The 57,671-nt window shown below is 42.0% G+C and carries 58 protein-coding genes and 1 other annotated feature (2 of these 59 cut by a window edge); of the genes, 17 read left to right on the top strand and 41 right to left on the bottom strand.

The window, feature by feature from the left end; translation table 11 throughout:
• Both NSS92_RS00685 and NSS92_RS00680 read left to right on the top strand, forming a co-directional pair.
• Positions 1-383 carry the 3' portion of a CBS and ACT domain-containing protein gene (locus NSS92_RS00685; protein WP_095409302.1) on the top strand. It extends 259 nt beyond the left edge of the window, so 383 of the gene's 642 nt are visible here — the last part of the coding sequence; its start codon lies off the left edge, out of view; it ends in the stop codon at positions 381-383.
• Positions 380-1,540: an acetoin utilization protein AcuC gene (locus NSS92_RS00680; protein ID WP_251216359.1), complete on the top strand. Its 1,161-nt coding sequence runs from the start codon at positions 380-382 to the stop codon at positions 1,538-1,540. Before NSS92_RS00685 ends, NSS92_RS00680 begins: the two co-directional genes overlap by 4 nt.
• Before the next feature lie 43 nt (positions 1,541-1,583).
• Here the strand turns inward: NSS92_RS00680 and ccpA are convergent, their stop codons facing one another.
• The 11 genes from ccpA to NSS92_RS00625 all read right to left on the bottom strand — a co-directional run bounded on the left by ccpA (position 1,584) and on the right by NSS92_RS00625 (position 13,152).
• Complete coding sequence (gene ccpA, locus NSS92_RS00675) at positions 1,584-2,585, bottom strand: catabolite control protein A (RefSeq protein WP_034279529.1); 1,002 nt, start codon at positions 2,583-2,585, stop codon at positions 1,584-1,586.
• Between the two features lie 452 nt (positions 2,586-3,037).
• Complete coding sequence (locus NSS92_RS00670) at positions 3,038-4,114, bottom strand: bifunctional 3-deoxy-7-phosphoheptulonate synthase/chorismate mutase (protein WP_034279528.1); 1,077 nt, start codon at positions 4,112-4,114, stop codon at positions 3,038-3,040.
• Between the two features lie 218 nt (positions 4,115-4,332).
• Positions 4,333-4,656 carry a bacillithiol system redox-active protein YtxJ gene (ytxJ, locus tag NSS92_RS00665; protein ID WP_163114909.1) on the bottom strand — a complete coding sequence of 108 codons (324 nt, stop codon included), beginning with the start codon at positions 4,654-4,656 and terminating at the stop codon, positions 4,333-4,335.
• 33 nt (positions 4,657-4,689) lie between these two features.
• Positions 4,690-5,160 carry a YtxH domain-containing protein gene (locus tag NSS92_RS00660; RefSeq protein WP_034279523.1) on the bottom strand — a complete coding sequence of 157 codons (471 nt, stop codon included), beginning with the start codon at positions 5,158-5,160 and terminating at the stop codon, positions 4,690-4,692.
• A 26-nt stretch (positions 5,161-5,186) separates the two neighbouring features.
• Positions 5,187-5,606 carry a DUF948 domain-containing protein gene (locus tag NSS92_RS00655; RefSeq protein WP_012010919.1) on the bottom strand — a complete coding sequence of 140 codons (420 nt, stop codon included), beginning with the start codon at positions 5,604-5,606 and terminating at the stop codon, positions 5,187-5,189.
• Between the two features lie 225 nt (positions 5,607-5,831).
• Entirely contained in the window at positions 5,832-7,130 is a 1,299-nt protein-coding gene (gene murC / locus NSS92_RS00650) for a UDP-N-acetylmuramate--L-alanine ligase (protein ID WP_095409305.1), read from the bottom strand.
• Positions 7,131-7,433: 303 nt separating this feature from the next.
• Entirely contained in the window at positions 7,434-10,166 is a 2,733-nt protein-coding gene (locus NSS92_RS00645; RefSeq protein ID WP_340866735.1) for a DNA translocase FtsK, read from the bottom strand.
• 195 nt (positions 10,167-10,361) lie between these two features.
• On the bottom strand, positions 10,362-10,967 hold the full coding sequence (gene ytpR / locus NSS92_RS00640; RefSeq protein ID WP_267588106.1) for a YtpR family tRNA-binding protein: 606 nt from the start codon (positions 10,965-10,967) through the stop codon (positions 10,362-10,364).
• 16 nt (positions 10,968-10,983) lie between these two features.
• Positions 10,984-11,796, bottom strand: coding sequence for a DUF1444 domain-containing protein (locus NSS92_RS00635; RefSeq protein ID WP_340866734.1), 813 nt, complete (start codon positions 11,794-11,796; stop codon positions 10,984-10,986).
• A 20-nt stretch (positions 11,797-11,816) separates the two neighbouring features.
• The gene (locus tag NSS92_RS00630; protein ID WP_024424860.1) at positions 11,817-12,137 is read right to left on the bottom strand and encodes a thioredoxin family protein; all 321 of its coding nucleotides are present in this window, start codon (positions 12,135-12,137) and stop codon (positions 11,817-11,819) included.
• Positions 12,124-13,152: a PTS transporter subunit IIC gene (locus NSS92_RS00625; protein WP_267588104.1), complete on the bottom strand. Its 1,029-nt coding sequence runs from the start codon at positions 13,150-13,152 to the stop codon at positions 12,124-12,126. The genes NSS92_RS00630 and NSS92_RS00625 overlap by 14 nt, the downstream gene beginning before the upstream one ends.
• 200 nt (positions 13,153-13,352) lie before the next feature.
• On the opposite strand from NSS92_RS00625, the gene NSS92_RS00620 reads away from it, so the two are divergent.
• On the top strand, positions 13,353-13,799 hold the full coding sequence (locus NSS92_RS00620) for a YtoQ family protein (protein ID WP_065214510.1): 447 nt from the start codon (positions 13,353-13,355) through the stop codon (positions 13,797-13,799).
• Positions 13,800-13,845: 46 nt separating this feature from the next.
• Here NSS92_RS00620 and NSS92_RS00615 read toward each other — a convergent pair whose 3' ends face one another.
• Positions 13,846-14,919, bottom strand: a complete 1,074-nt coding sequence (locus NSS92_RS00615; protein WP_267588103.1) for a M42 family metallopeptidase — start codon at positions 14,917-14,919, stop codon at positions 13,846-13,848.
• Positions 14,920-15,118: 199 nt separating this feature from the next.
• Here NSS92_RS00615 and NSS92_RS00610 point away from each other — a divergent pair, with 199 nt between their 5' ends.
• Entirely contained in the window at positions 15,119-15,433 is a 315-nt protein-coding gene (locus NSS92_RS00610) for a PepSY domain-containing protein (protein WP_003217759.1), read from the top strand.
• A 41-nt stretch (positions 15,434-15,474) separates the two neighbouring features.
• Here the strand turns inward: NSS92_RS00610 and NSS92_RS00605 are convergent, their stop codons facing one another.
• The 3 genes from NSS92_RS00605 to trmB all read right to left on the bottom strand — a co-directional run bounded on the left by NSS92_RS00605 (position 15,475) and on the right by trmB (position 18,852).
• Positions 15,475-17,172 carry an NAD-dependent malic enzyme gene (locus NSS92_RS00605; protein ID WP_267588102.1) on the bottom strand — a complete coding sequence of 566 codons (1,698 nt, stop codon included), beginning with the start codon at positions 17,170-17,172 and terminating at the stop codon, positions 15,475-15,477.
• A 74-nt stretch (positions 17,173-17,246) separates the two neighbouring features.
• A complete protein-coding gene (locus NSS92_RS00600; RefSeq protein ID WP_340866733.1) occupies positions 17,247-18,095 on the bottom strand; it encodes a YtnP family quorum-quenching lactonase in 849 nt (282 codons plus the stop codon).
• 115 nt (positions 18,096-18,210) lie between these two features.
• Positions 18,211-18,852 (bottom strand): tRNA (guanosine(46)-N7)-methyltransferase TrmB, encoded by a 642-nt coding sequence (gene trmB, locus NSS92_RS00595; protein ID WP_024424866.1) that lies wholly within the window; start codon positions 18,850-18,852, stop codon positions 18,211-18,213.
• Between the two features lie 188 nt (positions 18,853-19,040).
• Between trmB and NSS92_RS00590 the strand changes: the two genes are divergently transcribed.
• Positions 19,041-19,316, top strand: coding sequence for a YtzH-like family protein (locus NSS92_RS00590; protein WP_024424867.1), 276 nt, complete (start codon positions 19,041-19,043; stop codon positions 19,314-19,316).
• Here NSS92_RS00590 and NSS92_RS00585 read toward each other — a convergent pair.
• From NSS92_RS00585 to thpR, 4 genes are all read right to left on the bottom strand, one after another.
• Positions 19,313-20,113: a phosphotransferase family protein gene (locus NSS92_RS00585; RefSeq protein ID WP_076840453.1), complete on the bottom strand. Its 801-nt coding sequence runs from the start codon at positions 20,111-20,113 to the stop codon at positions 19,313-19,315. The two genes, NSS92_RS00590 and NSS92_RS00585, sit on opposite strands and share 4 nt — an antisense overlap.
• Positions 20,114-20,397: 284 nt before the next feature.
• On the bottom strand, positions 20,398-21,327 hold the full coding sequence (locus NSS92_RS00580) for a YegS/Rv2252/BmrU family lipid kinase (protein WP_267588100.1): 930 nt from the start codon (positions 21,325-21,327) through the stop codon (positions 20,398-20,400).
• 48 nt (positions 21,328-21,375) lie between these two features.
• Positions 21,376-22,311 carry a hypothetical protein gene (locus NSS92_RS00575; protein ID WP_267588099.1) on the bottom strand — a complete coding sequence of 312 codons (936 nt, stop codon included), beginning with the start codon at positions 22,309-22,311 and terminating at the stop codon, positions 21,376-21,378.
• A 25-nt stretch (positions 22,312-22,336) separates the two neighbouring features.
• The gene (thpR, locus tag NSS92_RS00570) at positions 22,337-22,888 is read right to left on the bottom strand and encodes an RNA 2',3'-cyclic phosphodiesterase (RefSeq protein WP_340866732.1); all 552 of its coding nucleotides are present in this window, start codon (positions 22,886-22,888) and stop codon (positions 22,337-22,339) included.
• 94 nt (positions 22,889-22,982) lie between these two features.
• Here thpR and cysK point away from each other — a divergent pair, with 94 nt between their 5' ends.
• Positions 22,983-23,912 (top strand): cysteine synthase A, encoded by a 930-nt coding sequence (gene cysK, locus NSS92_RS00565; RefSeq protein WP_024424872.1) that lies wholly within the window; start codon positions 22,983-22,985, stop codon positions 23,910-23,912.
• A gap of 48 nt (positions 23,913-23,960) precedes the next feature.
• Here the strand turns inward: cysK and NSS92_RS00560 are convergent, their stop codons facing one another.
• Complete coding sequence (locus NSS92_RS00560) at positions 23,961-24,587, bottom strand: Type 1 glutamine amidotransferase-like domain-containing protein (protein ID WP_340866731.1); 627 nt, start codon at positions 24,585-24,587, stop codon at positions 23,961-23,963.
• 23 nt (positions 24,588-24,610) lie between these two features.
• Complete coding sequence (gene pepV, locus NSS92_RS00555) at positions 24,611-26,011, bottom strand: dipeptidase PepV (protein ID WP_267588096.1); 1,401 nt, start codon at positions 26,009-26,011, stop codon at positions 24,611-24,613.
• Positions 26,012-26,106: 95 nt separating this feature from the next.
• On the opposite strand from pepV, the gene NSS92_RS00550 reads away from it, so the two are divergent.
• Entirely contained in the window at positions 26,107-27,405 is a 1,299-nt protein-coding gene (locus NSS92_RS00550) for an NCS2 family permease (protein ID WP_142945665.1), read from the top strand.
• Positions 27,406-27,775: 370 nt separating this feature from the next.
• The gene (locus NSS92_RS00545; protein WP_192999080.1) at positions 27,776-27,997 is read left to right on the top strand and encodes a DeoR family transcriptional regulator; all 222 of its coding nucleotides are present in this window, start codon (positions 27,776-27,778) and stop codon (positions 27,995-27,997) included.
• Between the two features lie 69 nt (positions 27,998-28,066).
• Here NSS92_RS00545 and NSS92_RS00540 read toward each other — a convergent pair whose 3' ends face one another.
• Both NSS92_RS00540 and NSS92_RS00535 read right to left on the bottom strand, forming a co-directional pair.
• Complete coding sequence (locus NSS92_RS00540; protein ID WP_340866730.1) at positions 28,067-28,783, bottom strand: pseudouridine synthase; 717 nt, start codon at positions 28,781-28,783, stop codon at positions 28,067-28,069.
• A 16-nt stretch (positions 28,784-28,799) separates the two neighbouring features.
• On the bottom strand, positions 28,800-30,422 hold the full coding sequence (locus NSS92_RS00535) for a putative polysaccharide biosynthesis protein (protein ID WP_267588093.1): 1,623 nt from the start codon (positions 30,420-30,422) through the stop codon (positions 28,800-28,802).
• Positions 30,423-30,597: 175 nt separating this feature from the next.
• Here NSS92_RS00535 and NSS92_RS00530 point away from each other — a divergent pair, with 175 nt between their 5' ends.
• The 4 genes from NSS92_RS00530 to NSS92_RS00515 all read left to right on the top strand — a co-directional run bounded on the left by NSS92_RS00530 (position 30,598) and on the right by NSS92_RS00515 (position 34,391).
• Positions 30,598-31,869: a BaiN/RdsA family NAD(P)/FAD-dependent oxidoreductase gene (locus NSS92_RS00530; RefSeq protein ID WP_267588092.1), complete on the top strand. Its 1,272-nt coding sequence runs from the start codon at positions 30,598-30,600 to the stop codon at positions 31,867-31,869.
• A complete protein-coding gene (locus tag NSS92_RS00525) occupies positions 31,866-32,063 on the top strand; it encodes a hypothetical protein (RefSeq protein ID WP_024424878.1) in 198 nt (65 codons plus the stop codon). The genes NSS92_RS00530 and NSS92_RS00525 overlap by 4 nt, the downstream gene beginning before the upstream one ends.
• A 140-nt stretch (positions 32,064-32,203) precedes the next feature.
• Entirely contained in the window at positions 32,204-33,736 is a 1,533-nt protein-coding gene (gene opuD / locus NSS92_RS00520) for a glycine betaine transporter OpuD (RefSeq protein WP_267588091.1), read from the top strand.
• A 130-nt stretch (positions 33,737-33,866) separates the two neighbouring features.
• On the top strand, positions 33,867-34,391 hold the full coding sequence (locus NSS92_RS00515; protein WP_267588090.1) for a CbrC family protein: 525 nt from the start codon (positions 33,867-33,869) through the stop codon (positions 34,389-34,391).
• Positions 34,392-34,437: 46 nt separating this feature from the next.
• Here the strand turns inward: NSS92_RS00515 and NSS92_RS00510 are convergent, their stop codons facing one another.
• The 7 genes from NSS92_RS00510 to NSS92_RS00480 form a co-directional block, all read right to left on the bottom strand.
• Positions 34,438-34,620 (bottom strand): sporulation protein Cse60, encoded by a 183-nt coding sequence (locus tag NSS92_RS00510; protein ID WP_024424881.1) that lies wholly within the window; start codon positions 34,618-34,620, stop codon positions 34,438-34,440.
• 99 nt (positions 34,621-34,719) lie between these two features.
• Positions 34,720-35,031: a rhodanese-like domain-containing protein gene (locus NSS92_RS00505; protein WP_024424882.1), complete on the bottom strand. Its 312-nt coding sequence runs from the start codon at positions 35,029-35,031 to the stop codon at positions 34,720-34,722.
• Positions 35,032-35,085: 54 nt separating this feature from the next.
• The gene (locus tag NSS92_RS00500; protein ID WP_202738717.1) at positions 35,086-35,769 is read right to left on the bottom strand and encodes a YesL family protein; all 684 of its coding nucleotides are present in this window, start codon (positions 35,767-35,769) and stop codon (positions 35,086-35,088) included.
• Between the two features lie 24 nt (positions 35,770-35,793).
• Positions 35,794-37,083, bottom strand: a complete 1,290-nt coding sequence (locus tag NSS92_RS00495) for a Gfo/Idh/MocA family protein (RefSeq protein WP_267588089.1) — start codon at positions 37,081-37,083, stop codon at positions 35,794-35,796.
• 17 nt (positions 37,084-37,100) lie between these two features.
• On the bottom strand, positions 37,101-37,625 hold the full coding sequence (locus tag NSS92_RS00490; protein ID WP_340866729.1) for a lipoprotein YteS: 525 nt from the start codon (positions 37,623-37,625) through the stop codon (positions 37,101-37,103).
• On the bottom strand, positions 37,622-38,734 hold the full coding sequence (locus NSS92_RS00485) for a glycoside hydrolase family 88/105 protein (protein WP_340866728.1): 1,113 nt from the start codon (positions 38,732-38,734) through the stop codon (positions 37,622-37,624). Before NSS92_RS00485 ends, NSS92_RS00490 begins: the two co-directional genes overlap by 4 nt.
• Before the next feature lie 18 nt (positions 38,735-38,752).
• Positions 38,753-39,718, bottom strand: a complete 966-nt coding sequence (locus tag NSS92_RS00480; RefSeq protein ID WP_041107330.1) for an ABC transporter permease — start codon at positions 39,716-39,718, stop codon at positions 38,753-38,755.
• A gap of 231 nt (positions 39,719-39,949) precedes the next feature.
• On the opposite strand from NSS92_RS00480, the gene NSS92_RS00475 reads away from it, so the two are divergent.
• On the top strand, positions 39,950-42,250 hold the full coding sequence (locus tag NSS92_RS00475; RefSeq protein ID WP_267588085.1) for a helix-turn-helix domain-containing protein: 2,301 nt from the start codon (positions 39,950-39,952) through the stop codon (positions 42,248-42,250).
• Between the two features lie 38 nt (positions 42,251-42,288).
• Here NSS92_RS00475 and NSS92_RS00470 read toward each other — a convergent pair whose 3' ends face one another.
• On the bottom strand, positions 42,289-42,660 hold the full coding sequence (locus NSS92_RS00470; RefSeq protein ID WP_003217763.1) for a winged helix-turn-helix transcriptional regulator: 372 nt from the start codon (positions 42,658-42,660) through the stop codon (positions 42,289-42,291).
• Between the two features lie 155 nt (positions 42,661-42,815).
• Here NSS92_RS00470 and NSS92_RS00465 point away from each other — a divergent pair, with 155 nt between their 5' ends.
• A complete protein-coding gene (locus NSS92_RS00465; RefSeq protein WP_024426203.1) occupies positions 42,816-44,003 on the top strand; it encodes an MFS transporter in 1,188 nt (395 codons plus the stop codon).
• A 10-nt stretch (positions 44,004-44,013) separates the two neighbouring features.
• Positions 44,014-44,856, top strand: coding sequence for an aldo/keto reductase (locus NSS92_RS00460; RefSeq protein ID WP_340866726.1), 843 nt, complete (start codon positions 44,014-44,016; stop codon positions 44,854-44,856).
• Between the two features lie 45 nt (positions 44,857-44,901).
• Here NSS92_RS00460 and NSS92_RS00455 read toward each other — a convergent pair whose 3' ends face one another.
• From NSS92_RS00455 to NSS92_RS00430, 6 genes are all read right to left on the bottom strand, one after another.
• Positions 44,902-46,401 carry an extracellular solute-binding protein gene (locus NSS92_RS00455; protein ID WP_267588082.1) on the bottom strand — a complete coding sequence of 500 codons (1,500 nt, stop codon included), beginning with the start codon at positions 46,399-46,401 and terminating at the stop codon, positions 44,902-44,904.
• A gap of 25 nt (positions 46,402-46,426) precedes the next feature.
• Positions 46,427-47,287 (bottom strand): carbohydrate ABC transporter permease, encoded by an 861-nt coding sequence (locus tag NSS92_RS00450; protein WP_087976618.1) that lies wholly within the window; start codon positions 47,285-47,287, stop codon positions 46,427-46,429.
• A 219-nt stretch (positions 47,288-47,506) separates the two neighbouring features.
• On the bottom strand, positions 47,507-48,259 hold the full coding sequence (locus NSS92_RS00445) for an NAD-dependent epimerase/dehydratase family protein (RefSeq protein ID WP_340866725.1): 753 nt from the start codon (positions 48,257-48,259) through the stop codon (positions 47,507-47,509).
• A 46-nt stretch (positions 48,260-48,305) separates the two neighbouring features.
• Positions 48,306-49,208 carry a dienelactone hydrolase family protein gene (locus tag NSS92_RS00440; RefSeq protein ID WP_340866724.1) on the bottom strand — a complete coding sequence of 301 codons (903 nt, stop codon included), beginning with the start codon at positions 49,206-49,208 and terminating at the stop codon, positions 48,306-48,308.
• A 130-nt stretch (positions 49,209-49,338) separates the two neighbouring features.
• Positions 49,339-51,753 carry a leucine--tRNA ligase gene (gene leuS / locus NSS92_RS00435; RefSeq protein ID WP_340866723.1) on the bottom strand — a complete coding sequence of 805 codons (2,415 nt, stop codon included), beginning with the start codon at positions 51,751-51,753 and terminating at the stop codon, positions 49,339-49,341.
• 97 nt (positions 51,754-51,850) lie between these two features.
• Positions 51,851-52,072, bottom strand: a binding site (T-box leader).
• Between the two features lie 102 nt (positions 52,073-52,174).
• Complete coding sequence (locus tag NSS92_RS00430) at positions 52,175-52,504, bottom strand: DUF4257 domain-containing protein (RefSeq protein WP_008343006.1); 330 nt, start codon at positions 52,502-52,504, stop codon at positions 52,175-52,177.
• Between the two features lie 424 nt (positions 52,505-52,928).
• Here NSS92_RS00430 and NSS92_RS00425 point away from each other — a divergent pair, with 424 nt between their 5' ends.
• The gene (locus NSS92_RS00425; RefSeq protein ID WP_267588113.1) at positions 52,929-53,732 is read left to right on the top strand and encodes a PAS domain-containing protein; all 804 of its coding nucleotides are present in this window, start codon (positions 52,929-52,931) and stop codon (positions 53,730-53,732) included.
• Positions 53,733-53,818: 86 nt separating this feature from the next.
• Positions 53,819-54,517 (top strand): sunset domain-containing protein, encoded by a 699-nt coding sequence (locus tag NSS92_RS00420; protein WP_267588079.1) that lies wholly within the window; start codon positions 53,819-53,821, stop codon positions 54,515-54,517.
• Positions 54,518-54,582: 65 nt separating this feature from the next.
• Here NSS92_RS00420 and NSS92_RS00415 read toward each other — a convergent pair whose 3' ends face one another.
• The 4 genes in view from NSS92_RS00415 to NSS92_RS00400 are tightly spaced (at most 21 nt apart) and all read right to left on the bottom strand, a layout consistent with a single transcriptional unit that may run on beyond the window.
• Positions 54,583-55,893, bottom strand: coding sequence for an ABC transporter permease (locus NSS92_RS00415; RefSeq protein WP_340866722.1), 1,311 nt, complete (start codon positions 55,891-55,893; stop codon positions 54,583-54,585).
• Entirely contained in the window at positions 55,883-56,581 is a 699-nt protein-coding gene (locus tag NSS92_RS00410; RefSeq protein ID WP_095409340.1) for an ABC transporter ATP-binding protein, read from the bottom strand. Before NSS92_RS00410 ends, NSS92_RS00415 begins: the two co-directional genes overlap by 11 nt.
• Before the next feature lie 21 nt (positions 56,582-56,602).
• Entirely contained in the window at positions 56,603-57,589 is a 987-nt protein-coding gene (locus tag NSS92_RS00405; RefSeq protein WP_267588077.1) for an ABC transporter permease subunit, read from the bottom strand.
• Positions 57,583-57,671: the end of an ATP-binding cassette domain-containing protein gene (locus tag NSS92_RS00400; protein WP_267588076.1), read on the bottom strand. Its footprint extends 790 nt past the window's final position; 89 of the gene's 879 nt are visible here — the last part of the coding sequence; the start codon falls outside the window, past its right edge; the stop codon is at positions 57,583-57,585. The genes NSS92_RS00405 and NSS92_RS00400 overlap by 7 nt, the downstream gene beginning before the upstream one ends.

Here is a 57,671-nt window from a genome sequence, read left to right as displayed (position 1 = left end):
CGCTTGATTTCGTTGAGGAGATATCAAGTGTCTTTTTTGAGCACGGAATTGGCTGTCTTCCAGTGGTGAGACGCGGAAAACTTGTAGGCATTATCACAAAGACAGATCTGCTTCGTACTTTTGTAAGACTGACAGGTGCAGATCAGCCTGGATCGCACTTAGAGGTTGAAGTGGAGCAGATGACAGAAGGCCTCGCAGATATTACGGCCATTTTAAAGGAGCAGCATATTCAAATGCTGAGTGTGCTTGTGTACCCGCATGCCAATGAGGCTTCTAAAGTGCTCGTATTCCGCCTTCAAACCATTCATGCAGATCATGTGACGAAGCTGATTCGCGCAAAAGGCTATAAGGTGCTCTGGCCTATGGAGCAGACGATCAAATGAAGGAAGCGACCTTTGTTTTTTCACCATCTTTTCAAACGTACCAATTTAACCAAGATCATCCCTTCAATCAGCTTCGTGTCTACTTAACTTATGATCTTCTTCAAAAAATGAAGGCGTTAACAGAGGATGAGATCGTCGCACCGCGTATGGCTACTCTGGAGGAATTAAAGCTCGTCCATACAGCAGATTATATCCAGGCTGTGCAGCGGGCAAGTGAAGGAAAGCTGTCTACAGCAGAGGGTGAACGATACGGTCTTGGCACTGAAGATACACCGATGTTCGCAGGCATGCATGAGGCGGCATCTCTCCTTGTTGGCGGAACATTAACTGCGGTTGATCAAGTGATGCTCGGTCATTCGCAGCATGCACTCAATCTTGGCGGCGGGCTTCACCATGGATTCAAAGGGCGTGCATCTGGCTTTTGTATTTATAATGACAGCTCTGTGGCGATTCAATATATTCAAAAGACATATGGCGCTAGAATTTTATATATTGATACGGATGCTCATCACGGCGATGGTGTCCAGTTCAGCTTCTATGACGACCCAGAAGTATGTACGGTGTCCATTCACGAAACGGGACGCTACTTGTTCCCTGGAACCGGACAAGTACAGGAAAGAGGTCACGATAAAGGCTATGGATACGCTTATAATATTCCGCTAGATGCATTTACGGAAGATGAGTCGTTCCTCGAAGCATATCGAACAGCAGTGACTGAGATTGCTGCTTTTTTTAAACCAGATGTGATTTTGACGCAAAACGGGGCAGATGCACACTACTATGATCCGTTAACTCATTTATCTGCCACCATGAAAATATATGAGGAAATTCCTAGACTTGCCCATGAGCTTGCGCATCAATATTGTGACGGCAAATGGATCGCTGTTGGCGGAGGGGGATATGATATTTGGCGCGTCGTTCCAAGAGCGTGGAGCCGCATTTGGCTTGAAATGAAAGGCATTACACCGCCAGTTGAGCTGCCTCAGGACTGGATTCAGGCATGGAATAAACAATCGCCTGTTACCCTTCCATCCACGTGGAGAGACCCTGACGATTTATATCCACCGATCCCAAGAAAAGCAGAAATCACAGAAAAAAATGCACAAACAGTAGAAAAAGCACTTATGCCTGTTAGAAGAGAAAAGAAAAAGGCATAAGAAAAGCAGGCTATCCCTCATAAGGTAGCCTGCTTTTTTTGCTTTATTTCGTTGATTGTCTTTCTTCAATTCTGTGCGGAAGCTCAACAATTTGATCGTCCACTTGTTCTTTGTTCATCAGCTTTGTGAGCAATCTCATCGCAACAGCACCAATATCATATGTCGGCTGTACCACTGTTGTCAGCTGAGGACGCACCATGAGAGAAAGTCTTGTGTTATCAAAGCCAATCACTTCTAAGTCTTCAGGAATGGATACCCCTCTGTCTTGTGCTCCATGAATGACACCTAGAGCCATTTCATCTGTAGCTGCGATAACAGCTGTCGGCTTGTCAGACTGCTCAAGCAGATGAGCAAGTGCTTCAATTCCAGAATCATAAGAGTAATCGCCTTCAGCGACGAGCGTATCATCAAACGCTATGCCCGCTTCTTCAAGCGCACGCTTATAACCTGCAAGCTTTCTCACGGAATTAATTGGTTCTGACATTGGACCAGAAACAAACGCAATTCGTTTATGTCCTTTTTCAACTAGCAGCTGAACTGAATCATAAATGGCCTGCTCATAGTTGATGTTGACAGATGGTGTTTGAGCTTGCTCTTCAACAGATGCTGCAAGAACAATCGGCACAGGAGAGCGCTTAAATTCTTCCACATGCACATCTGTGATATTTCCGCCCATAAAGACAATTCCGTCTACTTGTTTGCCAAGCATCGTATTTAACAAATGAAGCTCTTTATCAGTATTTTGATCTGAGTTGCTCAAAATGATGTTGTATTTATACATCGTAGCGATGTCTTCAATACCGCGTGCTAATTCCGAATAGAAGATACTAGAAATATCAGGGATGATGACCCCGACTGTCGTTGTTTTTTTACTTGCTAGGCCTCGAGCCACTGCATTCGGACGATAGCCAAGGCGATCAATCGCTTCAAGCACCTTTTTTCTTGTTGTTGGTTTTACGTTTGGATTACCATTTACTACGCGTGATACCGTTGCCATACTTACATTTGCTTCTCTTGCTACATCATATATTGTAACATTATTCACATAAATCACTCCTTCAAATACACTTCATATCTATAGCATTCACCAATTGGATAGAGACATGTCAGATACGAGGAAAATAATATCCTATTTGTCATTAAAACGATGAAAAGAGACACATAATTTTTCAATCTACATCAAAATGACATTCTTTTATGAAATTATACACGTTTTTTTGTCATATGAAAACGTTCCCTTTCTTTTTATAACTAAATTAAACAAACTTTAATCAGCTTGTTACCTGTAATTTGAATCATATTTCACAAAAAAACATCGAGAACGCCAGCTATGACAATGATCTTAGCAGATTCTATCGAATTTTAAAAATGAAAACATTGTGAACAAGCACTTTTTGGGCTTGCAATGTGCTTTCTTCCTTTCATTCCCAAACTTCATGGTATTTTCTCCATAAAAAAACCGCCGGGCAGTCATCCGGCGGCTATTTCTATCTATGATTACGCGTGAATGTTGACAAGTGGTCTTAACGCATCTAACCATTTTTCGAATTGTGGAATGTCCATTTGCTGCGCTGAGTCAGACAGTGCAACAGATGGATCTGGATGTACTTCTGCCATGACACCGTCTGCTCCAATCGCAAGAGCTGCTTTCGCTGTTGGAAGGAGAAGATCTCTACGTCCAGTTGAGTGCGTCACATCAACGAAGACTGGTAAATGTGTCTCTTGTTTCAAGATTGGCACTGCCGAGATATCTAGTGTATTTCTTGTCGCTGTTTCGTATGTGCGGATACCGCGCTCGCAAAGGATGATTTGATCATTTCCTTGGGCGATGATGTATTCAGCTGCATTGATGAATTCTGAAATGGTCGCTGCAAGACCGCGTTTTAAAAGAACTGGTTTCTTCACGGAACCGGCTTCTTTTAATAGCTCGAAGTTTTGCATGTTACGTGCCCCAATTTGGATGACATCGATATGCTCAATCGCTTCTTCAATATGAGCAGGATTGACAATTTCACTAATGACAGCAAGACCGTATTCATCCGCTACACGCTTTAGAATCTTTAGACCGTCTACACCAAGTCCTTGGAAGTCGTATGGACTTGTGCGAGGCTTAAATGCGCCTCCGCGAAGTAGTTTTAATCCCTGCTGTTTCGCTGCTGCCGCTACTTCTGCGACTTGCTCGTAGCTTTCAACGGCACATGGTCCAACGATGAAACGCTGCTTTCCATCACCGATCGCTTCCCCATTGATGTTCACGATTGTGTTTTCTGGTTTTTTCTTACGAGAAACAAGAAGTGCTTTGCTGTGGTCATCTTCTTGAAGCTCTAGACCTGCTTTGAAAATCTCTTTGAAAATATGCTGAATCGTTGAGTTTTCAAATGGTCCATCATTTTCTTCAAGAATTTGGTTCAGCATTGTGCGCTCTCTGACAGGATCATAACGGTTGACACCTTGCGCTTCTTTCGCTTTTCCAATTTCTTTTACAATGTTTCCTCTTTCATTGATCAGTTTTAAGATTTGAAGATTTAGTTCATCTGCCTGCTGCCTCAATTTTTCTAGTTCATTGTTGCTCATTTTTGTCATCCTTTCCTCTGCCTGCTCTCGCTTTTTATTTTTTCATTCTTTCATGATAGGGTTTATTATAAACAAAGATTTCGGAATTGTCACGAAAATTTTCTTTATTACCCAAACGCTTTTAAGCGGTAAAGTATTGTATGTAAGATTATAGCATACTTTTCGTTCAAGTAAACCTTTTTTTATAAAAAAAACGTCAGCCGCTGCTGACGTTTCTTTTACAGATTATGTTCAAGCGCTTCTTTTGTAATGCTTGAGTGGGATGCATGCCACTTCACTTTTCCACCACTAAAGACGAGTGCTTGAGGACTTTCGTGCTTTACACCCGATTTTTCAGCCACATAGGATGAAAGCTCTCTCGTGTTTTGAATTTGCAAGAAATACGTTGGCACCTCTTCATGTGCTGACGCAAATGCTTCAAACTCTTGAAAAGCCGCTTGGCTGATCGGACATGTCAAACTGTGCTTAAAAAAGACAAAGGTCCCATCTTGATTCGTTAGTTGATCAAACTGTTCTTCTGTTTCAATGAGTTGTTTTGACATGATGTTCTCCTTCTTCACTTTGAGCAGTGAGAGTTAGCCTTTAGTAGATTGCTCTACTTTTTCTTTGACATCTTTAATGCCGTCTTCAATTTCTGATTTTGCTTCTTGTGCTCTTACTTTTGCTTCATCTGCTACATCAGATGCTTCGCTTGCCAAATCCGCTGCCGCATCTTCTGCTTCATTTTTCACGTGATTAGCTTTTCCAGCCGCACGCTCTTTTATGTCTTTCACTTTGTCTAAAATCTGGTTTGACTGCTCTGCTACAAGCTGAGACAATTCAGATGTTTTATCTTTCGCAATCGTCACATATTCAGTGCCTTTTTCTTTTGCATCTGTTGTGAGCCGGTCTGTTTTTTCTTTTAACGCATTCGCTTGGGTGTTCAAATCATCGCGAAGCTCTTTCCCTGACTTCGGTGCTAAAAATAATGCTGTTGTTGCACCAACAATTCCACCAATAAGTGTTCCGATCAAAAAGTCTTTGCTATTGATTCCGTCTTTGCTCATGATTATTCCTCCTATGCGAATATGGTTTATTTTTGGTGTTTACGCTGTTTCCATTTTTTATAAATTTCAAGTGCTGCGTTACTCCAGCTTACCACATCCGTCACTTTTTCTTGATTTCTTTCAACGGATGAAGAAACCGCACCAGCTGCCTGCTTTATGCTTGTATTAAATTGGTTGATCGAGCCGCCAATTCCCTGCACCGCATCCACAACTGTGCCTAGTTTTGCTGATTTGTCTTGAATATCTTCAGCAAGCTGATTCGTCTTATGTAGCAACTGTGCTGTCTCTGTGGTGATGCCTTGCATCTGACCTTCAAGACCCTCTAAAGTTGATGCAACATTCTTTAATGTCAGCTGTAAGGATTTTAATGTTTTGGACAAATAGATGACAAGAATGAGGAAAGCAATTGCGATCAGTGCAACGCTTAGATATAGAATAATAATCATCTGATACCTCCTTTGCTGCGGGCATATTCAATTCATTACCCTCTCGTTGTATCATTCAAACATCTTCTAGAATGACCGATTGAATAATAATTCTACACTTATTCGCTAATTCCTGTCCACAGCGAACGAAAAAAAGCGGCAGATGTTGACACATTTAGCCCATTTGTCACATTTTATTCAAAATAAAAAAAGTGCCGTTCAACACGGCACTTTTCGTTTAAGCATTTATACAGCGACTTTTTCATAAGCACGCAAATATTTTTGAATGTCTCCTGCTCCCATAAAGATCAGAATCGCATCTTCGTGCGCTTTCAGCACAGATGTGTCTTCTTCCTCAATCAATTGGGCCTGCGGGATTTTTTCTCGTAAATCTTCAATGCTCAGCTTCCCAATGTTTTCACGGGCTGAACCGAAAATATCACAAAGGTAGACATAGTCGGCTTTCTTTAGACTGTCAGCAAATTCACTTAAGAATTGCTGTGTACGAGTGAACGTATGAGGCTGGAAGACAGCCACAATATCACGGTCCGGATATTTTTGGCGAGCTGCTTCAATCGTGACCTCAATTTCAGTTGGGTGATGTGCATAATCGTCAATTAAGACCTGCTCACCGACCACTTTTTCATTAAAGCGTCGTTTCACACCGCCAAATGTCGTTAATGCGCCTTTGATAAGCTCTACATCAATGGACTCATAGTGACATAATGCAATGACAGCTAACGAGTTGAGGACATTATGATTTCCGTAGGCAGGAATGTAGAAGGTATCATAAAACGTATTGCGTACAAATACATCAAATGTGGTGCCTTCCGTATTTTTCACAACATTGCGTGCCTGGAAATCATTTTCTTCGTTGAAACCGTAGTACACAACAGGTACCTTCGCTTGAATCTTTGGCAGATGCTCATCATCACCGCAGGCAATAATAGCTTTTTTCACTTGAAGCGCCATGTTTTGAAACGCATCAAACACGTCATTAATATCTGAGAAATAATCAGGGTGATCAAAATCAATATTGGTCATGATCGCATAGTCTGGATGATAGCTGAGGAAATGCCTGCGGTATTCGCATGCTTCAAAGACAAAATACTCACTGTTTTCTTTCCCCATTCCAGATCCATCACCGATTAAGTATGAAGTTGGTTTCGCTGCCTGCATGACGTGAGCAAGCAGTCCTGTTGTCGATGTTTTGCCATGAGCACCAGTAATCGCAACGTTTGTGAATGAATCCATGTATTCTCCAAGGAATTTATGGTAACGAATGACAGGAATCCCTTCAGAAAGGGCACGTTCAATCTCAGGGTGTGTATCAGGGAATGCATTTCCTGCGATGACCGTCATCCCTGGCTGAATATTATCTGGGTCAAATGGTAGAATTTTAATATTTCGTTCTTCTAATGCTTTTTGTGTAAAGATATGTTTTTCGATATCCGATCCTTGGACAGTATACCCAGTATCATGAAGAATTTGGGCCAGTGGACTCATACCTGTCCCTTTTATTCCAACAAAATGATAAACAGTCATAATTGTACCTCCAACAAACGTCTATCTGACTTACAGTATATGACGCTCATTTCAATTTGCAACTTGTGATTTTTGCCTCTAGCTGATCACAGATCGCAGCTCCAAATAAAGATTTTTTTCCGATCTTCCTATTCTAATCAATATTAACTATGATTAGTATCCGACAACTTTCCCATTTCTAACACCTGCTTCCGCTTATTTTACATAAAAAAGCGTTCTGGCAGACATGCGAAAAGCGTCCAATTACAAAATTGCACCTATGTGCTATCATACCATGTTTATAAAAAAAATGAAGTGGTTTGTTTAGATCAACTGTTCTAAGTCACTCAGCGTCATGAGCACTTCTCTTGGCTTACTGCCTTTCGCACCAGAGATCATCCCCTCACGCTCCATCATGTCAATCAGTCTGGCTGCACGATTGTAGCCAATTCTAAATCTTCGCTGCAAACTTGATGTGCTGGCGCTATTCTGCTCGATGGCAAAACGGCAGGCATCCATAAACAATTCATCTTCGTCTGTAATCGCAGAGCCTTGGAGCATTAGTTCCTCCTGTTCAAAAAGGAACACTGGCTTACGCTGCTTTCTCACATGTGCTACCACTTGATCAATCTCACGGTCTGATACAAAGTTCCCTTGCAGCCTTGTCGGCTTGCCGGAGCCATTTTCTAAGAAGAGCATGTCTCCTTTTCCGAGAAGCTTTTCTGCACCTGCCATGTCAATAATGGTTCTTGAATCAACCTGACTTGAAACAGAAAACGCAATTCTTGTTGGGATATTGGCTTTAATGAGACCTGTAATGACATCCACAGACGGTCTTTGTGTCGCAATCAATAAGTGAATGCCGCATGCTCTTGCTTTTTGTGCAATTCGGCAGATGCTTTCTTCGACTTCATTTGGGGCGACCATCATTAAATCAGCCAGCTCATCGATCACCACGACGAGATAAGGCAGTTTTTCACCCATTTGTTTTTCTTTCACAAGCTCATTGAATCGTTTAATTTCTCTCACGCCAGAGTGTGCAAACAGTTCATAGCGTCTTTCCATTTCATCCACTACCCATTTCAGAGCAGCAGTTGCTGTCTTGGCATCCGTAATGACAGGACTCACAAGATGCGGAATGTGATTATACGGCGCTAATTCAACCATTTTAGGGTCAATTAAGAGCATTTTTACTTCATCTGGTGATGCTTTAAACATTAGGCTCACTAAAATCGTATTAATGCAGACGCTTTTTCCTGAACCAGTTGCTCCGGCAATTAAGCCATGCGGCATTTTTTGCAAATCAACCACGACGGGCTGGCCTGAGATATCTAATCCGAGTGCCGCTGTTAAAGGAGATGGATTGTCTCTAAACACACTGCTTCTGATCATTTCTCTTAAGAACACCATTTTACTGTGCAGGTTTGGCACTTCGATCCCGATCGTGTTCTTTCCTGGAATCGGTGCTTCAATTCGAATATCCTTTGCGGACAAACTAAGTTTAATATCATCTGACAGGTTCGTGATTTTGTTCACTTTGACACCTGGTTCTGGATGTACTTCAAACCTTGTCACAGAAGGTCCCTGTGTGACATGAACCACACTTGCTCTTACGTTGAAATTTTTAAGCGTCGCATTGAGCAGCTCAGCCCGCTCTTTCACCCATGTGCCGTCCTCTTCTTTTTGAGCTGGCGGTACGTCTAAAAGGGCGAGACTTGGAAAAACATACCCTTGTGTATCGGCTGCTTTCTTTTGCCCTTGCACGCGCTGATCGCTTTTTAACATCATGACATTAAACGGAACCGTAGAGGTTTGACCGCTTGCGCGTTGTGGCTGCGGAGATGTCTGTTTTGGTTCTTCTTTCTTGACTTCGTGCGTTTGTTCTTGCTGCTCTGTCTGCTCTATGAGCGTTTCTGCCGGTTCAGATGCAGTTTGTTCCTCTGTTACTTGTTCTACTGGCATCACTTGATCTTCTTCAATTTCAGCTTCTTGAACCAGCTGATCTTCCTGCAGGTCATGTTTGACTGGCCCAGCTTCTTCAAATGCTGCCGCTGGCGCTTCTTCTTGTATGTCGTCTAGTGGATCAGCTTCTAGTTCTTCCACCGGTTCTGCTGAAATGTTTTCTGTTAACACCGCTTCTTCTGATGGAATGTCTACTTCCATTTCAATTGCAGGCTGTGAAGGTTCCGGTGTTTCGAAGGTCAACATCTCTATTTCCTCAGTATGATCTTCAAACTGATTGACAGGCTCGCCTTTTATTTCTTCGTCATTGCTTGAGGCAGCCTGTTCCGGCTCAGACTCAACCTGCTGCTTCTGATAGACTTCTGCTTGCTGCTTATGTAAATCAGCTTCATGATGATCTTCTGGCTCATTTTCTTCTGGCTGGATGAACGGCTCGTCAGTTAAACGTTCCATCGTCGATTGAACATGATCTTGATAAGCGAGTTCCTCTTGCAATATATGCGGGGTTACTGCTGGCTCTTTGTCCGTTCTCTCTTCTGCTGACGCTGAAACCATTTCCTTGATACGTTTTTCTTTCTGTATAGACGGGATGTTCATTTGCTGCCTGACATTCCGTTCACGCTCTGCCTCTTCTGATAACAGTGTGACACGCTGCGCCGTTTCTTCTGCTGCTTTCCTTTGAACTGAAGCTGCTTCTTCTTTTGCATCTGCCCTTTTTGGACGCATATCCTGATGATAGCCATAGATCGGTGATGGAATTTGCTCTGGTTTGAAAGGCTTTTTATTCATATCAGGCTGAAGCGTTTGTTTAGGCTGATAGGTTGTCTGCTTTGCCTTTGGCTGGCTTGGTTTCACGCGTCTTCTCTCCTGCTTCACTCCATCACGCTGAGGTTCATCTGGAACGAGAGGAAAGCGAAAGTTGCCTTTTGGATATTCATAATACACTTTCGTATCTTCGATTTTTTTATATTCTTTATGCTGTTCAAAAGCTGGCTGCTTTGGTGCAGCTAGATCTTCTTCAGGTCTTGTAGCTTTTTCTTCTTTCTTTTCTTCTCCTAAAAATACACTAAAAAATTTATCTAACCAACTCATCATTTATCACTCACTTTAACTCCCCTTACGTTTTCTTGGGCGATTTTTAGTATACCATTGCTTTTTCATGCAGAAAAGCGAGAAAAGTGCCGCTTTATGCTGTTCATGCTGTTGTAGATGAAAAAAAGTCACTAAGTACGTACTTAGTGACTTTTGGTATAACACATTCTTCGCTCCTATGTGCCCGTTTATGGGAGGTTAAGCTTTAAAGGGTTCGCCAGCTTGGCGGCTTCCATCTAAAACAAGAATCCCTTTTTCAGCAGGTGCGTCTGGAAGATCTAACTCTTTCGCTGAACAGATCATGCCGCTTGATGGAACGCCTCTTAGCTCAGCATCTTTGATGACCATACCGCTTGGCATCACTGCACCGACCTTCGCAACCACGACATATTGGCCTTGGTCAACGTTTGGTGCACCGCACACGATTTGTAAGGTTTCATCGCCCACATCGACTTGGCAAATGTTTAATTTATCTGCATTCGGATGCTTTTCTTTTTCCTTCACATAGCCGACAACAAATTTTGGTGATAGATCCACAGTCAACGTTTCACTGACACCGTTGCGGTTTAAAATTTCATTGATATCTTGAACAAGGGTTTCAGAAAGCGGGACAGATCCGTTTTCTTCAATTTTCATGTAAGTGGATGCATTGAAGATATTAAAGCCTGTTGTTTCTTTTGTTTCTTGATTGAAGATTCGTACAACATCTCCAAACGTCTCATGACCTACTTCTTCTCTCGTTACATCTTTCAATGAGATAAGGAGTGTGTCGCCTACACCTTCTGCATTATAAAAAACGTTCATTCTTCAAAATTCCCTTCTACTGCTGTTTTGGTCTGCTTTTTGCAAGTATAAAGATCGGTTCGAGCTTACCCTCATCATATAAAAATGACAATGCGGTAATCGGAACCGTGCCGCTGGCGAAGAAGCTCATCGACATCTGTCCTAAAATATCATAGCCTGAATCATTGCGAACATCTGCAATGATGAATACATCTTGATGGGGAACAGAAATCGCCATCTGCCCTTCTATTTTTTGCGCGTATTCTTGTAATAACGATTCATTTAAAAGTCTGCTGGCGTCATACCCGTCATTTGCACGGAAGAAATAAAACCGGTTGCCTGCCACTTCATCCATTTTCACTACAGTTTCAAGCGAACGGACGTTGAAGCTTGCGGTTTCTCTGATTCGCTCTTTTGTCCAGTTTTCCTTTTGAAGCATCTTTTCATCAATTAATCGGTAGGTGCTTCCAAGATCAAGTGCATAGTAGATTCTCGTTTCTGCTGTATGCTCATCAAACACGAGCGGAATCCCATCACTTGATGCCTCAGGAAAGGAAGTAGAACGAATCACCGGATAGATCTGCTTTTCTTTTCCTGAGATGTGCTGCGCTTCGCCTTTCATGGCACTAAGCGCTTCTTTCACATAATAAACAATCTCATCGATTGTTTCATCAGGCTTTACTTCCCACTTTGCAATAATTGGCGGGAGCTCTAGTGTGATGCCTTTGCCTGTTTGTTTATCTTCAATACGAAGCGTATCTTTTTCCCGGTCAAACTCGTGTGACCAGCTGTTGTTCGTCAGACGGCTTTTGAGTTCATTCGCAAGCTGTCTTGATGTCATTTTTGCCATCGTTTTAGACTCTCCTTTCGTTATTTAGAAAGAGAATCTGTTAAAAATGCTTCAATCTCTTCCTTTGTCTTACGATCTTTGCTGACAAAGCGGTTAATCTCTTGTCCGTTTTTAAAGACTAAAAAGCTTGGAATACCATAAATTTCCCACTCTGCACAAGTGTCAATGAACTTGTCTCTATCGACATAGAAGTACTCAAATTCTGGGTAGTTTGCTTCAAGCTCTGGCAAGAATGGCTCAATAAATGTGCAGTCCGGGCACCAGTCAGCCGAAAATAGCAATACGGTTAAGTCTTCTTGAATCACTTTTTGTAATTCTTCGTTTGATTCAATTTTTTTCATGTTTCATTCCTCCAGTTTGTATGGTTAAATCTCCGAATTGTATATAGCCTTTCTTTCTCATCCATTCTGATACTACCAAACTAATCACTGCCGGGCCAACGATATGCAAGAGAGCGATCGCCAGAAATACAGATGGATGAAACCCCATGACTGTCAGCGTCATGAGCTGTCCAACAAGGCCGCTCGTTCCCATTCCCGCTCCTGCCGCATTATTGACCATCCCAAAGCCAATAATACCAATTGGCGCGAGAATCAGACCAGCAATCGTCGGCGGAATCAGGATGAGGGGGTTTTTCACAATATTCGAAAGCTGCAATTTTGACGTTCCAATGCCGACAGCCGCAAGACCGCCAAAGCGATTTTCTCTAAAGCCTGCAGCGGCAAAGCCGACCATTTGAGCACAGCAGCCAATCGTTGCAGCACCAGCAGCTGTTCCGCTTAAGTCAAGCATGAGCGCAAGTGCAGCACTTGAGATCGGAGAACTGAGAGCAAGTCCAACAATGGTCGCTACCAGCATGCCCATGATCAGCGGGCTTTGGTCTGTCCCCCACATGATGAGCCTGCCAAGCCCTGTCATCATGGCTTCAATCCCAGGTCCGATCAAAGCAGCGGTGAAAAAGCCAGTGATAATGGTGACAAGCGGCGTTAAAATAATATCAATTCTTGTCTCTCCACTGACCAGTTTGCCGAGTTCCACACCAATTAATGCTGAGGCAAAGCTTCCCGCAGGTCCCCCAAGCTCTGCTCCTGCAGCGCCTGAGACAACACTTGCAAAAATGATCAAAGGAGATGCATGTAAACGGTACGCAACCGCTACGCCGATCGCCGGTCCCATGAGCCCCATGGCGAGGGTTCCCATTTTAATGATGAGTGGAAGTGATAACAGACCGCCTGCTGTTTTTAAAATCAGACCTACCACTAATGTAGCAAATAGACCTAAAGCCATATAAGAAAGTGCATCAATGAAATACACCTTTGGCGAAAGGGAGATCCCCTTTCTTTTTAAATAAGTCATCAACGTCGTCTTCCTGCTTTCTCATAGGAAAGACGAAGAGGCCTGTCCTTCCCATTATATGTAGTATTCTTACGATGAAAAATAGTCTCTACCATGAATATCATAATCATATTTTTTTTGCTTTATCAAGCACTTCTTGTGTAACATGAAAAGAAACAGGACAAACCTTTACTAAGTTTGTACAAAAGGAGGAGATCGTTATGCAATTAACTGTCTATTTAGCTGGAGAAATTCATAGCCAGTGGCGTGATGAAATCAAGGAGAAAAGCCAATCTTTGAAGCTGCCAGTGACATTTGTCGGTCCAATGGAAAATCATGACCGCTCAGATAACATCGGTGAGGATATTTTAGGTGAGCAGCCGGATGCCATTTTCAAAGATGATGCTGCTTCTGATTTGAACAATTTTCGTACTGAAATTTTATTAAACAAAGCTGATGTCGTCATTGCGCGCTTTGGTGAGAAATATAAACAGTGGAACACAGCCATGGATGCATCTGCTGCGATTGCAAAAGGTAAACCTCTTATTTTAATCCGTCCAAAAGAGCTGCACCATCCGTTAAAGGAACTATCAAACAAAGCGAATATCACTGTGGAAACCGTGAACCAAGCGATCAAGGCGTTATCTTATGTGTTTGAACAGCAATAATGAAGAAGGCTGCTCTCATTGAAGAGGCAGCCTTTTTCTATCACATTTATACCTGTTGATAAATAGAGTCCACTGTGCTTTGATCACAATTTTTGACAAGGCGGACAATTAACTCTTTTGCCGCTGCGTAATCATCCACATGCAAAACAGAATGACTTGTATGAATGTAGCGTGCGCAAACTCCGATCACAGCAGAAGGTACACCTTGGTTTGAAATATGAACACGTCCAGCGTCCGTACCACCCGGTGATACGAAATATTGATATGGAATGTTGTTTGTCTCAGCAGTATCAAGCACAAAGTCTCGCATTCCGCGGTGCATGATCATTGTCCGATCAAAAATACGCAGAAGTGCACCTTTTCCAAGCTGGCCGAACTGTGTTTTGTCACCTGTCACATCGTTTGCAGGACTCGCATCTAAAGCGAAGAAAAGATCTGGCTGAATCATATTCGCAGCTGCCTCAGCTCCTCTAAGTCCTACTTCCTCTTGAACAGTTGCTCCTGAATACAGCTGACATGAAAGTGATTCGTCTTTTAATTCTTTTAATAATTCAATCGCAAGGCCGCAGCCATACCGGTTATCCCATGCCTTCGCTAAAATCTTTTTTGGATTCGCCATTGGGGTAAAAACCGTTGCAGGAACGATTTGCTGTCCTGGGCGAACGCCAAGCTCTTTTGCCTCTTCTTCACTGTCTGCACCAATATCGATGAGCATATCTGACGGCTTCACAGGTTTGCTTTTTTGTTCTGGTGTGAGAAGGTGAGGAGGTGTACTAGAGACGACACCAGGAATTGGCCCGTGATCGGTATGGACGTCCACACGCTGCGCCAGCATGACTTGACTCCACCAGCCGCCAAGTGTTTGAAAACGAATCATACCGTTTTTCGTAATCGATGAGACCATGAATCCGACTTCATCCATATGACCCGCTACCATAATTTTCGGTGCGTTTTCCGGCCCCTTGCGTACGCCAAACACTCCGCCAAGACGGTCTTGAATGAGTTCATCAGAATATTTCTCAAGTTCCTTTTTCATAAAAGCACGCACATGGTGCTCATTTCCTGGAGTTCCCTGTAATTCTGTTAAATTTCGGAAAAGTGACAATGTTTCTTCGTTCATTCTACAGTTTACCTCGTTTCTATGTAATGACCATATATATTCCTATAAAAATGACACTCACTTTATACTATAAGAATTCTTTCGGTTTTCCAAGTATCTCTCCAGAAATTTTGAATATGCTTTCAAGTATTCGGATTCCTTAACATCAATGGACAAGTTTTGTATAATGGAAAAAACAGCAATACGGAGGTGCAGCACGTTGAAGTTAAAACATGTTCTGATTGGGGCGAGTATTGGCGTAGCCGCTGCAATTGTTGCAAAGAAAGTATTTTTCCCTACGTATATCTCGTCTGAAAAAGCATTAAAAATTGTGAAATCTGCTTTTAAACAGCGCGGCCCGATTGATGGCTCTTGGATTTATACTGTACCAGAACCGTATACCGTAAATGGCGAAACGATTGATGTATACAAATCTGGCATTACCCGCTCTGCCTTTGGCGAGCTTGAACAGTATGAAGTGATGATTGATGCCAAAACAGGCATGATCGTTGATGTGATTGATTCTGTTGCTTGATCAAGAAAGCTTCGCAAAGACGTGTCCTTGCGAAGCTTTTTTTATATGGCTTTGATTTTTTTGTACACAGGATGCCACATAGCGTCCTGCACAGCCTGAATGAGATCATCAGGCGTTTCTTCTGCTATTCCTTCATCAATTGCCGCCTGTGCCACACGGACGGCAACTGTCGCTGAAACGGTTCGAAGCTGATCAACACTTGGCAGCATCGCTGCACCCGGCTTCCCAACATTGACCATGCTTGCAATGGCTTCAGCACTCGCAACAAACATACTGTCTGTCATCAGCCTTGCTTTTGACACAATTGTGCCTAGACCAAGACCTGGGAAGACAAGGGCATTATTCGCTTGTCCAATTTCATATGTGACGCCGTCATATTCGACAGGATCAAATGGGCTTCCCGTTGTCACAAGAGCGCGCCCTTCAGTCCACTTAATCAGATCTTCCGGCTTTGCTTCTGAAAGAGGTGTCGGATTCGACATCGGTAAAATTGCAGGGCGCTCCACGTGTGACGCCATTTCTTTCACAATTTCTTCTGTAAATGCTCCTCCGACAGTCGAGGTGCCAATTAAAATCGTTGGTTTCGCCTGTTTGACGACCTCTAATAGATCAATCGAATGCTTTGGACCATTACGCGCATAATCTTTTACTTCGTCAGAACGCCTTGCATACGGTTTTTGAAATGGCTGAATGTCGGGTGAATCATCTGTGAGCAGCCCCGTTTTATCAATACACCAGAAATGATCGTAGGACTCCTCTTCTTTGACTCCATCTCTGACAATGGCATCACGGATTTGCTCAGCTATGCCAATACCTGCCGTACCCGCTCCAAAAATGACGATCCGGTGATCTTTCAGCGGAACCTTCGAAGCTTTTGCACATGCCAGAACTGCAGCAAGTGAAACGGCACCAGTCCCTTGAATGTCATCGTTAAATGTACAAATACGGTCTTTATATTTTTCCAATATTGCACGGGCATTCTTTGTACCAAAGTCTTCCCAGTGAAGGAGTGCATTTGGGAAAGTAGCACGGGCAAGCTCGACATATTGATCAATGAACTGATCATAGCGCTCTCCTCGAACGCGGGAATGCTGATTTCCAACATAAAGCGGATCATTCAAGAGACTTTCCTGGTTCGTTCCGGCATCAAGCACTACTGCCAGCACGCGGCTGGGATCAATGCCTGCTGCAGCTGTATAAACAGCAAGTTTCCCAACTGAAATGGCAATTCCGCCAACGCCCCAGTCTCCAATGCCTAAAATGCCTTCTGCATCAGTTGCAACGATCAAGTCAATTGATTCATCGACACCATAAGAAGCAAAAATCTCTTCCATGCCTTCCAGATCATCAATCGATAAATAAAGCCCTCTCGGCTTTCGATACTCATGGCTATAACGCTGAATAGCCGTTCCTACAGTCGGCGTGTAGACAATCGGAAGCATTTCCGCCAAGTGCTCATTAAGTAATTTGTAAAAAAGCACTTCGTTTCTATCATGGAGTGATGTTAAATACACATTTTTCCCTAGCTCATCCGGCTGTGCCTTAAACTGCTCATATGCACGCTTTGCTTGATCCTCTAAGGTTAAGACCTTAGGCGGAAGAAATCCCTTTAAACCGAGCTCCTCCCGCTCTTCCTTTGTAAATGCAACCCCTTTGTTTAAATAAGGGACTGACATGACTTCCATCCCTCTTAATGGTGTTTCGATCACATCACCTTGTACACGATAAAATTGGTTCACCTGCACTCTTCCTTTCACAAGTTCATTTTGTCGTTATTTTGTGTGAAAGGCGAAAAAAACATACAGATGATCTTTTATCTTCCTGTTTCTCTTTTGATTTCGTGTGTAATCTGCCCATCTACGTCCCATTTTACAGCACGATAAATGGCATCATGATAAAACAAGTACCATGCATTTTTTTCTTCAGCATACGCCTGCCACTTTTGCTTGGCTGGAATCGAAGTCATTGGGTAATCATCATATGCCAGAACCCAGAGTGGATTTTTATGAGCGTGTGTTGGCATGATATCAGCTAAATGAATCGCTGTTTCGCCCTCACTTGTGAGCGTTAAAATACTATGACCATTGCTGTGGCCGCCTGTATGATGCAGCTCGATTCCTTCTGTCACTTCGATGCTTTCTTCAAATGTGACGACTTGATCTGCCACAGGCTCCCAGTTTTCTTTCCAATATGTATTTCTTGAGCGAATGTTTGGTGCTCTCATTTCATCCCATTCGATTTTCGATGTGATGATTTTTGCCTGCTGAAAAACAGAAATGAGCTTATCGCCTTCACGTTTTGTTAATCCGCTGGCATGATCGAAGTGCAGATGTGTCATTAAAACGTAATCAATATCTGATGGGCGCAGGCCAAGGGCTGCTAGAGATTCTTCCAATTTGGTTTCCTCTGTCACGCCGTAATTGCGTTTTTGTTTATCCGTCAGCTTCCCTGATCCGATGCCGGAATCCACTAACAGATGAAGACCGTTCCACCGAATGAGAATTGGATCACAACGTAATTCAATTTGATTGCGGTCATTTACCGGGTATTTTTTCGACCATAATGGCTTTGGCACGACACCGAACATCGCACCGCCGTCCATGTGCGTATCTCCCCCGTTTAACCAAAACAGTTCCATTTCACCTATTTTCATTGTCTCCATTGCTGTCATCCCTCCTTTTTCTATCGTAGCAAATACAGCCAAAAATCGCATGCACCAATTTTTCATAAAAAAAGCTGACTGCAATTTTTCTTTGCAGCCAGCTTGATGTCACTTGTTATTCTGGGAATTTGACTTCTGATCGATAGATGGGTTGTCCCATAGACGAGAATTTCTCTTCATATTCAGTCATCACGTTTCCTTCTAAGCCGTCCTCATGTAAATCTAGGCTGACATACGTTAAAAGAAGGCCATAGGCAGAAAAACTTTTTAAGGAATATTCAAATAACCCGCGGTTATCTGTTTTGAAATGTAATTCACCGCCTGGACGAAGAATATGTTCATATCGCTCTAAAAAGGTTTTAAACGTCAATCTGCGCTTTTCGTGTCTTGCTTTTGGCCACGGATCAGAGAAATTCAAATACACCCGGTCAATCTCATTTTCCGCAAACACATCTGTCAGCGTCTCAGCATTGATATTCAAAAGCTTTACATTTTCAACATCTGTCTCTTTGATTTTATCTACTGCCGTCACAATGACACTTTTAAATAATTCAATGCCAATATAGTTGATATCAGGATGAAGCTTGCCCATTCCAGCAATAAAGCTCCCTTTCCCTGTCCCAACTTCGATATGGATTGGATGATCATTTCCAAACAGCTCATGCCATTTCCCTTTATATTGCTCGGGACTTGCTAAAGCAATATGAGCATTCTCAGCTAAGTAATCATCAGCCCATGGTTTATGTCGCATTCTCAATTTGATACACCTCTATTTTCTTTACATTTTATCAAGATACCATGAAACATAAAGACCCGCAAGACAGCATCTTCTATGTCCATATAAAAAGACCAGCCCTTCACTTGAGCTGGTCTGCCGCATGTATAAATTGGGCGCTGAATGCACAGTTTAACCTCATAAATGACACGCAGGAAAGGAGCATTCATATGGGTTTAAACCGTCAACATCAGCTTCAATTAATCAAAGATATTTTAACCGATCACCAGCTGGATTGCTGCGGGACTGTTGCAGAATATGAACAGGTGGGACGCGTGATTCAATTAATGCTGGCAAAAGAAGATCTGGATGCTGACATTCGTCAGCTGTTAACAGATATTTATGATTACAGCCAAAAGGGCACGTCTGTCAGTTCAATTGATGCACATATCGAGGAGCATCAATCACATCTGTCCGAGTGGGTCGAAAACATTCCACTGTCTTAATGGATGTTTAACCGTTTTAAAAGTGCATTTAGCTCCGCTTGCACTTCTTTTTGCGCCTTTTCATTTCCTTTTCTTTTATGCCAAACGACAAACGATACGGTTTCAGCGAGCACGTACCACGCCATGCGCTTTCGCAAATTGTCCGTCAGCGGGGCGCCGTACATAGAGAGCCAGCTTTCCCAGTTCTCTTCCTCAACATAATGGTATAAAAGCGGCCCAAGATCAATCGCTGGGTCTGCAATCATCGCCCCATCCCAATCGATCAAATAGAGCTGGTTTTCATCTGTCAGTAGCCAATTATTATGATTGAGATCACAATGACAGACGACCTTGTCCTCAAAATGGACAGCCTCCACATGCTTCTCTAAGTACTGGATGGCACGCGTGATGTCTTGTGAATCAATTTGCTCGTTTAATATGGACTGTTTCAGATGCATCAGAATGGATTCTGGGTCTAGAGAGTGCTTCTCTAATCGTTTCAGCATATCGAGCAATTCTTTTGATGTATGAATTTTTCTTAGCTGCTCTGCTACAGGACGATCATTCATGTCCTTTGGCTTCAGCTCTCTGCCGCTCAGCCAATGCTGTGCAGTAATCACATCTCCATTTTCCATACGTTTTGTCCAGACAAGCTTCGGCACAATGCCTTCAGCTGACAAAACCGCAAGAAACGGTGACGTATTGCGTTTTAAAAATAGCTTTTGGTCATTGTGTGTTGCGAAGTACGCATCTCCCGTAGCGCCTCCAGCAGGAGAGATGTGCCATTCGCTACCTAATATTTGTCCCAACCAGTTCATATCAATTTTCAACCCATCATTTCTTAAAATATTTTAAATCTTGCTTTTTTAGTCGACAAAATTCAGCCGATTGAGGATCAATTGGCTGTTTCTTTTTTTATTTATATGATCATAAAAACAAAAAGGACAGCTATTGAGAATGAGATGCTAAACAATAGCCGTCCTATAGATTTTATCGTTACCTTCTTATACTCGTCAAGCAAAACTAAAAAATCAGGACAAGAACCTTACGAAATGAGAGGCTTTTTTCATGGTTCTTTGACTGCGGATATACCGCAAGTTATTTAAGCACGTAATTTTAAGGATCGTTCACTTGCCTTCACAAAGACAGGCGTTGCGCCGATCACTTCTCCATCTGCGTGAAATAAGATTTTTTCATCTGCTTCTAAGTACGCTTCCACATGCTGAAACAGGGTAACCCCCTTCATCCCAAGGTGCTTTCGAAACACCATTGCACTTAGAAACAAAAGGACTTTGAATGGATTCAAATCTGTGACAACCATCGTTTGAAAACCTGGCTGCCTCGCACTTACTTCCGGCGCTGCTTCCAGCCCTCCCCCGTAATACGGGTGATTGCATACGATCACAAACCACACTTGGCGAAAGACTTTCTTCTCATTTTCAATAAATAGCGCAAGATCAAACGGCTTAAATGACCATAAAGAATGGAGAAATGACAGAGGGTAGATGATAAAGCCAAGCCCCAGCCGTTTCAGCCACTTTTTCCCTCTAAAATGCACCGTTTTCCTCAGCACATGTGCGTCAAACCCCACACCGATATGATTGAGAAAGAGAACTGATTGCGGACTTTCAGCATGATCTTGAAAGGAGCCGAGAGAAAATGTTTTGGTGAGCATTCTCTTTTGCTTTTTCACTTCTTTTAAGACATCGTGACGATGGATACCTAGACCCTTCGCAGCATCATTCCAATGACCAGCAGGGACAAAACTAAGCTGTACATGATCGATTTCCTTTAAGCCATTCAGTACTTCATGAATAGTGCCGTCACCGCCAATGACAATTAAGCGCTTCAGCCTGTCATCCTGCATGGCGCTGATTTGTCTTGCCAAAACTTCTGCATGGCCTTCATGCTGGGTGAGAAACGATCGATAAGAAACCTCCACCTTTTGTAATTCTTTCTCTATGCTCCTCCATGTGCGGAGTCCTTTTCCATGTCCTGCTTCTGGATTAACGATAAAGTACCATTCATTCATATATTAGCTCCACTCAGGTGTCATTTTTCGTGACCTTCCGTCATTTCTTTAATCGAGCCATTCCTGCCTTCTTTTGCTGTCTGATTCACCATAAGCAAGCAATGCCTTTGTCGCCTTAAATTGCTGATGCTTTGTCGGCGCCGTATTTTTCCGCTGCTTTTCAAACCACTCTTCTGCCTTCTTCTTATCGACAACCTCCATCCCGTATGGAACTTCAGGTAAATCAATATAAGAGGTTCGGCTGATGAGGATTTTTTTCACAGGAAGGTCTACACCACTTTGCTGTAAGATCTTTGATACGACGGTGCCAGAGCGCAGAAGGCTTGCGCAAGGATTCAAGACGGACTGTACAGCTTTCCCAGTCGCCCGTTTTTCCCAAAAACGTTCCTTCGTTCCGATATAGACGCTGTCTGGCTCGGCCTCTAAGAAGGATAAACAGATCACTTCGAGCGGCGTTATGAGTACCGGACATAATTCCATCTCAGCTTTTTGAATAAGCAGCACCGGTTTGTACATCACAAAATAAGAATCCGGAAGCTGTCTTGCAAGCATCCGCAGCTTTTCATCATATCGAATATGATGGGAAACGGTTGAAATATGTGAAATCGTCGAACTCGCCCATTTTAATTGCACTTCAAAGAGATGATCCTTAAAAAAGTGAATCAGCTTCGTTTCATCGGTAGGGACGTTTCTGAAAACCCCTTGCTCTATATCTGTCGGCTCGTTAAAAAGACGCAGGTCCCGTTCCTTTTTCATATCGGCTTCTTTTTGCTTTCTCTTTAAGGAGAATTTCTTTCTCTTTTCTTCCTCTTGTTCAGGCGCTTGTTGAGGAATTTGGTCAGCCGGTTGCTGCGCCTCCTCTTTTGAAGCCTTCTTTAATTCGTCCCATCTTTGTTTTTTCAACCGATTGAATTGATTGATGTAGTGATACGGGTCCTGTTCATATCGTGATATATAATCTTGGATTTTGATAATTTGCGCCATCTGCTGTTCACTCCAACTTCTAGAATCATTTATGTAGTGTAAATTGTTTGATTGCGTGATAACGAGGGGTTTCTTTCGGACGTATTTCAAATAAAGTGATACGAGAAACCTCCATCACATATGGCTCTTTGCGTAAAGGCGCTTGTTCTTCATAAAAGTCCTCTGCGTTCCATTTGCGCGCGATCGTCATATGCGGATGAAACGGTCTCTTTTCAACAGGGTGTCCTGCTGACAAGACGGCTTCTTTCACCTTTTCTCTTAAGTGCATGAGCGGCTCACTTTCATGAGGCTTTGCAAAAAAGACTCTCGGGCGCTCCTTCGCACCAAACTGCCCTACCTCATTCAGCTCTAGTAGAAACGCAGACGCTTCATTTGAAAGGATGTCAAGCAGCTGGATGATCTTTTTTAAACGCTCTTCTGGAATGGCGCCTAAAAAGACAAGGGTCACATGATAATCATGTGGTGCTGTCCATTTTTGAAAGAACAGTCCGCTCCTTTGATCAATGTCTTGTTTGATTTGATGCGCAAGTTGTTCAGGGATGTGAATTCCTATAAAATAATGACGGCTTTCTGACACATTATCACCTGTCCTTTTTTAACAAACTTTACGAATCCCCATTGATGATAGTATAACTAAAGAAATGCGTAATGAGAAGAAAGGGTGTCATCTGATGAAAGTTGCACAAAATATAGCTGAGCTGATTGGCGATACACCGCTTGTCAAATTACAGCGGCTTCAGCCAGAAAATGCGGCGGCTGTTTACTTAAAGCTGGAATCATTTAATCCCAGCGGAAGTGTAAAAGACCGCGCGGCTTACAATATGATCATCGAAGCAGAAAAACAAGGGAAGCTCACAAAAGGAGCAACCATTATTGAGCCTACGAGCGGGAATACAGGGATTGGTTTAGCCATGAATGCTGCCGCAAGAGGCTACAAAGCCATCCTTGTCATGCCTGATACGATGACAAAGGAAAGAATCAATATTTTGAAGGCATACGGGGCGCAGGTCGTCTTAACCCCAGGAGAAGAAAAAATGCCAGGCTGCATCCGCAAGGCTGAGGAACTGGCTGCTCAAATTCCTCACAGCTTTATTCCCATGCAATTTGACAACAGGGCGAACCCAGATGCACATAGAGGAACAACAGCGGTCGAAATTATGGAAGCTGTGAAACAACTTGGACAGCCTCTTGGAGCCTTTGTCGCAACAGCTGGAACTGGCGGTACTATTACAGGAACTGGAGAGGAATTAAAGAAGGCCTTCCCTCATTTGACCATCCGTGTGGCAGAGCCGAAGGGATCTCCTGTCTTATCTGGCGGGAAACCTGGGAAACATAAGCTCGTTGGCACAAGCCCAGGATTTATCCCCCATATTTTAAACGAGCACGTCTATGATGACATCGTGCAAGTAAGTGACGAAGATGCTTATCACATCACACGGCAGCTCGCTAAGCTTGAAGGAATTTTAGTAGGCCCATCCTCTGGGGCGGCTTGCTATGCAGCCATTGAAACAGCCAAGCAATTGCCGGCAGATCAAATCGTCATCTGTATGACAGCAGATACGGGCGAACGATATTTATCAAGTGATGTTTTTCAAGATTAAAAAAGGAACAGGGCGATGAATCCCTGTTCCTTTTTCTTCATTTCACGGTTAAGACGCTTTGACAAATTTCACCTCAGCCTGCTCCCCTGTGACGAGTAAAGCCTGTTCATCAGTAAGCGGGCATAAATTAAGCGTCTGCTGATGCTTCTCCATAATTAGCTGCGCAGCCTCGCCTAAATAGGCATTGTGCATATGCGGTACTGGATAGCGGCTTATTTCATTGAAGCCTTGAAATGATGAAAGCTCCGGTGCCTTCTTTTGATCATCCATCAGAGAGATATATTCAATGCTTGGCGCCATGATGATACTCCCCGCAGATTCTCCGATATACAGCTTGCCGTTGTTGATTTCTTCTTTCAACACGTTATCGAGACGATGCTTTCTTAATTCCTGCAATAAATAAAAAGTGTTGCCTCCTGAAACGTAGATCACATCATTTTGTTTGATCATCTGTGTGATCTCTTCAGCGGACTGTTCATCTATCTGCACAGTCTCAAGATGCATCCCTAATTGCTGAAAAGCTTCCTTCGCTGCCTCCACATAGTGTGTGACTTCTTCTATAGCACTTGCCGTTGGAAAGAAAGTCACGCGCTTTCCTTTTAATGATTCACCCGCAAAGTCAGACAAGAGAGAATAGCTGTCTTTGAATGAAGAGCATAGGAACATTTTTTTCACTGTGAATCCCCTCTTCTCTTTTACTATTTTGCTAATTCATACATGGCTTGTGCATATAGAGCGGTTGCTCTTAGTAAGTCATCAATTTCAATATATTCATCCTTTTGATGGGCGCAGTCAGGTCTTCCAGGAAATAGTGGTCCAAAGGCAACGCCAGCTTCTAAAGATCTCGCATACGTTCCTCCCCCAATGGCAATCAGATTAGCAGGGTCTCCCGTTTGTTCCTCATATACCCGCTGCAAGGTTTTCACAAGCGGATGATCTTTTGAGACGTGATGCGGAGGGCTGTCTTCGAATTTTAGAAGGGACGCCCCTTTTATGCTTTCAATTCCTTTTTTGACGTCCTTGCCGTCTGCTGTTACTGGATAGCGGACATTTAACCCTAGCTTTGCTTCCTCATTCTGTTTATAGCGGATTGTCCCAACATTCAACGTCAAATCTCCACTAATATCATCTTTGCAAGCAATTCCCAGCTTTTGTCCTCTTGTATCTTGATCAAATAAAGCGTTGATTTGGGAAGTAAAGGCAAGTCCCTGCTCATCTAATTCGTGTCCGCATAAGAAATTCGCCATATGAATGCCCGCATTTGTCCCATGCGCCGGCTCCATGGCATGAACGGATACCCCTTTTAATGTAAAATGCAGTCCATCTTCTGTGTTCTTTACCTTGCCAGATAATTGATGATCAGCAAGATAGGCTTCGAAGGCTGTTTTTAATGATTCAGCATCGTGTTCCTGTGCAGCAGTCACAGTAGCAGCTGCCTCATCTGGCACCATATTGAGCCTCATACCCGATGTAAATTGCTTCAGCGTATAGCGCTGATGATTCGCTGTTTGTTGATATGTAAATGACACAACCGCATCAATGATCCCTTTTTCCGCATGAATAATCGGAAAATCGGCATCTGGTGCAAATCCGATTTGCGGCATCGCTTCATGCTTGAAATAATGATCCACACAGCGCCAATCGCTTTCTTCATCTGTTCCAATGATCATTCGGATTTTTTTCGACAGCTGCAGACCAGAATCTTTTAAGATCTTCAGCGCATAGAATGCCGCCATGGTTGGGCCTTTATCATCAATAGCCCCGCGTGCAAAGATTTTATTTTCTCTAATGTCAGCTGAAAATGGCGGGGTTGTCCAGCCATCACCAGCAGGCACCACGTCCACATGGCAAAGCACACCTACAATATCTTCGCCTTCCCCATATTCAATATGACCTGCATAGCCATCGACATTCTTGACTGTGAAGCCTTCGTCTTCCCCTTTTTTCAGCATATACTGAAGGGCATCATCGACTTTTTCACCAAATGGCTTTCCTTCTTTGCCGCCTTCTTCATCAAGGACACTTTCAATTTGTAAAAAAGATTGTGTGTCCTTGATCAAGTCGTCTTTTTTTCGTATCACTTCAGCTTCCCAATTCATTTTTTCCATTCCTCCTTGAAAAAAGGTTGCAATCCACCCTTAAAACGAATATTATATTAATTGTTTTGTAATAATGTTCGTAAATGGAGGATTTTATGTTTCAGTTAAAAGAAAATCAAACCAACATAAAGAAAGAAATCATCGCTGGTATGACGACATTCTTTACCATGGTCTATATTGTTGCCGTCAACCCGGGAATTCTTTCAAAAGCAGGCATTCCTTTTGACCAAGTCTTTACTGCAACAATCATCGCTGCTGTCGTCGGTACGCTCTGGATGGCACTATTTGCAAACTATCCGATTGCCATTGCACCAGGCATGGGGCTGAATGTCTATTTCACCTTTACCGTTGTCGGAGGTGGCGGCATCAGCTATCAAACAGCGTTTAGTGCGGTATTTGTTGCTGGTATACTCTTTATTATTTTATCGTTAACATCCCTTAGAAAACAACTAATTCAAGCCATTCCAGATAATTTAAAGTACGGCATTACAGCAGGCATCGGGCTTTTCATTGCGTTCATCGGCCTCCGTCAGTCTGGAATCATCGCTGCTGATCCAGAAAACCTTGTCAAGCTTGGCAATTTAAGCTCGCCTGTTGTCATTTTAACGCTTGTCGGCTTAATGATTTCGGTTATTTTAATGGTTCTTCAAATAAATGGTGCACTGTTTATCGGCATGTTAGCAACCACATTGATTGCGCTCGCAACAGGCCAGCTTCATTTCCCTAAAATGCTGATGGACATTCCTGCACTGCCTGAAGGCATGCTGATTACAAATCCAATCGCTGCCTTTGGTGACGTGTTCTCTCATCATTTGTATGCTGTCGTCTTCTCCTTCTTACTGGTGACGATTTTTGATACAACAGGCACTATGATCGGCGTTGCCGAACAAGCCGGATTAATGAAAAATGGCCAGCTGCCAAAAGTGCGCAGAGCCCTGCTCGCTGACTCTGCTGCAACAACGGTTGGTTCTATGTTTGGTACAAGCCCAACCACTGCTTATATTGAATCATCATCAGGAGTTGCTGCTGGCGGAAGAACTGGGCTGACTTCTTTAACGGTCGCTGCACTGTTTATTGTGGCATTATTTTTTGGCCCGCTCGTTCAAGCTATTTCTTCTTTACCATCCATCACATCACCTGTTTTAATCATTGTTGGCTGCTTGATGATGAACTCAGTGTCACGCATTCGCTGGAACGAACTAGACGAAGCATTCCCTGCTTTTCTTGTCATTCTTTCGATGCCGCTGACTTCTAGTATCTCTACAGGGATTTCACTTGGATTTATTTCATATCCGCTTGTGAAATTGGCGAAAGGGAAATGGAGAGAAGTACATGTGCTTGTTCTCATCTTTGCGGTCTTATTTTTCATTCAGCTCTTTTTCTTAGAAGGATAAAAGAAACAAAAAAGGCACATCCTAACATAGAATGTGTCTTTTTGCCTTCACTGAATTTTTTATTTTGTAAATTTTCTGTGTTTATTTTTGGACGTTTGGAAGTGTTAGCTTCTTTCATATCCCCTATGATAATTGGGTTGTAACCGGATTCAAATCATGATATATACCATATTTTATTTCATGAAGACAAGTTTAAAAACACGTAAAGTTGACTTTTTGGTGGAACTAGATGCATAATAACGTGTATAATAGAATAAAACATTAACAAACACGAACATTTACCATTGTTGCATGTCCTTATTTCGCAGTTTTAGTGTAGTAAGTTGTGGTTAGTCAAGTCCATCCGATCTTATTGATAGGGAGTGGTTTTTTGAAACCTTCAACAAACCGTATGATGACTCGAATCAAATCAGTCTATATGTTCATTCAAGAGAAAGGCCTTGTGACGACACAAGAGCTGGTTGATGAATTCGGGATCACACCTAGAACCATTCAAAGAGACTTAAACGTGCTTGCCTATAACGATCTTGTTCATAGTCCAAGCAGAGGCAAATGGGAAACAACGAGAAAAAAAGTAAAAATAACATCTTAAGCGTATAATGAATTGTCCATATAACAAAAAGAGCCGGCGATATGCCGGTTCTTTTCTTTTGTTCTTATGTTATTCACGATTCATTAAGCTGTCTAATTCTTCATCCGTCAATTCACGGTACTCTCCAGGTGCTAGATCTTCATCTAAAGAGACTGCCCCCATCGAGAGCCTTTTTAAAAAGATCACTTCATTTCCCACCGCTTGCGCCATCAGCTTCACTTGATGGTACTTCCCTTCAGTAATCGTCAAACGGATGCGTGTATCTTCGTCTTCATTCGCATCTACTTCAACCTTCGCCGGCTTCGTGTGATAATCATCTAAGATGACAACGCCCGCTTCAAGACGCTTAATGTCTTGATCTCCTAAAGGATATTTCAAATGAACCTCGTACGTTTTTGGCACATGCTTTTTTGGAGAAAGTAATTGATGAGCAAGCTGTCCATCATTTGTGAGGAGAAGGAGACCGACCGTATCCTTATCCAGTCTCCCCACAGGGAATGGCTCCCTTGCAATATCCTCCGGCTCAAGTAAATCGACAACCGTTTCATCCCGCAGATCTTCAGTTGCTGAGATCACCCCGTCAGGCTTATTCATCATTAAGTAAATGAATTCTTTATACTCTACACGCTCTCCATGTACGAGCACTTCATCATTTGATGGATCAACATGATCTTTCACCTGCTTCGCCACTTCTCCATTCACTGTGACAGCGCGGGCCTTGACAAGCTTTTTTACATCTTTTCTTGAACCAAAGCCGCTGTTAGCAAGCAATTTATCAAGCCTCATGAATATCTACCTCTTTTTAACTCTTTTTTCTTAAAAATTTCGGCATACGGCTACCAAGTACACGCTCTAGTAATCCCACCTTATAAGACAAGAACATATACACCCCGCCGCCAGTGATCGTGGAAATCAAAATGACGATACCCGCTTGTACAATTCCGCCTTCATAAGAAATTACTTGGTTCACAAGCTGACTTGTCATATATGTCACGACAGCCATAATCGCCGTTAAAATACCAATGAGAATAAAACGTTTGAAAATTCTGCGGAACGAATAGCCGGCATGGCGTTTAATCATGATAAACATATACAAGATGGACGCACTATAGCCTAATGCCGTTGCCAATACAGAACCATTTCCTTGCAGCCAGCTGATCAGCGGGATGTTCAGAACCGTTTTAATAATGATCCCTAACAAAAGACTGACGATGGCAAATTTTTGTTTGTTGATCCCTTGCAGAATCGCTGCATTAATGGTGAATAAAGAAAACAATAATGCAACAGGTGCATACCAGAACAAAATGGAGATCCCAATCTCAGGATGAACAGACGGATAGAAAAACCAATAAGCCGGTCCAGCCAATGCCGAGATACCAAATGAAGCAGGCAGCACGAAAAATAAAATGACTTGCATCGTCTGATCAATTTGTCTATTGAGCAGCTTGTAATTACGTGCTGTAAATAATTCCGTAATCGTCGGAATCAATGTTAAGCCAAACGCTGTTGCAAGTGACACAGGAATCATCACGACCTTCGGTAAATATAACGTCACAATGGACAATACCGCTGTACTAATATCCTGATGTCCTGATGCAATCATGGCTCTATTAATTGTGTTTGTATCAATATAAGAATAAATTGGAATCGCAAGTCCAACAAATACATACGGCGCCGCATAGCTAAACAGCTCTGTAAACATTTGCTTATAAGATAATTCAGAGTGAGCGCCTGTATTCGGCTGCATGGATAAGAGCCGGTCCTTCCGCTTCAGCCAATATAAATAAAGCGTGAATAAACCGCCAAATGCACCGATCAGTGCGGCAAATGTTGCATATCCGACAGCAATGACAAGCCCGCCGTCAATCACCTTTAAAATAATAAACGTCGCCGTTAATAGGAAGATGATTCTGACAAGCTGTTCAATCACTTGGGAAACAGCTGTCGGTCCCATCATGGAGTGTCCTTGGAAGAACCCGCGTACAAGACTCATGATCGGTACAACCAAAAGACCTAAGCTGACCATTCGAATCACATATACCACTTGATCGACAGTCAAACCGCCTGTTTCATTTGATCCGCCAAGCTGAATCTTGGCAAAAATCGGTGCGGACAAATATAAAATAGAAAAGGCGATAATCCCGGTGACAAGCATGACCGACATACCCGCCCTGAACATTTTTCTTGTTGTCTCATAATCGCCGATCGCATTATATTTGGAAACAAATTTTGATACCGCTGTTGGAAAACCAAGCGTAGCAATACTTAAAAAGATCGTATACTGATTGTATCCATATTGGAATAGCGCACCACCAGTTGCTCCAACCATTGCGCTAAATGGAATTAAATAAATCATACCAAGAATACGAGAGAGATACGTCCCTATCGTTAAAACCAACGTACCACGAAGCAGTTTATTAGACATGCGCTTAACCACCATTTTTCTAATGAATATTCAACTTAATTATTTTACCACATCATTTCAACACACAGGTAACAAATCCAATACTGAAGTCACAAAACCAATCAATTCATATTTCAGCCTTCCCTAATCTTCGTTATAATAGAAAAATGACTGAAAGTAGAAAGAGGAATGTAACATGAAACATTATGATGTCATTGTCATTGGCGGCGGACCTTCTGGACTGATGGCCGCGATTGCATCAGCAGAGCACGGCGCTACTGTTCTGTTAATTGACAAAGGAAACAAACTTGGCAGAAAGCTGGCCATTTCTGGCGGCGGACGCTGTAACGTCACCAATCGCCTTCCAGTAGAAGAAATCATCAAGCATATTCCCGGAAACGGCCGTTTTCTATATAGTGCATTTTCTGAGTTCAACAACGAGGATATTATTTCGTTTTTTGAAAACCTTGGCATTGAACTAAAAGAAGAAGACCATGGACGTATGTTCCCTGTCTCAAACAAAGCACAATCTGTTGTGGATGCCCTTCTAGACAGGCTCCGCGTCCTCAATGTCACCATTCGAACGAACGAAAAAATCAAAACGGTTCTGTATCAAGACGGACAAGTAGCTGGAATTGTTACAAATAATGATGAAAAAATTTCAAGTAAGTCTGTCGTCATTGCTGTCGGCGGAAAAAGTGTGCCGCATACCGGCTCTACTGGTGACGGATATGCATGGGCAGAAGCAGCCGGTCATACCATTACAGAGCTCTTCCCAACAGAAGTACCGGTCACATCAGATGAACGATTTATTAAAGAAAAAGTGCTTCAAGGTCTTTCTTTAAGAAGTGTGGCTGTCAGTGTTTTAAATAAAAAAGGGAAACCCGTCGTCACACATGTCATGGATATGATCTTTACTCACTTTGGTTTATCAGGTCCAGCTGTTCTTAGATGCAGCGGATTTGTTGTAAAAGAATTAAAAAAGCAGCCGGCAGTCCGCCTGCAAATAGACTTATATCCGAAGCTGAATGATGAGGAGCTGTTCCAAAAGCTTCATCGTGACCTAAAAGATGAACCAAAGAAAGCCATTAAAAATGTCCTCAAGTCTTGGATGCAAGAACGCTATTTATTGTTTCTGTTAGAACGGAACGGTATTGATCCTCAAGACACATTTTCTGGTCTAGCCAAAGATAAACTGCGTGCATTTGCCCATGATTGCAAACATTTTATTGTTCATGCAAATGGGACGCTATCCTTGGACAAAGCGTTTGTGACAGGAGGCGGTGTTTCTGTGAAGGAAATCGAACCGAAGAAAATGGCGTCTAAAAAAATGCCCGGTCTTTATTTCTGCGGAGAAATTCTAGACATTCACGGCTACACAGGCGGATACAATATCACGTCAGCACTTGTGACAGGCAGGCTTGCCGGCATGAATGCTGCACTAGAAGCAAAGGAGAGAGATCAATGATCAGACGCGCACTACCAATTGTTCTTGCGGTCGTTATCAGTTTGACAGCCGCAGTTTTCTTGAAGCTGTCCATTACCCCGTTAAAAGTCGCCATTGTTTTGGCGTTTACCATTTTCGCAGTATGTTTAAAAGAATATGTCTACCGTCTTCGCAAACGAATTGAGGAAAAATCGTCTTCACATATCGATAGTTGATAAATGGAAGCAAAACATGTTACGGTAAAGTGGAGGTCGAGTGAGAAGCTCGCCTCTTTTTGTTTGAAATAAGTTGAGTTAGGGGATATTAAGCAAAGTCCTCTGCTTAAACGTGTAGAACAACAGGAGAGTGAGATGGTGTGAAAAAAGTATCAAGTGTATTTTGGATTGTGATTGCGATCACATTTGTTGCCGTGATGTGGGGAGCATTTTCTCCAGAAACACTGCAAAATGTCACAGATCAAATCCAAACATACATTACAAATGACTTTGGCTGGTATTACTTGTTAGTGGTATCACTGCTTGTCGGCTTTTGTCTATTCTTTATCTTTAGCCCAATCGGTAAGATTACGCTAGGAAAACCGGGGGAAAAGCCTGAATTTGGTCTATTTTCTTGGTTTGCGATGCTATTTAGTGCCGGTATGGGAATTGGTCTTGTTTTTTACGGAGCAGCTGAACCGATCAGCCACTATGCCATTCAGTCACCAACAGGTGAGACTGAAACTGCGCAGGCCTTCCGCGATTCCCTTCGCTATACATTTTTCCACTGGGGGCTTCATGCATGGGCTATTTATGCCATTGTTGCACTTTGCATTGCTTACTTTAAATTTAGAAAAGATGCACCTGGCTTAATCAGTGCAACGCTGCAGCCAGTTTTAGGAAATAAAATTTACGGATGGATCGGTAAAACCATCGATTGTATTGCGGTATTTGCAACTGTAGTTGGTGTTGCAACAAGCCTAGGATTAGGCGCGGCACAAATAAATGGCGGATTGAATTACCTCTTTCATATTCCAATTGCCTTTAGCACACAATTGATCATTATCATCATTGTGACGGTGCTTTTCCTTGCATCTGCTTTAAGCGGGATTGGAAAAGGCATTAAATACTTAAGTAATATCAACATGGTATTAGCAGCTGTTCTGATGTTTTTCTTACTTTTGGTAGGTCCAACTGTTTTTATCTTAAATTCATTTACTGACTCGATTGGACAATACTTATCCAATATCGTTCAAATGAGCTTCCGTCTATCTCCAAATGATCCTGAAAAGAGAGAATGGATTAATGGATGGACGATCTTTTATTGGGCATGGTGGATTTCTTGGGCACCATTTGTCGGGATCTTTATCGCTAGAGTGTCACGCGGACGAACGATTCGGGAATTTTTAGTGGGTGTCTTAGTCGCTCCTTCTATCCTAGTCTTCCTATGGTTCTCGATTTTCGGTGTATCTGCGATGGACTTACAGCAAAAGAATATTGTCGATGTTGCAGGTCTTTCAACAGAAACGATGCTCTTCGGTGTACTGAATGAATATCCGCTGGCGATGATTACATCGATTCTAGCACTCATTTTAATTGCCGTATTCTTTATTACATCCGCTGATTCAGCTACATTTGTGCTTGGAATGCAGACAACCTACGGATCATTGGACCCTTCTGGCAGTGTCAAAGTCAGCTGGGGCATTATCCAATCGGCTGTTGCTGCTGTGCTTTTATTTTCAGGGGGACTTGAAGCCCTGCAAAATACAGCCAAGCTCGCAGCCTTGCCGTTCTCCGTTGTCATCATATTGATGATTGTCTCGCTGTATAAATCACTAAATGATGAACGAAGAGTCATCAAACAAGCCAATCAAGTCACTAAACCACGAAGTCCAAGAGTAAAAAAAGCATAATCGCAAGCGAGAAAAAGCCGTTCCTCATCCGAACGGCTTTTTTCTATATCAACAATTTAAGATTGTCTCGAGCTTGAGGATTCCTTTAAAATAGTGTTGAATCATCACTTTCTACATAATGGAGGTTTATATGACGTTACCTACGTTCAAGTACAACCCAGACCCAGTTCTGTTAAACGTGATTAAAAAAGAGCATACGACATGTCCTGTTTGTGAGAAAGAAAGAGATTATGTGTACCATGGCCCTTTTTATGCTGTTGAAGATGTGGAGGGAATTTGTCCTTGGTGCATTAAAGATGGATCAGCGGCTAAAAAATACAATGGAACCTTTCAAGACGATGCGAGCTGTGATGACGTCGATCAAGAGGAATATATCGATGAGCTGATCTTCAGAACGCCAGGCTATCGCGGATGGCAGCAGGAATATTGGTTAAGTCATTGCGGAGATTTTTGCGCAATCGTTCAGTATGTCGGCTGGAAAGAGATTGAACATCTTGAGGAAGAACTCGCCGAGGATATCGAAGACATTTGCAGCGGCGTAGGATTAACGAAAGAAAAACTAAAGCAATGGCTCGTCAACGGAGGAGACTTACAAGGCTACCTCTTCCAATGTGTTCACTGCAACAAGCATCGTTTATATATTGACGCCAGCTAACCAAAGAAAAAGGACCCTTCAAGCAGGTCCTTTTTTTTGATGCCGTCTATTTTTTATATAAAATGAGTGCAGAAAAACAGTAGAGCTGTTCCCCTCCTTGCTCACAGATCACCGCTACATTGTACTTGATGTCAATGATTTGGTCGTCATCCATTCCTTTTAAAAAATGATTGATTTCGCTCTGCAAATCTTTCTCATGTTCTTCATCAAATACAGCTACCTTTAGCACCTATGCCACTCTCCCTTCTCTCGCTACTCTATCTTTATGCACATAGAGAGAGGCATATGAACAAAAAACCTTTCATCGTTAAGATGAAAGGCCTTCTATTTACAGCTTCGGTTTTGTTTCTCCTGTCCAAGCAAGCATCCCGCCAACGACATTTGTCGCTTGATAGCCTTGATCTTCAAGGTAATAGCAGACATTTTCACTACGTTTACCAGAGCGGCAAATAATATAATATTCCTGCGTTTGATCGAATGCATCCAGCTTCTCAGGGATATCGCCCATTCGAATGTGGATTGCTTCCGGGATCATGCCTTCTGCTACCTCTTCATCCTCACGTACATCGACAAGCTGAATGGCGTCTTCCTGCTCAAGCTTTTGTTTTAATTCTTCTATTGAAATTTCTTTCACTGACACGACTCTCATCTCTCCTTTTCATCACGGTGACACCATTATAGCAAATGATTCACTTCACTGCGTATTCACCCGCTTCGATTGAAGGAAAGACGGCAGCCGCTTCTTCACTTCGGCTGTCTCGTGCTCACTTTCAAACTCTACCTTTTTAAAGACTTGATAGGCCAGCCACATATGACCGTAGGCGAGTATGCTCACGCTGAAAAACGGCACGATTCCCGGTAAATAAGCAAACAGAACAAACAGCACAGCCGAGAAAACAAGCATAGAGAGTGTATATTGCAAGTATGAGATACCGAGCAGAAGAGAGAATTTCAGATAGAGACGTTTTTTCCAATCGTAATGAGCAAGCAGCGGAAAAATATAAAATAAGCTCACAATAAACAGAAAACCGAAAATATATATAGCAAAGCGAAGCACATGTAAGAGCCAGCTCGTCGGATAGATATAAGCAAGGTCGACATAAATAATCGTTCCAATGATGAATAGCACCACTCCAATGATGTTAGAGCGTACAAACTCCTCCCTGAATACCTTCCAAAAAGTGCGGAATACATTGACTTGCTCATGTCCTTGAATCCACTTTCTCATCACAGAAAATAACGCAGTGGTCGCAGGCATCAAGCCAAATACGCCAAGCCCCAGGATGGTGAACAAAAGCCATAACAAATTCGTATAGGCAAGTCTCATCACCCACTCACACATCCTCAGCATTCTGCTCATTGAACCATCATGATCCATCTCTTTCCCCTCCTCTCTTTCTCTTTACACCGTCTCTTTATGAAACAATTCATCGATTTCAATTGGACGCTTTTCTGTGACAGAGCGCCACATGCCTTCCCCAAGAGCAATCGAATAAGCACCTGCCTCTGCTCCTGCTAAGATATCATAGTGAATCAAGGGATCTTTTCCTATAAATAAATCAGCCAAAAGCAGAGGATCTCCTCCGCCATGTCCGCCTGGCTGCTTTACGACTTCAATCGTCTCCTTTGATCCAAACATCGGATAATAAGAAATTGTTTGTTCTGGGAATTGAAAAGGGATTCTTGATGGCACATGAAACTCATTTGTTTCGATACGCCCCTTCGTCCCATTAATGGCAAGACGATAGCCTTCATATGGGGCTGAGAATTGAATCGAGTAGCTGAGCAAAGCACCTTGGTCATAAGCGACCGACGCCACATATGTATCCTCAATATCAATTTCCTGATCAAAAATGCAGGCATCCGGACGATAATTTGAGTACTGCTGCGTTTGCTCCTGACCGGATTCAATATGGTCGTCCTCCACCTTCGAACGCTCAACCCGCGGATTCCACCTTGCTTCATAATGACATATATCCTTCACATGACATGTTCCGCAAAATCTATTTTCCTCCCCCTGCAAGGGATTCCAAGGGCTTTCGCTGCCGTAATAGTTCAGCGCCCCGTAAGCAAATACTTGCTTCGGCTTTTGATCAATCCACCAGTTGACCAAATCAAAATGATGTGTCGACTTATGAATGGACAGCCCGCCAGAAAATTGACGTGTGCGGTTCCACCTTTTGAAATAACTAGCACCATGGTACGTATCAATGAGCCAGCTCAGTTCAACAGAAGTGACCCTTCCAATTTTCCCGTCTAAAATAAGTTCTTTTACCTTTCGATGGAAAGGATTGTAGCGATAATTAAAGGTGACCGTGACCTTTCCTTTACTTTCCGCCTCTTTTTCCATCACTTTTTTGGCGTCTTTTGCTGTTGTCACCATCGGCTTTTCAGTGATGACATCTAGATCATGGTCAAGTGCCTGCATGATATACGTGACATGTGTGTCATCCCTGCCTGCCACAATGACGATATCTGGGTTTGCTTCTTTGACCATCTGTTCAAATGCATCTTCATGAAAAAACGAAACGCCCCGGAGTGATGGAAAACGCTCCTGACAAAGTGTATACCGCTGATGATCTATATCTAGGAGCCCTGTAATCCGATAATGCTCTTTGAAATCCTCTGTGAGCGGTTTAATAAACATATTAAACGCACGATGACTCAGCCCGCATATTACGACCCGTTTCACATTCCCCACCCCATTTTCTATTGGTTTTCACGAAGCTGTTTCATGAGAGACAGCGCCTCTTTAGACTTGTCAGCATACACGGGAATGAAAGCAACCATATCTCGATGTAATTGAAAGGTATAGCCGTTGAGCTTTTTCGTTCCTTTATTGATTTGAACCGCATAATCGACCGTTTTCCCTGTCTTTTTGTCCTCGACCGTATATGGCCCTGCTGATTGACCATCTATTTCCATTTCTTCCAGAAGCCGAAAACTTTCAGGATCATCATACGTTCTAAACATTTCTTCTGGAACAAGCATCACGTCCCCCTCTTTTGAGGTAATTTCAACAAGAAGCTTTTCAGGAATCGCCGGAAAGATGTGGACGCTATAAGTCTCTTGTTTCGGCTGAAAAGCCTTCTCTACTAATTGATCCTTCATTCCCTTTGACATATCAGAAAAAATCAGAACATCGATCCCGTTTGTTTTCTCCTGACAGGCAGATAAACAAACGGCAGCAATGAAACTGATGAGCCATACGGCGGCTCTTTTTCGCCTCCTCATGCCTTTTGAAAAACAGACAGCTTTTCTAGCTCAGTTAACGCCATAATAAAAGCGCCTGCCCCGTGCAAGTCATTTGTGCTCCGCTCTCTTCCAACGTAGTAATCATAAAATCCCGCAGATGTTCCAATACAAATATCATTGATGGTAAACTCACCATTTTCTTTCTCAGTCGTCTTATGCTGAATCAAGCCTTGATATGCTTTGACCACATGATCAACATAACGGAGGCTCACATACCCTTCATTCATGGCCTTTGCCATGGCATACATGAATAAACACGATCCCGAGCTTTCAAGCCAATTGTCACTGTGATTTCCTTTATCAATGATTTGATGCCAGAGACCTGTCTTTTGATCCTGATACTTTGCCACACTTTCCAGCATGTCTGTCAACGTTTCCTTCCACACCTTCCGCCTTTCATGATGCTCGGGCAGGTCCTCGATCATATCTGCTAATGCAAGGACATACCAGCCAAACGATCTTGCCCAAAACTCTGGGGAACAGCCGGTCTTTTGATCAGCCCATGGCATCGTTTTTCGTTCATCCCACGCGTGATAATACAGACCTGTTTGTTCATCTTTCGTATGCTTTCTCATGAGATGCTCTTGATGGATAACCATATCCACAAGTGACTCTTCACCTTTAAGCTGAGCATACTTTAAGGCAAAAGGACCGCCCATGTAGAGACCATCCAGCCACATTTGATAAGCATAATTGTCTTTATGCCAAAATCCGCCCTCAGACGTGCGATTTAGCGTACGATAAAGTCCGCGCAGTTTCTCCGCTGCCAGCACATACCGCTTCTCTCTCGTTCGTTCGTAAAGAGGGAATAAAATGAGTCCTGCTTGAATGGCATCAAGCTCATCTCTTCGAAATAATAGATTTCCGTACTCATCAATGAGGGAATCCGCATAGTTTTTCACATAATCGAAATACGCCTCGTTCCCTGTTGCCTCATATAGCTTCATGACGCCGCAAAGGAAAACGCCTTGATGATAATGCCACCTTCCAGCTGGCGGCAGCTCAATTGGTGTATACGCTTTCATAATGGTTTGTGCTAATTTCTCTGCATGCTCAAGCGGTGATCCCTTTTCAATCGATAATGTCATTCTTCCTCATCTCCCTTTTTAATAAATACCTTCTTCTCCGAATTTCTTCGCTAAACGGTTTGCCAGCATGACCAAAATAAGTCCAACGGCTGCTTTAAATAAACCAACAGCGGTACTATAGCTGAATTGTCCTTGCTTAAGACCTGCTGTATAGACGTACGTATCAAAAATCTCCGCTACTTCCCGGTTCGTTGCGTTCAGTAATAGATAGACATGCTCAAAGCCAAGCTCAAGCGTATCACCGATTTTTAAAATAAGCAGAACCACAATGACACTTTTAATGGCAGGAAGTGTGATGTGCCACATTTGTCTCAGTCTCCCGGCACCGTCCATTTTTGCTGCTTCATATAGCTGCGGATCTACCGCTGTAATCGCCGCAAGGTAAATGATTGTTGACCATCCTGCTTCCCGCCAGATTACTTGTAAAATGTACATCGGTCTAAACCATTCCTGACTAAGAAGGAAGTTAATCTTTTCTCCTCCAAAGAAAGCAATCAATTCATTAATTAACCCGCCATCTACTGTTAACAAAACAAAAGATAAGGACACGACAATCACCCATGACATGAAGTGAGGGATATAAATCATCGTCTGTACAAATTTCTTAAACAATGCCAATCTCACTTCGTTTAAAAGAAGGGCTAATAAGATCGGAATTGGAAAGAAAATCACGACATTCATGGCAAATAAAATCAGCGTATTTTTTAATAAGATGAAAAATGTTGGTTCTGTAAACAATCGAATAAAGTGTTTGAAACCAACCCACTCACTGCCAAGAATGCCGAGAAACGGCTGGTAATCTTGAAAGGCAATGATGAGCCCCCACATTGGCACATATTTAAAAACAATAAAATAAATGAGCCCCGGCAAAATCATTAAATACAAAAACTTTTGACTTAACAATTGATTAAGTAAGCGCTTTCTTTTTTCACTTTTCAAAGCTGCCGCAGGCACACCCTTGGCAGTGACATCCTCTGTTTTCATTGATAAAGCCTCCCCTCATGCTAATGCATGTGTTAACTGTATCTTAAGGATGAAAAATCCGTCTACAATCATATCAACAGATCATATTTTCATAGGTGATGCTGATCAAAACGTTACATAAAACATAAGAAAATGATCCTAATCTCAGAAAATGATTATTGACAAACCTACCAGATTTTTGGATTAATAAATTAAGGGGAAAAGATTGTTTCGTTTGAAATGGGGGGTTTTATGAAAAGAAGGCAGTATAAATTTTATTACAAGCTTGTGACGTTTTTTTTCATACTTAGTACGATTCCTGTTATCATTGTCGGCATTTTTTCTTATCAGCATTCGCAAAAAACAGCACTTGAAAATATCTCAAATGAAAAGCTCGACAGCGTCAAACAAACGCAATCCAATATTGAGCATATTTTAAAAACTGTTGATCATTCTCTCACTCACTATGTCAGTTCGCCGCCTCTCCTTCAAACACTGGCAGAACCTTTAAATCCAGACCAATTCCAGCTTTATAATCAAGTACAGCAGGAACTGAACTACCTGCAAACCTTTGACACCGACCTTTCCAATATTACACTCGTCAGTAAAATGGAAGACTGGTACATGAACAATTCGGGTCTTTATCATGTCACAAGCGAAGACCAAGAAAAAGCGCTGACCTCTTACCTCAATATACCAAGTCACTCCAGCTGGGCACTTGAAGAGAATAATCCACTTGTTGCGACAAAAGAAGGAAAAGCATCCTTTTGCAAGTACAATGTGAATTTAATCAAACAACTGCCTATGAACAGCGTTCAAAAAAAGGGAATCGCTGTCGCCAGCATTCCAAGCTGCGTGATTGCTGATAACATGCCTGACTTCTCTCAATCAGATAGTATGTTTGTCATCGATACAAACGGAAAAGTGCTGCTGCATAACCGCAAAGAACAAATTGGTGAATCGCTGAAACATCAAGATTTCGTCAAGCATGTGCTCTCACTTGAAAAACGATCAGGGCAATTTGATATGAAGATCGACGAACTAAACTATCAAATCACATTTCAAAAATCAGATTATAATGAATGGACGTACCTATCCTTTGTTTCTATTCCAGAGCTTAAACAGCAAACGAAATCAATTGGGTGGATTACCTTTATTATCTGCACTATTTTGTTAGCGCTTTCATTACTATTTTCATGGTTTGGTTCCAGACATTTTTATAAACCAATCCGCTTATTATACGAGTCATTTGCACGCAATGAATCATTTTTACAAAAACAGCCTTTTCAAAATGAATTTGAGTTGATTGAATCGAGTATTAAACAAATGAAAGATCAAAACAATGATTTAGAGGAACGAATTGAGCAGCAAGTGACACACTTACAGCAATATTTCATGGTACGGCTGCTGCTTGGAAAGCTGACAGATGAAGAAGTAAACAACCGGTTCCAAAGCTTAGGCTTTCCGCAAGGCTGGTCTCATTTGTCCATGCTTGTGACCCAAATTGATACGTTAAAAGGAACACCTTATGAAAAAAAAGATGCTGACTTGCTTTTATTTGCGATCAATGGACTGATCGAGCAGATTATTCCGCAAGAGGAGCACCTTCAGCCAACCGTTGTCAATCAGCATCAAACAACGATTATCCTCAACCACTCAAAGTCAGATGAAGAGTTTACTGAATATTTAATCCAATTAGCAGAAACCATACAGCAGCGCATCGAGGAAGAGCTTGGTTTATCGATCAGCATCGGAATCAGCCGCCAGTTTAAGGAGCTTACGATGGCAAAACACGCTTACATTGAAGGAAAAGAAGCCTTAAAATACAGACTCAAAGCAGAGAAAAAGTCTATTATCTTATATGAGCATATCCAGCAAGGAAAGACGTTCAAAACCCATTTTCCAAAGCAGTTGCAGCATGATTTATTTGATGCGATGAAAGCTGGCGATCAAGGCAAAGCGGATCATTATTTACATGTGCTCCTGCAATCCATTTTCTCTAAAAATGCAGGACCGCACGAATACCATATCGCCCTCGCTCGTTTTTTAAACAATTTAATTGAGCTGATGCATTTGCTGGGCATTGAATTATTTGAGGTCGAAGATAACAAAATGCTCTATGATACGATTTTTGAGTTTAAAACCTTTGAAGATACAGAAGCATGGCTGAAACATGAAATCATTCGGCCAATTATTGACCAGCTTGCTGCACGTGAAGACTCACAATACAAAAACATCTCAGAAAAAATCATTCATATTATTCATCAAGAATTCGACTCAGATCTCACATTGGATGAAATCGCCACACGCCTGCATTACAATCCAAATTATTTAAGCAGTATTTTCAGAAAAGAAATGGATATCTCCTTTAGTGAATATCTCTCTTCCTACAGACACCATGTCGCAAAAAACTGGCTTGTAGAAACCGATATGTCCGTCAAAGAAATTTCGGAAAAACTGAAATATAAAAACCCGCAAAATTTCATCCGATCCTTTAAAAAGCTGGAAGGCACAACCCCTGGGAAATACCGCGACCAGAAAAAAGGCACGTAAGACAAAGAGTCCCGCTCTCACAAGAAAGCGGGGCTCTTTTATTTAAACTGTTCATTTAAGATGCTGTCTTCCAGCACGGAGAGCGGCTCTCCATACACACGTTCAATATGAGCTGCTCCCCAATCGCATAGCGCATTGAGAATTCTTTCGAGCGACTGTCCGTATTCACTTAATTCATATTCCACTTTAGGCGGCACCTGTTCATAGACAATCCGGTTAATGACCCCGTCACTTTCAAGCTCTCTCAGCTGCTGCGTAAGCATTTTTTGTGTGATATTTGGCATGAGCCGCTTCAATTCACTCGTACGTTTTTTCCCATGTGTCAAATGACATAAAATCACACACTTCCACTTCCCGCCAATGACCTCAAGCGTTGCTTCCACAGAGATATTATATTTTTTCTTTTCCATCGAATGTTCACTCCTCTTTGTACGAACAGGCACTTTTTAGTACCTATATTACAAAAAAGTACGTACTTTTTTTTTCGTCATCTATGTTAGATAATAACTCTTGCCGATCGGCTTCGTCTATCAAAATGTCATCACAGAAGGATGTGAACTTACTTATGAAGAAAAAGCAAAACCATTTTGCTCTTCTCGCACTAGCGATTAGTGCTTTTGCTATAGGAACAACTGAGTTCATTAGTGTCGGTCTTTTGCCAATGATCTCAGAGGACTTTGGAGTGAGCGTCAGTCAGGCGGGCTGGACTGTCTCTTTATATGCACTTGGTGTGACATTTGGCGCGCCTATTTTGACTTCCCTTACATCCACGATGAAAAGAAAGACATTGCTTTTGCTCATTATGCTCGTCTTTTTGATTGGTAATACACTTGCCACCATTGCCCCGACTTTTTCAGTGCTGTTAATCGGCCGGGTGATTTCAGCTTTATCCCATGGAATCTTCATGTCCATCGGTTCTACGATTGCTGCAAGCCTTGTCGTGAAAGAAAAACGGGCAAGCGCCATTGCCTTTATGTTCACTGGTTTAACAGTAGCGACTGTGACAGGTGTGCCATTCGGGACATTTCTTGGTCATGAGCTCGGCTGGCGGACATCATTTGGTGTGATTGTGATCATTGGTCTGATCGCACTGATATCCAACTATTTTCTTGTTCCGTCTCAATTAAAGCAGGGTGTGAAAACATCTTTTAAGGATCAAGCTGTCCTATTAAAAACAAAAAGAATCTTGCTTTTATTTGTCATTACAGCCACAGGGTACGGAGGAACCTTTGTTGTCTTCACGTATTTATCTCCTCTCTTGCAGCATGTGACAGGTCTTGCTCCTGGGGCTGTGGCTTTGATCCTTCTTTTATACGGAATCACGATCGCAGCCGGAAATGTCATTGGCGGAAAAGCTGCTAATGAACAGCCAATGAAAGCACTGATCTATATGTTTATTATCCAAAGCATCATCTTGTTTATCCTTAGCTTTACTGCAGGATTCACAGTGTTAGGCATTGGAACCGTCATGCTGATGGGACTGTTTGCTTTCATGAATGTGCCTGGGCTGCAAGTAGCCGTCGTTGATTTTGCAGAAAGATACACACCTGGAGCGGTCGACGTCGCATCTGCTATGAATATCGCTGCCTTTAATGCCGGTATTGCCATTGGCTCATTTTTAGGCGGCATCGTGACTGATACACTTGGTCTTGTGCATACAGGCTGGGTCGGCGGCATCATGGTCCTCATCGCAGCCATTCTTACGATGATCAGTTATCAAATGGAACAAAAAGAACAAACACAAACCATTTAAAGGAGTTTTTATGATGGAACATTTACAAAGTACAAAAACATTAAACAATGGGGTGCTCATGCCAGGCTTTGGCCTTGGTGTATTCAAGGTGGAAGATGGAGCTGAATTAGTTGATGCTGTCAAAACAGCCATTCAATTAGGCTATCGCAGTATTGATACAGCAGCTATTTATGGAAATGAAGAAGGTGTTGGACGAGGCATACAGCTTGGTTTAGCAGAAACAGGACTGCGCCGCGAGGATATCTTTGTCACATCAAAAGTGTGGAATGCCGATTTAGGATATGAATCTACCCTAAATGCATACGAAGAAAGCTTAAAAAAGCTTCAACTTGATTACCTTGATCTGTATTTAATCCATTGGCCGGTTGAAGGAAAATACAAAGAAGCTTGGCGTGCACTGGAAACCTTGTATCGTGAAGGAAAGGTCAGAGCCATCGGAGTGAGCAACTTCCAGCCGCATCACCTAGACGAGCTAATAAAAGATGCAGACATCACACCAGCTATCAATCAAGTGGAGTTTCATCCAAAGCTTACACAGGAAACACTCTATACGTATTTGAACTCTCGCGGCATTCAAATGGAAGCTTGGTCACCGCTGATGCAGGGTGAACTGCTGCATCACCCGCTGATCACAGAGCTTGCAGACACATATGGTAAAACACCTGCTCAAATTATTTTGCGCTGGGATGTACAAAAAGGTATCATCACCATCCCAAAATCAACGAAAGCACATCGTTTAAAGGAAAACGCTGATATATTTGATTTTGTCTTAACTGATGAAGATATGAAACGTCTTTCTGACTTAAATGAAAACAAACGTATTGGTCCAGATCCAGACAATTTCGACTTTTAATGAAAACACCCCCACTTTTTTGCTTTGCGGGGGTGTTCCTATTGATCATTTTGATTTTTTAAATGAAGCTTCATATTCTTCTATGATTTTATTTCCACCATTTGATTTCCACTTCTCTACATCTTTCTTAAATTGATCTTCACTGATGTCTCCAAGAATGAACTTATAGGTCGCATCATCGATGATTTTCTTCAATTCATTTCCTCGCTCAGATGCCGTTTCTGAATAAAGGCTTTCAGCAGGGTTAGCGACAATGATGTTTTTATTGTCTTCTTCTAGCTCTTCATATTTTGTACGAACTGCATCCCCTTTATTTTTCAAGTAACGTTTATCAATTCCTACAAGACTGACAAGCGGCTGTACGTCTGTCTGCCAGCCTTTCAATTGGCTTTCTTCCCTGACAAATGTATTTCCTTCTTCTTTCTTATAATGCTGGCCATCTATACCGTACGTCATGAGACCATATACATCTTCTTCGGCAATGCGGTCAAAGAAGGCCAAAATCCGCTTTAATTCCGCCTCTGATTTCACGCTTGTTTTAGGGAATGCGAAGATGCCATTATGACCACCTGATGCCCACACACGTTCTTTACCATCTGGGCCTTTGATTCGGTTGATAATATCTACTTTCATGTTTTTATCTGTCGCATCATCTCTCAGGTTCACGGCATCTACCATATTTCCAACATAGATGCCTGCTTTTCCTTGTGAGAATAATTCCTGCTGCTGTGTTTTGCTTGTCACTGGGAAGTCTTTGTTGATATAGCCATTGTCACGCAGCTTTTTCATGTATTTCATTGTATTCATGTACTCATTTGTCATAAAGTCCGGCGTGAATTTCCCGTTTTCTTCTTTCCAGTCTGTTGGCATTCCTTCATATGATCCAAGTGTTTTAAATGCGCCATAAATTAAATCGTTACGATCCGTAAAGCCAATTGTATCGGCTTTTCCGTTTTGATTCGGGTCTTTTTCAGTAAAGGCTTTGGCTACTTCATACAGATCATCCAAGGTTTTTGGTGTATCCAAATTTAAATTTTCAAGCCAATCCTTTCGAATGACAATCCCTTGTCTTGAAAGTGGTCTTTCTCTATAGATGCCATAAAGCTTGCCGTCTATAGAAGCGTTTTTATTAATCAGTTCGTTCATCTTACTTAAATTTGGATAATCCTTTAAATACGGACCGACTTCCCAGAACATGCCTGATCTGAACGCATTAATCGCAGACGAATTTTTAATGTCTTGAATCGTCACAATTTGCGGCAAATTCCCTGCTGCAAGTGCAGAATTTAAACGATCTTCCTTCACAGCATCAGGCACCCATGTAATATCAAGTTCTGTATTTGTGAGCTTCTCAATCTCTTTTAAAACGGAATCTTTCGGCGGCTGCTGATGATATAAAATCGCCATCCATGTCAGCTTTACCTTTTTGTCTAAATCAACCTTCTCATCTGATGAGTTTGCCCCTTTACTTGAACATGCTGACAGAATACCGCTTGCTGCAAATAACAGGACAAACGCAATCAGCCATAATTTCTTTCTCCCCATAAGATCCCTCCGTTGTTCCATCTTTTTAACCCTTTACAGAACCTAGTAATGCCCCTTTGTTGAAATGCTTTTGAATAAATGGATAGACAAGCAGAACCGGAATGGTTGCCACAACAATCACAGCCATTTTAATCGTCTGGTCTGGCGGTGGTGTAGATGAGCCCATATCCGACATATCTCCCTGCATTCCGCTTGAGACAATGACAATCTGTCTCAGCAGCACCTGAATCGGCCATTTCACTGAATCATTTAAATACAGAATGGCGGTCATATACGTGTTCCAATACGTCACGGCATAAAAAAGTGAAATGGTTGCAATGGCTGGCAAAGAAAGTGGCAGCACAATTTTAAAGAAAATCCCTAAATCGTTACAGCCGTCCATCTTCGCTGATTCCTCAAGACTTGCCGGTATGTTTTGAAAAAAGTTTTTCAAAATGATTAAATTGAACGCATTGATTGCAACCGGTAAAATAAGTGACCAATACGTATCAAGCAGACCAAGTGTTTTCACCACAATAAACGTCGGAATCATACCTCCGCTAAACAGCATCGTGAAAACAACGAGAAACATCAGTGTTCTCCGGCCTTTTAGCTCCTGGCGAGACAGCCCGTATGCCATCAGCGAGGACAAAAACATGCTGACAGCTGTTCCAACGAGCGTCACAAGAATGGACACAATGAGGCTGCGATACACAATATCTGTAGAAAAAATATATCGATATGCCTCTAGAGAAAACGTCGTCGGGAACAAGATAAACTTCTTCGTGATGACCTCTTCTACTGTTGCAAAAGAGGCGGCAATGACATGGATGAACGGAAGCACACATATTAATGCGAACATGAGTAGAAAAGAGTAATTAAATAAATTGAACAATCGGCCTTTAATAGAACGATCTATGTTCATCACGCCCTTTCTTTGAAAGCGTTATCATTTCATCTGAAAGTAAGCTGCAGCCTGTGACGATATCGTGATTAAAATGTAACAAACGGGGGAAGAAAGCGTCTATAATCATCTTGACAGACCAAATGTATAGATCATGTCAGCCGTGCTTTTATGCTCATGAAACAAAAGAATAAGATCATTAGCTCATGACATGATTATGCCCTATGCTTGATCATTGTCTCCGAGGATCTCCGTCGTATTGACATCTGGTTCATAGCCTAACTCCTGCTTCGTTTTCTCAGTAGACCACGGCTTTTCTTCATTCTCTGATACAGCATAATAGGTCCCAAAGGGGATATTCGTTTCAATCGCTGCCTTTATCATACCTGTAAGATCTTCATGCGACAGCAGTGTTCTTTTTGTTCTTGGCTTTTTGTGCAATGCCTTCATCTCATCTGTTACAACTGTTCCAATTCTTAAATTGATGACAGACATTCCCGTTTGATCGTTGAACAAACGCCCTAACTGTTCGGAAGCAAACTTTAAAATGCCATAAACATTTTTAGTCGCAGGCACATCATCAGTTGTAATCTGCCGCCCAAGTAAGGAGCGTCCATCCTCTTCATAACGATCCGTCACATGGTTGCTGCTTGCAAAAATGACTTTTCGTATGCCAAGCCGCGCGGCTGAACGAAACATATAATAGGTACTCCTCCAAAAAATATCATTCATTTTTGCAAATTCTTCATGATCCATCACATCATGCGTCATGTCCATGTTTAGAAGATGCAAGATGACATCTGTATCCCGCGGAATTGCCTCATATACATTCTGTTCATTCGCTGCATCGGCTAAAATGACTCCTTCTACACAGCTCGTTAGATCAATAATCGTGACGCTGTACTCAGTAGAGAGCGCTTTTGTTAAAATACGTCCAATCACACCGCATCCGCCAATGATGGTGATTTTTTTCATCTGTCTCCCCCTTTCTTTTGACGTAGTATGTCCAAGCGTTACTTGATTACAGCCACTTTTTCAAAAATCGTGTCGCCTCATGACGCATAACGGCTGTTTCAAAATGACCTGCATGAAGATGAACAAGCTGATATCGTTCTTTCAATGAAGCAGCTTGATAGGTTTGACCCAATACCTTTTGAATCCTTCCAACGCCTTCAGCAGGCGTGAGCTGATCAAGTTTTCCTACTAAGCTTAAATGCGGTCTTGGAAAAATCATTTCTTGAATGTCAGCTGCTGTAAAATGCTTCGCTAAGCTCGGTACATAGTAATAAAAGCCATGCCTGTCTAAATTGTTCGTTTCAATTAATGTATGATGATCTACCTGTGCGCAAAGATCAATACACACACTGACCCTCTCATCAAGCGCAGCCGTCCACCAGGAAAGAAGACCGCCCATCGACATCCCAAAGACAGCTAACCGGTCCACCAGCACATCAGATCGAGACAGCAAATAATCGATCGCACACATGCTTTCATACAGCATCATGCCCCACATCACTTTTCCTGTTAAAAGCATTTCCTTAAAAATTTCACTTTCTGTTCTTCCTCTTCTCTCACCAAACCCTGCATGATCAATGGCCAGTACACTATATCCTTTTGACGTAAACTCTTTTGCATATGAAGTCGCTTGCAAATAATGGGCACCTTTTAACAGCTCTTCCTTCCCATTCACATAATTCCCGCCATGAGAGTGCTGGAACAGTACTACGGGTCTTTTTTTCGCTGTATCCTTCGGTTTCACAAAATAAGCAGGGACTTCCTCTACACCATTCATAGAGAGAATGAGTGTTTCCACTACATATGATTCACGTTCCTCCATTTTTAACGTATAAGCCTCCACGCGATGACGTTCTGGCATTTCTCCTAACAGACTGAGCAGTTGTTCACGTTTGCTTTCCTTTTCCATTGACGTCACTCCTCATTTTCTTGATCAACTGTTAAAATACGAGACCGATGCGGGAATCACCTTGTTTTCGACAAAATTATGTCCCGGGAAATAAAGAACACCCACCGGTTTATACCGATGGGTGTCATCATTAGTTCGCAACAATATTGACAAGCTTCCCAGGAACTGCAATCACTTTACGAATGGTTTTCCCTTCAAGCTGTTCTTTTACGCGTGCATCATTTTTCGCGAGCTCTTCTAACTGCTCTCTTGTTGCATCAGCAGGAACGGTTAATTTTGCTTTCACTTTACCGTTAAGCTGTACAACAATTTCTACTTCATCGTCGACAAGCTTTGACTCATCATATTGCGGCCATGCTTCATAAGAAATAGACCCTTCATGACCAAGTTTATTCCAAAGCTCTTCTGCTAAATGCGGTGCAATTGGAGAAAGAAGCTTTACAAAGCCTTCTGCATATTCTTTCGGCAGTGTATCAGCCTTATAGGCATCGTTGATAAACACCATTAATTGCGAAATGCCTGTATTGAAACGCAAGCCTTCATAATGATCCGTTACCTTCATGACTGTTTCATGATAGCTGCGTTCTAATGCGCCGCCAGATTGCTCTGTCACTTTATCACTGAGTGAGCCATCTTCATTTGTAAATAGACGCCATACACGATCAAGGAAACGTCGAGCACCATCAAGTCCTGTTTCAGACCAAGCAATTGACGCATCTAAAGGTCCCATGAACATTTCATAAAGTCGTAATGTATCCGCACCATGAGATTCTACGATATCATCCGGGTTGACCACATTTCCTTTTGATTTACTCATTTTTTCATTGTTTTCCCCAAGAATCATGCCTTGGTTGAACAATTTCATGAAAGGTTCTTTTGTTGGAACAACACCGATATCATACAAGAACTTATGCCAGAAGCGTGCATATAAAAGATGCAGTACAGCGTGTTCTGCTCCGCCGATATACACATCAACTGGAAGCCATTTCTTCAGCTTCTCAGGAGATGCTAGCTCTTCTGAGTTATGAGGATCAATATAACGTAAGAAATACCAGCAGCTGCCTGCCCATTGCGGCATTGTATTCGTTTCACGGCGGCCTTTCTTACCTGTTACAGGATCTACAACCTCAACCCAGTCTTTAATATTGGCTAATGGTGATTCACCTGTACCACTTGGCTTAATCTCTGTCGTCTTAGGCAAGATCAGTGGAAGCTCTTCTTCTGAAACAGCTGAAGATGTTCCGTCTTCCCAATGAATGATTGGAATCGGTTCACCCCAGTAGCGCTGACGGCTGAATAGCCAGTCTCTTAAACGATATGTGACTTTCTTTTCACCTTTTTGATGTTCTTCAAGCCATGCAATCGCTTTTTCAATCGCTTCTTCTTTTCCTAAGCCATTTAGGAAATCAGAGTTAATGTGCTTTCCATCACCTGTGTAGGCTTCTTTTTCAATGTCTCCGCCTTCTACAACTTCTTTGATTGGAAGATCAAAGGTTTTAGCGAATTCATAATCACGTTCATCATGAGCAGGAACCGCCATAATAGCTCCAGTTCCATAAGTCGCCAGCACATAATCGGCAATCCAGATCGGCATCATTTCACCATTTAAAGGATTGATGGCATACGCCCCTGTGAAAATACCCGTCTTCGTTTTAGCAAGATCTGTCCGCTCTAGGTCACTCTTTGATTGAATCTCTTTGATATACGCTTCGACAGCTTCTTTTTGAGCATCTGATGTGATTTTTTCAACAAGTGCATGTTCTGGTGCAAGCACTGCATATGTTGCGCCAAATAGTGTATCAGGACGCGTTGTAAAAACCGTAAACTGTTCGTCATGCCCTTCTACTTCAAAATGAACGTGCGCACCTTCAGAGCGTCCGATCCAGTTGCGCTGCATATCTTTAATGCTTTCAGGCCAATCAATGTCCTCTAAATCTTCTAACAGCCTGTCCGCATATGCCGTAATCTTTAGCATCCATTGCTTCATAGGACGTCTTTCAACAGGATGCCCTCCGCGTTCACTTTTTCCATCAATGACTTCTTCATTTGCAAGCACTGTGCCAAGCGCTGGGCACCAGTTCACTGGTACTTCATCGATATAGGCCAATCCTTTTTCGTACAATTTTAAGAAAATCCATTGTGTCCATTTGTAGTAATTCGGATCTGTCGTGTTGATTTCTCGATCCCAATCATACGAGAACCCTAGTGATTGAATTTGGCGGCGGAAGTTATTGATGTTCTCTTCTGTAAAGGCCGCCGGATCATTTCCTGTATCAAGTGCATACTGTTCTGCCGGGAGACCAAATGCGTCCCATCCCATTGGATGAAGAACATCATATCCCTGCATACGTTTCATGCGTGATAAAATATCCGTTGCTGTATAGCCCTCAGGGTGCCCGACATGAAGCCCTGCGCCTGATGGATATGGAAACATATCAAGTGCATAAAACTTCGGTTTATCTTCCGAGTCAGATGTGGCGAATGTTTTATGTGTCAGCCAATAATCCTGCCACTTCTTTTCAATTTCCCGATGCTGAAAACTCAATGTGAAAACCTCCTTTAATATGTACGGCTTTATCTGCTTAGATGACCACTGCAAGAATTCAGATTTTTCTAAAATCAACAAAAAACCCTCATCCCTGGAAAGGGACGAGAGATTTTTTGGTTCCCGCGGTACCACCCTTGTTAGCGTAACATGCTGTTCGTACGCTCACTTAATATCTTTAACGCAGACATGCGACAGAAGCTTTAACGCAACTGCAACTCTGAGGCGAGTTCAGAAGCAGATTTGATTGACTTTCACCAGCCGTCAATTCTCTAAAGACAAATACTGCTTTCCTACTACTCCTCTTCACTGTTCTTATCGTAACCGTCATCTAAGTAGTATTTTATAGAATTATGATCATAAGTGCAAGCAGGTTTGTATACAATGGGAATGTACCCTAGACTAGGGTAAAGTGAGGATATTATTCATGTGGAGATCGGTTATGACGGTTGGAGCCTGCATCCTGTGAACGTTCTTCTCTCACAAAATCGAAACTTCGCAGAACTGCTTCTCCTCCGTAACCTGAAATAATGGATAAGATGATCAAGTGCAGACTAGATTCGGGATTTGAGGATAAGACAAGCAGTGTAGCGGCAATCATCCCAACGAGCCAATCTTCAATAAACCCTAGATAAATAAACTTCTTTGTCATTCTGGGCTTCTCTAGCCTGCCTTTTTTCTTTACGTGACCGAGAATGCCCATGACCCCTCCAATGGCGCAAGCAATAATGACTTGTTGCAGCATTTTCATCACCTTCCTAAAGCCCTTAGAATAGTAAAGCGACTTCAGGCTGTCCAGCCCCCTGTAATGCCATTCTGCTGTTCCGTCATAATCCATGTAAAAGGTCTATTCTCTCTAACGAAGAAAAAAAGCTTGTTTCTTCCATTATATGTGAATGACCCAAAAACAATCTTGATGCATTGGAATCATTTTTACCTAATCCATATTAACTATTTTTGTCATTTTATGAATTATGAGCAATTGATTCCTTCTTTTTCTAATGAAAAGTCTCCTTACTTACTCTATTCTAATGGAGGACAAACTATGATGACAAATTTAACAAAGCGTTTGCAATCGTTGAAACAGAACATATGTTATGTTACGTTTATAAGGATTCATTTGGTTGAAAAGACAACCATTTGATATGCTTATAGCAGCAGCAAAGGAGGGTAATATGGTCAGCTCGAACATCTTCGGCTTGCAAAAACAGCTTGAACTCATCAAAAAAGCGCTGGATCATGCGCGGATCGGTGTTGTCATTACAGACCCTTCCTTAGAGGATAACCCTATCGTTTATGTGAATCATGGCTTTACACAAATGACTGGATACAAACCAGATGAGATTCTTGGGCGTAATTGTCGATTCCTTCAAGGAAAAGACACAGATCAAAAGCAGCTTGCTTTAATTCGACATGGAATTCAGAACAAAACACCTATTACCACACAGCTAAAAAATTATAAAAAAGACGGCACTTTTTTTTGGAATGAACTCAATATAGATCCTCTATACATCGAACAAGATGACAAAACATTTTTCATTGGTTTTCAAAAGGATATTACGAAACAGAAAGAATATGAACAGCTCCTAGAAGATTCCTTACAGGAAGTCACCTCTCTTTCGACGCCAATCGTCCCAATCAAAAATGGTGTATCTGCTCTTCCGCTTATCGGAAAATTATCTGAAGAACGCTTTGATGCCATTGTCGCTAAGTTAACTTGTATATTAGATGATTCAAAGGATGATTATTTAATTGTCGACCTTTCTGGTTTAATCGATGTCGATGATTCCGTCGCAGCACGTATTTTCAAACTGCATCATCTCCTCAATTTAACTGGAACCGAACTGATCATTACTGGGATCAAGCCGCAGCTTGCGATGAAAATGAAAGACCTGGATACAGATTTCCAGAATACGATCACTTATTTGACAGTAAAAGAAGCCATAAAAGGATTACCATTAGCTGAAAGCCCTGTGTAAACAGGGTTTTTTTAATTGAACTGCTCCCTAAAATGGAAAAATGAGGTATGATAGGTGTAAATAGCAATTTAGGGGGGCTGCTAGATATGATGTTACTCATCATAGGTCTTTTATGTGTTTGTTTTGCCATCGGATACGCCGTCAATTTCTTCTTACTCAAACGCCAGAACGAGCTGATTTTTTCAAAGAAACTATTTTATCCTTTTTTGGTCATTGGCCTTGTCTTTTCCATTATGTCATTACCGTTTGCTGCTACAAATGCGCCAAAGGCACAAGCCGATCCATCTTCCGAACAGCTGTTAAAGGAGCAAAAGGAGCTCTCATCTGACATTTCGAGCTTAAAAGCTGATAAAGAGTCGCTTACCTCCTCTTTAGAAGACACGGAGAAGGAAAAAGAAAAACTGGAAAAAAAGCTAGAAACCATCACCTCAGAAAAAGAAACGGTCAAACAGCAAGAAAAGACCATTCAATCGCTTGAAGAGAAAATAGACAAGCTCACCTCCAGCAATGAAACACTCAAAAAAGAAAACAAGAATAGTAGCAGCGATACGAGTTCTTCCACCGTCCAGCGCTCCGCTCCTAAAGATGAAGGAAAAAGCACAGGCGGTCATGAATCTCAAAAGGAAACAAAAAAAGAATCGGCTGCCTGTAACATTAAAGGGAGTGTCAACGGCATTTATCACACACCGAGCAGCAGATACTACTCTAGAACAAAGAATATAACCAAAATGTTCTGCTCTGTTGAAGAGGCAGAACGTGCCGGATACAGGGCACCTAAGCAATAGCGCTGTTTATTTAAGATAAAAAAGAACCTCCTGAGCGCCCAATCGGGTTTCCAGGAGGTTCTTTTTTAAATTTCTCTTCTTAAAGCTGCTAATACATTCGTTTTTGTTGCCTTACGTGCCGGGTTAAGCCCTGAGATGATCGCTACCCCTGCGCTGATCACTGTCGCTGTAATCACAAGGCTGAGCGGAATATAGGAAAAAGTAATCGAGAATTGATCACTTGATCCTCCCTCAGACATGGACGACAAAATGGCTGGGATGATTAAATTAACGGCGAAACTAATCAAATATGAGATGATAATACCGATGATTGATCCGATTACTCCAATATAAGCACTTTCCATTAGGAACATTCGCTTGATAATGGATGGATTTGCACCAATAGCTTTCATAATCCCAATCTCTTGTGTTCGCTCTGTTACCGCCATGGTCATCGTATTGAAAATACCGATGGCAGAAATAATGACTGCAATACATCCGACAAAAATGAGTCCAATTTTGAAGACCGTAAAGAACATATCCATTCCTTCAAGCTGGTTCGTCACAGAGATGACTTGATAACCCTCATCTGTTAGTTTATCCGTGATTGCACCGACATTGTCGAATTTATCTGCATAAACAGAGGTCATTTTCTCGACATTTCCTGCTTCAGGAGACAGGTCGAGTATTTGACCAAATTCTTTTTCATAAGCATTCGGAATCAGAATTTTATGATCCTCCTGCCACTCCAAATTCGGCTTTTTCAAAACACCTACTACACGGAAATCAAATGTTTTTTCTTTGACGACTTCATTTTCTTCATTCAGTTTTGGCACTTTGATTTGAATCACTTTATTTAAAATATCCTTCGTGTAGCCTTTAGGCTCCTTCGGTGTTTCTTCCCCATTTGACGTCTGATTTAATTCTTTTTCATAGGCTTCGCGTTCTTTTTTTGTCCACAGTTGTTCCGCCATATGATACCCGACCACAATTTCGTTCGCTGATGTTGGAACTTTTCCTCGGTCTAGTTCAAGCCCTGCTTCTTTTTCTTCTTTCATATCGGTCAAAGCAGCCTGTGTTTCACTTGAACGGTCATCGAGTTCGACGTTAACCGATGGAATGATCGATGTTCTTGAGACAACAGATTTCACATGATCATATTTCTTTAAATCATCAATCTTGACGTCTCCTTTTTCTTTTCCTAACACTTTAATTTCTGTGATGATTTGCTGCTTCATGATTTCATCTTGAGCGGATTTTTGCAAACCAAAACCGACAGACGCTAAAACGATTAAGAAAGAGCATGCCATTGTCGTCGCAAGAATGGTCATAAACACACGCAATCTATTTTTCTTCATATTTCTTCTAATGAATTTGACCTGATCTCTAAATTTCAATGGATTGTTCCCCTTTCTTTAATACACCATCGTGAAGCTGGAACGTTGTGTCTGCGATTGAAGCCACTTCATCGTCATGTGTAATGATGACAAATGTAATTCCTTTTTCACGATTGAGCTGCTGGATAAAGGCTAGAATTTCCCCTTCAGTTTCTGAATCCAGACTACCTGTTGGTTCATCCGCTAAAATAATTGATGGATTTAAAATCAAGGCTCTTGCAATACTCACACGCTGCTGCTGTCCGCCTGACAGCTCATTTGGGTAATGTCCTGCATGATGTTCAAGTCCTACTCGTTTCAGCATTTCTTTTACTTTCGCCTTTCGTTCAGACGGCTTCACACCTTTTAAAGTGAGCGGAAGTTCAACATTCTCATACGTTGTTAAGCTCCCGATCAATTGAAAGCTTTGAAAGATAAAGCCAAAGTGATCTAAGCGAAAGTCTGCCCATTCTTTTTCATTAAAGCCGGTCACATCAGTGCCATCAATGACAATTTGTCCGCTCGTTGGCGTAATATAGCCTGATATTAAGTTCAACAAGGTGGATTTCCCCGAACCACTTCGTCCAACAATACAAGCAATATCGCCTCTTTTGATGGACAGGTCAATCCCTTTCAGCACAGGAATTTCATTTTCCCTGCCTTTTTTACCAATTTTAAATACATGATCTAATGCTTGAATCTGAATCATCTCTACTCCCCTGCTCTCTGTTTATCTTTTTCTATAGATTAAGAAATAACTCGTAAGTGCGCCCACAGCTCCACCGATGAGCATGCCAGCAATATAACCAAATATGGAATTGTCCGAAGAAAATCCAACCCAGCCAAATCCTAGAACACCGAAGACAATAACCATAATCTGAATTGGTCGATCGATCTTTTGATAAAGAAAGAAGCGGCCATTTCGTTCAATTGGATGTTTTATAAAGCTAATTAAGCCAATTAGATAAAACAGAACCATCATGACAATAGGTATAATGATTTTTTCACCTGAGAACCAAAGAGGATAATCAGATTGGAAAGGATCATTTGCAATATAAGTGATTGGAGACATAGGCGATATCAAATAAGCGAAGCTCTTATCTACCCAGCTCCCACTTGTCTTCATGATAAAATCTAAATGAACAATCGGTAATCCGATCACTAAAAAGGGTAAAATAGCTGTGCTGAACCCAACGATTGCTTGCGAAATGGAACTTCCGGTTAAAGTACCCGCTGCAAAAAATAAAGTATAAAACATCAAGGAGGACACAAGCGAAATGACATAACCACTATGAAAGCCAGGTGTCTCTAGTGGGTTAAGTCCTAAAATAAGTAAATAAGTAAGAACATAAGAAACAGCATGAACGACTGCAATAATTCCAGCACCTAAGAAGAACTTAGTATGATAGATCGAACTTCTGCTAAATGGCAAGGATAAAGTAAAATCCATCTGTCCTTTATTTCTCTCAAATCCAAGCTGAATGACAGCAAAGAAGAGCCCCATTAACCAGGAAAGGGAAAGAAAAACATCTGTTTTAAAAATATAAGAAAAGCGTGGTGAATCCGTAATACAAGCTGTATCGTTTAGGCACGTTTGAAAAGACGAATATTCCATTAAGAATGCGAAGGGCGTCGCAAGCGCAGCAACAAGCATCACTAAAATGAATGTCAGCTCTGATTGCTTCCACTCCTTATATAATAATTGCCGCTTTACCATCTGCGTTTCCCTCCAAACTTTGCAATAAATACTTCTTCTAAATTCACAGGCAGTTCATGCCATACTTTTGGCTTCAGTGACT

The organism is Bacillus sp. FSL M8-0166, from assembly GCF_038008825.1.
GTDB lineage: Bacteria > Bacillota > Bacilli > Bacillales > Bacillaceae > Bacillus > Bacillus safensis.
Note: the sequence above shows the minus strand (reverse complement) of the source record. Positions and strands in the feature narration are given on the sequence as shown.

Excerpts from the sequence above, each read along its gene's own strand:
- NSS92_RS00680 (WP_251216359.1), top strand. The coding sequence starts at position 380 with ATGAAGGAAGCGACCTTTGTTTTTTCACCATCTTTTCAAACGTACCAA.
- NSS92_RS00670 (WP_034279528.1), bottom strand. The coding sequence starts at position 4,114 with ATGAGCAACAATGAACTAGAAAAATTGAGGCAGCAGGCAGATGAACTA.
- ytxJ (WP_163114909.1), bottom strand. The coding sequence starts at position 4,656 with ATGTCAAAACAACTCATTGAAACAGAAGAACAGTTTGATCAACTAACG.
- NSS92_RS00660 (WP_034279523.1), bottom strand. The coding sequence starts at position 5,160 with ATGAGCAAAGACGGAATCAATAGCAAAGACTTTTTGATCGGAACACTT.
- NSS92_RS00655 (WP_012010919.1), bottom strand. The coding sequence starts at position 5,606 with ATGATTATTATTCTATATCTAAGCGTTGCACTGATCGCAATTGCTTTC.
- murC (WP_095409305.1), bottom strand. The coding sequence starts at position 7,130 with ATGACTGTTTATCATTTTGTTGGAATAAAAGGGACAGGTATGAGTCCA.
- NSS92_RS00645 (WP_340866735.1), bottom strand. The coding sequence starts at position 10,166 with ATGATGAGTTGGTTAGATAAATTTTTTAGTGTATTTTTAGGAGAAGAA.
- ytpR (WP_267588106.1), bottom strand. The coding sequence starts at position 10,967 with ATGAACGTTTTTTATAATGCAGAAGGTGTAGGCGACACACTCCTTATC.
- NSS92_RS00635 (WP_340866734.1), bottom strand. The coding sequence starts at position 11,796 with ATGGCAAAAATGACATCAAGACAGCTTGCGAATGAACTCAAAAGCCGT.
- NSS92_RS00630 (WP_024424860.1), bottom strand. The coding sequence starts at position 12,137 with ATGAAAAAAATTGAATCAAACGAAGAATTACAAAAAGTGATTCAAGAA.
- NSS92_RS00625 (WP_267588104.1), bottom strand. The coding sequence starts at position 13,152 with ATGACTTATTTAAAAAGAAAGGGGATCTCCCTTTCGCCAAAGGTGTAT.
- NSS92_RS00620 (WP_065214510.1), top strand. The coding sequence starts at position 13,353 with ATGCAATTAACTGTCTATTTAGCTGGAGAAATTCATAGCCAGTGGCGT.
- NSS92_RS00615 (WP_267588103.1), bottom strand. The coding sequence starts at position 14,919 with ATGAACGAAGAAACATTGTCACTTTTCCGAAATTTAACAGAATTACAG.
- NSS92_RS00600 (WP_340866733.1), bottom strand. The coding sequence starts at position 18,095 with ATGGAGACAATGAAAATAGGTGAAATGGAACTGTTTTGGTTAAACGGG.
- NSS92_RS00590 (WP_024424867.1), top strand. The coding sequence starts at position 19,041 with ATGGGTTTAAACCGTCAACATCAGCTTCAATTAATCAAAGATATTTTA.
- NSS92_RS00585 (WP_076840453.1), bottom strand. The coding sequence starts at position 20,113 with ATGAACTGGTTGGGACAAATATTAGGTAGCGAATGGCACATCTCTCCT.
- NSS92_RS00580 (WP_267588100.1), bottom strand. The coding sequence starts at position 21,327 with ATGAATGAATGGTACTTTATCGTTAATCCAGAAGCAGGACATGGAAAA.
- NSS92_RS00575 (WP_267588099.1), bottom strand. The coding sequence starts at position 22,311 with ATGGCGCAAATTATCAAAATCCAAGATTATATATCACGATATGAACAG.
- cysK (WP_024424872.1), top strand. The coding sequence starts at position 22,983 with ATGAAAGTTGCACAAAATATAGCTGAGCTGATTGGCGATACACCGCTT.
- pepV (WP_267588096.1), bottom strand. The coding sequence starts at position 26,011 with ATGAATTGGGAAGCTGAAGTGATACGAAAAAAAGACGACTTGATCAAG.
- NSS92_RS00550 (WP_142945665.1), top strand. The coding sequence starts at position 26,107 with ATGTTTCAGTTAAAAGAAAATCAAACCAACATAAAGAAAGAAATCATC.
- NSS92_RS00540 (WP_340866730.1), bottom strand. The coding sequence starts at position 28,783 with ATGAGGCTTGATAAATTGCTTGCTAACAGCGGCTTTGGTTCAAGAAAA.
- NSS92_RS00535 (WP_267588093.1), bottom strand. The coding sequence starts at position 30,422 with ATGTCTAATAAACTGCTTCGTGGTACGTTGGTTTTAACGATAGGGACG.
- NSS92_RS00530 (WP_267588092.1), top strand. The coding sequence starts at position 30,598 with ATGAAACATTATGATGTCATTGTCATTGGCGGCGGACCTTCTGGACTG.
- NSS92_RS00525 (WP_024424878.1), top strand. The coding sequence starts at position 31,866 with ATGATCAGACGCGCACTACCAATTGTTCTTGCGGTCGTTATCAGTTTG.
- NSS92_RS00515 (WP_267588090.1), top strand. The coding sequence starts at position 33,867 with ATGACGTTACCTACGTTCAAGTACAACCCAGACCCAGTTCTGTTAAAC.
- NSS92_RS00500 (WP_202738717.1), bottom strand. The coding sequence starts at position 35,769 with ATGGATCATGATGGTTCAATGAGCAGAATGCTGAGGATGTGTGAGTGG.
- NSS92_RS00490 (WP_340866729.1), bottom strand. The coding sequence starts at position 37,625 with ATGAGGAGGCGAAAAAGAGCCGCCGTATGGCTCATCAGTTTCATTGCT.
- NSS92_RS00485 (WP_340866728.1), bottom strand. The coding sequence starts at position 38,734 with ATGACATTATCGATTGAAAAGGGATCACCGCTTGAGCATGCAGAGAAA.
- NSS92_RS00480 (WP_041107330.1), bottom strand. The coding sequence starts at position 39,718 with ATGAAAACAGAGGATGTCACTGCCAAGGGTGTGCCTGCGGCAGCTTTG.
- NSS92_RS00475 (WP_267588085.1), top strand. The coding sequence starts at position 39,950 with ATGAAAAGAAGGCAGTATAAATTTTATTACAAGCTTGTGACGTTTTTT.
- NSS92_RS00470 (WP_003217763.1), bottom strand. The coding sequence starts at position 42,660 with ATGGAAAAGAAAAAATATAATATCTCTGTGGAAGCAACGCTTGAGGTC.
- NSS92_RS00465 (WP_024426203.1), top strand. The coding sequence starts at position 42,816 with ATGAAGAAAAAGCAAAACCATTTTGCTCTTCTCGCACTAGCGATTAGT.
- NSS92_RS00460 (WP_340866726.1), top strand. The coding sequence starts at position 44,014 with ATGATGGAACATTTACAAAGTACAAAAACATTAAACAATGGGGTGCTC.
- NSS92_RS00455 (WP_267588082.1), bottom strand. The coding sequence starts at position 46,401 with ATGGGGAGAAAGAAATTATGGCTGATTGCGTTTGTCCTGTTATTTGCA.
- NSS92_RS00445 (WP_340866725.1), bottom strand. The coding sequence starts at position 48,259 with ATGAAAAAAATCACCATCATTGGCGGATGCGGTGTGATTGGACGTATT.
- NSS92_RS00440 (WP_340866724.1), bottom strand. The coding sequence starts at position 49,208 with ATGGAAAAGGAAAGCAAACGTGAACAACTGCTCAGTCTGTTAGGAGAA.
- NSS92_RS00430 (WP_008343006.1), bottom strand. The coding sequence starts at position 52,504 with ATGAAAATGCTGCAACAAGTCATTATTGCTTGCGCCATTGGAGGGGTC.
- NSS92_RS00425 (WP_267588113.1), top strand. The coding sequence starts at position 52,929 with ATGGTCAGCTCGAACATCTTCGGCTTGCAAAAACAGCTTGAACTCATC.
- NSS92_RS00420 (WP_267588079.1), top strand. The coding sequence starts at position 53,819 with ATGATGTTACTCATCATAGGTCTTTTATGTGTTTGTTTTGCCATCGGA.
- NSS92_RS00410 (WP_095409340.1), bottom strand. The coding sequence starts at position 56,581 with ATGATTCAGATTCAAGCATTAGATCATGTATTTAAAATTGGTAAAAAA.
- NSS92_RS00405 (WP_267588077.1), bottom strand. The coding sequence starts at position 57,589 with ATGGTAAAGCGGCAATTATTATATAAGGAGTGGAAGCAATCAGAGCTG.